The 57,671-nt window shown below is 40.5% G+C and carries 56 protein-coding genes and 2 tRNA genes (1 of these 58 only partly in view); 48 read left to right on the top strand and 10 right to left on the bottom strand.

Annotated elements, in window-relative coordinates:
* Positions 1 to 603 carry the 5' portion of an amino acid aminotransferase gene (locus F885_RS06005; protein WP_005319893.1) on the bottom strand. The gene continues 612 nt to the left of window position 1, outside the view, so 603 of the gene's 1,215 nt are visible here — the first part of the coding sequence; it begins with the start codon at positions 601 to 603; the stop codon falls past the left edge of the window.
* 453 nt (positions 604 to 1,056) lie between these two features.
* On the opposite strand from F885_RS06005, the gene F885_RS06010 reads away from it, so the two are divergent.
* The 27 genes from F885_RS06010 (at position 1,057) to F885_RS06130 (ending at position 29,224) form a co-directional block, all read left to right on the top strand.
* Positions 1,057 to 1,767, top strand: coding sequence for a GntR family transcriptional regulator (locus tag F885_RS06010; protein WP_005186499.1), 711 nt, complete (start codon positions 1,057 to 1,059; stop codon positions 1,765 to 1,767).
* On the top strand, positions 1,760 to 2,644 hold the full coding sequence (gene prpB / locus F885_RS06015) for a methylisocitrate lyase (protein WP_005209856.1): 885 nt from the start codon (positions 1,760 to 1,762) through the stop codon (positions 2,642 to 2,644). Before F885_RS06010 ends, prpB begins: the two co-directional genes overlap by 8 nt.
* Before the next feature lie 157 nt (positions 2,645 to 2,801).
* Entirely contained in the window at positions 2,802 to 3,959 is a 1,158-nt protein-coding gene (prpC, locus tag F885_RS06020; protein WP_004656677.1) for a bifunctional 2-methylcitrate synthase/citrate synthase, read from the top strand.
* Positions 3,959 to 6,577, top strand: a complete 2,619-nt coding sequence (gene acnD, locus F885_RS06025; RefSeq protein WP_005319891.1) for a Fe/S-dependent 2-methylisocitrate dehydratase AcnD — start codon at positions 3,959 to 3,961, stop codon at positions 6,575 to 6,577. The genes prpC and acnD overlap by 1 nt, the downstream gene beginning before the upstream one ends.
* 98 nt (positions 6,578 to 6,675) lie before the next feature.
* Positions 6,676 to 7,779, top strand: a complete 1,104-nt coding sequence (locus F885_RS06030) for a dsDNA nuclease domain-containing protein (RefSeq protein WP_005319888.1) — start codon at positions 6,676 to 6,678, stop codon at positions 7,777 to 7,779.
* Between the two features lie 6 nt (positions 7,780 to 7,785).
* On the top strand, positions 7,786 to 9,531 hold the full coding sequence (locus tag F885_RS06035; RefSeq protein ID WP_005319886.1) for a hypothetical protein: 1,746 nt from the start codon (positions 7,786 to 7,788) through the stop codon (positions 9,529 to 9,531).
* A 354-nt stretch (positions 9,532 to 9,885) separates the two neighbouring features.
* A complete protein-coding gene (locus tag F885_RS20755; RefSeq protein ID WP_004637424.1) occupies positions 9,886 to 10,029 on the top strand; it encodes a zinc ribbon-containing protein in 144 nt (47 codons plus the stop codon).
* Positions 10,030 to 10,156: 127 nt separating this feature from the next.
* Positions 10,157 to 10,732 carry a DUF4126 domain-containing protein gene (locus F885_RS06040; RefSeq protein WP_005319881.1) on the top strand — a complete coding sequence of 192 codons (576 nt, stop codon included), beginning with the start codon at positions 10,157 to 10,159 and terminating at the stop codon, positions 10,730 to 10,732.
* Positions 10,733 to 10,774: 42 nt separating this feature from the next.
* A complete protein-coding gene (locus tag F885_RS06045; RefSeq protein ID WP_005319878.1) occupies positions 10,775 to 11,476 on the top strand; it encodes a hypothetical protein in 702 nt (233 codons plus the stop codon).
* Between the two features lie 134 nt (positions 11,477 to 11,610).
* A complete protein-coding gene (locus F885_RS06050; protein WP_005319875.1) occupies positions 11,611 to 11,850 on the top strand; it encodes a DUF6868 family protein in 240 nt (79 codons plus the stop codon).
* 117 nt (positions 11,851 to 11,967) lie between these two features.
* Positions 11,968 to 12,672, top strand: a complete 705-nt coding sequence (locus F885_RS06055) for a DUF1003 domain-containing protein (RefSeq protein WP_004801847.1) — start codon at positions 11,968 to 11,970, stop codon at positions 12,670 to 12,672.
* Positions 12,673 to 12,813: 141 nt separating this feature from the next.
* Positions 12,814 to 13,701, top strand: a complete 888-nt coding sequence (locus F885_RS06060; RefSeq protein WP_005319872.1) for a DMT family transporter — start codon at positions 12,814 to 12,816, stop codon at positions 13,699 to 13,701.
* A 570-nt stretch (positions 13,702 to 14,271) separates the two neighbouring features.
* Entirely contained in the window at positions 14,272 to 14,724 is a 453-nt protein-coding gene (locus tag F885_RS06065) for a hypothetical protein (protein ID WP_005200864.1), read from the top strand.
* Between the two features lie 96 nt (positions 14,725 to 14,820).
* Positions 14,821 to 15,486 (top strand): pseudouridine synthase, encoded by a 666-nt coding sequence (locus F885_RS06070; protein ID WP_005319869.1) that lies wholly within the window; start codon positions 14,821 to 14,823, stop codon positions 15,484 to 15,486.
* A 24-nt stretch (positions 15,487 to 15,510) separates the two neighbouring features.
* The gene (locus tag F885_RS06075) at positions 15,511 to 15,984 is read left to right on the top strand and encodes a GNAT family N-acetyltransferase (RefSeq protein WP_005319866.1); all 474 of its coding nucleotides are present in this window, start codon (positions 15,511 to 15,513) and stop codon (positions 15,982 to 15,984) included.
* A gap of 136 nt (positions 15,985 to 16,120) precedes the next feature.
* Complete coding sequence (locus F885_RS06080) at positions 16,121 to 16,486, top strand: ribonuclease E inhibitor RraB (RefSeq protein ID WP_004801857.1); 366 nt, start codon at positions 16,121 to 16,123, stop codon at positions 16,484 to 16,486.
* 301 nt (positions 16,487 to 16,787) lie between these two features.
* The gene (locus F885_RS06085) at positions 16,788 to 17,609 is read left to right on the top strand and encodes an ABC transporter permease (protein WP_005319861.1); all 822 of its coding nucleotides are present in this window, start codon (positions 16,788 to 16,790) and stop codon (positions 17,607 to 17,609) included.
* Entirely contained in the window at positions 17,606 to 18,277 is a 672-nt protein-coding gene (locus F885_RS06090) for an ABC transporter ATP-binding protein (RefSeq protein WP_005319858.1), read from the top strand. Before F885_RS06085 ends, F885_RS06090 begins: the two co-directional genes overlap by 4 nt.
* On the top strand, positions 18,258 to 19,358 hold the full coding sequence (locus tag F885_RS06095; protein ID WP_005319855.1) for a KpsE/RkpR family capsule polysaccharide export protein: 1,101 nt from the start codon (positions 18,258 to 18,260) through the stop codon (positions 19,356 to 19,358). The genes F885_RS06090 and F885_RS06095 overlap by 20 nt, the downstream gene beginning before the upstream one ends.
* A gap of 5 nt (positions 19,359 to 19,363) precedes the next feature.
* Entirely contained in the window at positions 19,364 to 21,040 is a 1,677-nt protein-coding gene (locus F885_RS06100) for a polysaccharide biosynthesis/export family protein (protein WP_005319853.1), read from the top strand.
* 135 nt (positions 21,041 to 21,175) lie between these two features.
* Positions 21,176 to 22,297, top strand: a complete 1,122-nt coding sequence (wecB, locus tag F885_RS06105) for a non-hydrolyzing UDP-N-acetylglucosamine 2-epimerase (RefSeq protein ID WP_081401678.1) — start codon at positions 21,176 to 21,178, stop codon at positions 22,295 to 22,297.
* Positions 22,298 to 22,352: 55 nt separating this feature from the next.
* Positions 22,353 to 23,582, top strand: a complete 1,230-nt coding sequence (wecC, locus tag F885_RS06110) for a UDP-N-acetyl-D-mannosamine dehydrogenase (RefSeq protein WP_005319847.1) — start codon at positions 22,353 to 22,355, stop codon at positions 23,580 to 23,582.
* A 12-nt stretch (positions 23,583 to 23,594) separates the two neighbouring features.
* Positions 23,595 to 24,245: a hypothetical protein gene (locus tag F885_RS06115; RefSeq protein ID WP_005319843.1), complete on the top strand. Its 651-nt coding sequence runs from the start codon at positions 23,595 to 23,597 to the stop codon at positions 24,243 to 24,245.
* A 2-nt stretch (positions 24,246 to 24,247) separates the two neighbouring features.
* Entirely contained in the window at positions 24,248 to 26,428 is a 2,181-nt protein-coding gene (locus tag F885_RS20345) for a glycosyltransferase family protein (protein WP_005319840.1), read from the top strand.
* A gap of 3 nt (positions 26,429 to 26,431) precedes the next feature.
* Positions 26,432 to 27,370, top strand: a complete 939-nt coding sequence (locus F885_RS06120; protein WP_005319838.1) for an SDR family NAD(P)-dependent oxidoreductase — start codon at positions 26,432 to 26,434, stop codon at positions 27,368 to 27,370.
* A gap of 10 nt (positions 27,371 to 27,380) precedes the next feature.
* Complete coding sequence (locus F885_RS06125; protein WP_005319835.1) at positions 27,381 to 28,337, top strand: alpha/beta hydrolase; 957 nt, start codon at positions 27,381 to 27,383, stop codon at positions 28,335 to 28,337.
* 86 nt (positions 28,338 to 28,423) lie between these two features.
* Positions 28,424 to 29,224: a heparin lyase I family protein gene (locus F885_RS06130; RefSeq protein ID WP_005319832.1), complete on the top strand. Its 801-nt coding sequence runs from the start codon at positions 28,424 to 28,426 to the stop codon at positions 29,222 to 29,224.
* Positions 29,225 to 29,285: 61 nt separating this feature from the next.
* On the opposite strand, the gene F885_RS06135 is transcribed toward F885_RS06130, so the two are convergent.
* From F885_RS06135 to F885_RS06145, 3 genes are all read right to left on the bottom strand, one after another.
* Positions 29,286 to 30,461, bottom strand: a complete 1,176-nt coding sequence (locus tag F885_RS06135; RefSeq protein ID WP_005319829.1) for an SGNH/GDSL hydrolase family protein — start codon at positions 30,459 to 30,461, stop codon at positions 29,286 to 29,288.
* Positions 30,462 to 30,565: 104 nt separating this feature from the next.
* Positions 30,566 to 31,570 (bottom strand): galactosyltransferase-related protein, encoded by a 1,005-nt coding sequence (locus F885_RS06140; RefSeq protein ID WP_005319826.1) that lies wholly within the window; start codon positions 31,568 to 31,570, stop codon positions 30,566 to 30,568.
* Positions 31,563 to 32,573 carry a CgeB family protein gene (locus tag F885_RS06145; RefSeq protein ID WP_005319823.1) on the bottom strand — a complete coding sequence of 337 codons (1,011 nt, stop codon included), beginning with the start codon at positions 32,571 to 32,573 and terminating at the stop codon, positions 31,563 to 31,565. Before F885_RS06145 ends, F885_RS06140 begins: the two co-directional genes overlap by 8 nt.
* Positions 32,574 to 32,666: 93 nt before the next feature.
* Between F885_RS06145 and F885_RS06150 the strand changes: the two genes are divergently transcribed.
* Positions 32,667 to 34,739 (top strand): capsular polysaccharide biosynthesis protein, encoded by a 2,073-nt coding sequence (locus F885_RS06150; protein WP_005319818.1) that lies wholly within the window; start codon positions 32,667 to 32,669, stop codon positions 34,737 to 34,739.
* 9 nt (positions 34,740 to 34,748) lie between these two features.
* The gene (locus F885_RS06155; RefSeq protein ID WP_005319814.1) at positions 34,749 to 35,936 is read left to right on the top strand and encodes a capsule biosynthesis protein; all 1,188 of its coding nucleotides are present in this window, start codon (positions 34,749 to 34,751) and stop codon (positions 35,934 to 35,936) included.
* 42 nt (positions 35,937 to 35,978) lie between these two features.
* Here F885_RS06155 and F885_RS06160 read toward each other — a convergent pair whose 3' ends face one another.
* Complete coding sequence (locus tag F885_RS06160) at positions 35,979 to 36,446, bottom strand: Lrp/AsnC ligand binding domain-containing protein (RefSeq protein ID WP_005200824.1); 468 nt, start codon at positions 36,444 to 36,446, stop codon at positions 35,979 to 35,981.
* Positions 36,447 to 36,585: 139 nt separating this feature from the next.
* On the opposite strand from F885_RS06160, the gene F885_RS06165 reads away from it, so the two are divergent.
* The 4 genes from F885_RS06165 (at position 36,586) to F885_RS06180 (ending at position 40,966) form a co-directional block, all read left to right on the top strand.
* Complete coding sequence (locus tag F885_RS06165) at positions 36,586 to 37,842, top strand: D-amino acid dehydrogenase (RefSeq protein WP_005319810.1); 1,257 nt, start codon at positions 36,586 to 36,588, stop codon at positions 37,840 to 37,842.
* 23 nt (positions 37,843 to 37,865) lie between these two features.
* Complete coding sequence (gene alr, locus F885_RS06170; RefSeq protein WP_005319807.1) at positions 37,866 to 38,969, top strand: alanine racemase; 1,104 nt, start codon at positions 37,866 to 37,868, stop codon at positions 38,967 to 38,969.
* Between the two features lie 9 nt (positions 38,970 to 38,978).
* Positions 38,979 to 39,338, top strand: coding sequence for a RidA family protein (locus tag F885_RS06175; RefSeq protein WP_005319804.1), 360 nt, complete (start codon positions 38,979 to 38,981; stop codon positions 39,336 to 39,338).
* 191 nt (positions 39,339 to 39,529) lie between these two features.
* Positions 39,530 to 40,966 (top strand): amino acid permease, encoded by a 1,437-nt coding sequence (locus F885_RS06180; RefSeq protein ID WP_005319801.1) that lies wholly within the window; start codon positions 39,530 to 39,532, stop codon positions 40,964 to 40,966.
* 65 nt (positions 40,967 to 41,031) lie between these two features.
* Here F885_RS06180 and F885_RS06185 read toward each other — a convergent pair whose 3' ends face one another.
* Complete coding sequence (locus tag F885_RS06185; protein ID WP_005319798.1) at positions 41,032 to 41,913, bottom strand: LysR family transcriptional regulator; 882 nt, start codon at positions 41,911 to 41,913, stop codon at positions 41,032 to 41,034.
* Positions 41,914 to 42,078: 165 nt separating this feature from the next.
* Here F885_RS06185 and F885_RS06190 point away from each other — a divergent pair, with 165 nt between their 5' ends.
* The 8 genes from F885_RS06190 to F885_RS06225 all read left to right on the top strand — a co-directional run bounded on the left by F885_RS06190 (position 42,079) and on the right by F885_RS06225 (position 51,264).
* Entirely contained in the window at positions 42,079 to 43,596 is a 1,518-nt protein-coding gene (locus F885_RS06190; protein ID WP_005319795.1) for a CoA-acylating methylmalonate-semialdehyde dehydrogenase, read from the top strand.
* A 14-nt stretch (positions 43,597 to 43,610) separates the two neighbouring features.
* The gene (gene mmsB / locus F885_RS06195; protein ID WP_005319793.1) at positions 43,611 to 44,501 is read left to right on the top strand and encodes a 3-hydroxyisobutyrate dehydrogenase; all 891 of its coding nucleotides are present in this window, start codon (positions 43,611 to 43,613) and stop codon (positions 44,499 to 44,501) included.
* Positions 44,502 to 44,579: 78 nt separating this feature from the next.
* Complete coding sequence (locus F885_RS06200; protein WP_005319790.1) at positions 44,580 to 46,229, top strand: AMP-binding protein; 1,650 nt, start codon at positions 44,580 to 44,582, stop codon at positions 46,227 to 46,229.
* Positions 46,230 to 46,239: 10 nt separating this feature from the next.
* Complete coding sequence (locus F885_RS06205; protein WP_005319787.1) at positions 46,240 to 47,367, top strand: acyl-CoA dehydrogenase family protein; 1,128 nt, start codon at positions 46,240 to 46,242, stop codon at positions 47,365 to 47,367.
* A 21-nt stretch (positions 47,368 to 47,388) separates the two neighbouring features.
* The gene (locus F885_RS06210; protein WP_005319785.1) at positions 47,389 to 48,162 is read left to right on the top strand and encodes an enoyl-CoA hydratase; all 774 of its coding nucleotides are present in this window, start codon (positions 47,389 to 47,391) and stop codon (positions 48,160 to 48,162) included.
* A 13-nt stretch (positions 48,163 to 48,175) separates the two neighbouring features.
* Complete coding sequence (locus F885_RS06215) at positions 48,176 to 49,201, top strand: enoyl-CoA hydratase/isomerase family protein (protein WP_005319783.1); 1,026 nt, start codon at positions 48,176 to 48,178, stop codon at positions 49,199 to 49,201.
* A gap of 118 nt (positions 49,202 to 49,319) precedes the next feature.
* Positions 49,320 to 50,678, top strand: coding sequence for an MFS transporter (locus tag F885_RS06220; RefSeq protein WP_005319781.1), 1,359 nt, complete (start codon positions 49,320 to 49,322; stop codon positions 50,676 to 50,678).
* Positions 50,679 to 50,892: 214 nt separating this feature from the next.
* Positions 50,893 to 51,264 (top strand): rhodanese-like domain-containing protein, encoded by a 372-nt coding sequence (locus F885_RS06225; RefSeq protein ID WP_005319779.1) that lies wholly within the window; start codon positions 50,893 to 50,895, stop codon positions 51,262 to 51,264.
* A 65-nt stretch (positions 51,265 to 51,329) separates the two neighbouring features.
* On the opposite strand, the gene F885_RS06230 is transcribed toward F885_RS06225, so the two are convergent.
* Together F885_RS06230 and F885_RS06235 are read right to left on the bottom strand one after the other, a co-directional pair.
* Positions 51,330 to 51,405 (bottom strand) — tRNA-Gly (locus tag F885_RS06230).
* A gap of 41 nt (positions 51,406 to 51,446) precedes the next feature.
* Positions 51,447 to 51,519, bottom strand: a tRNA-Gly gene (locus F885_RS06235).
* Positions 51,520 to 51,709: 190 nt separating this feature from the next.
* Here F885_RS06235 and F885_RS06240 point away from each other — a divergent pair.
* The 5 genes from F885_RS06240 to F885_RS06260 all read left to right on the top strand — a co-directional run bounded on the left by F885_RS06240 (position 51,710) and on the right by F885_RS06260 (position 54,545).
* Entirely contained in the window at positions 51,710 to 52,018 is a 309-nt protein-coding gene (locus F885_RS06240; RefSeq protein WP_005319777.1) for a BolA family protein, read from the top strand.
* Positions 52,019 to 52,027: 9 nt separating this feature from the next.
* Complete coding sequence (locus F885_RS06245) at positions 52,028 to 52,420, top strand: SirB2 family protein (protein ID WP_005186574.1); 393 nt, start codon at positions 52,028 to 52,030, stop codon at positions 52,418 to 52,420.
* 82 nt (positions 52,421 to 52,502) lie between these two features.
* Complete coding sequence (locus F885_RS06250; RefSeq protein ID WP_004801912.1) at positions 52,503 to 53,345, top strand: ParA family protein; 843 nt, start codon at positions 52,503 to 52,505, stop codon at positions 53,343 to 53,345.
* Between the two features lie 9 nt (positions 53,346 to 53,354).
* Positions 53,355 to 53,744 carry a hypothetical protein gene (locus F885_RS06255; protein WP_004801913.1) on the top strand — a complete coding sequence of 130 codons (390 nt, stop codon included), beginning with the start codon at positions 53,355 to 53,357 and terminating at the stop codon, positions 53,742 to 53,744.
* A gap of 210 nt (positions 53,745 to 53,954) precedes the next feature.
* The gene (locus F885_RS06260; protein WP_005319775.1) at positions 53,955 to 54,545 is read left to right on the top strand and encodes a LysE family translocator; all 591 of its coding nucleotides are present in this window, start codon (positions 53,955 to 53,957) and stop codon (positions 54,543 to 54,545) included.
* A 16-nt stretch (positions 54,546 to 54,561) separates the two neighbouring features.
* On the opposite strand, the gene F885_RS06265 is transcribed toward F885_RS06260, so the two are convergent.
* A complete protein-coding gene (locus F885_RS06265) occupies positions 54,562 to 55,197 on the bottom strand; it encodes a DedA family protein (protein ID WP_005319773.1) in 636 nt (211 codons plus the stop codon).
* Between the two features lie 236 nt (positions 55,198 to 55,433).
* On the opposite strand from F885_RS06265, the gene F885_RS06270 reads away from it, so the two are divergent.
* Positions 55,434 to 55,850 (top strand): DoxX family protein, encoded by a 417-nt coding sequence (locus tag F885_RS06270; protein ID WP_004801921.1) that lies wholly within the window; start codon positions 55,434 to 55,436, stop codon positions 55,848 to 55,850.
* Between the two features lie 136 nt (positions 55,851 to 55,986).
* Positions 55,987 to 56,358 (top strand): NirD/YgiW/YdeI family stress tolerance protein, encoded by a 372-nt coding sequence (locus tag F885_RS06275; RefSeq protein WP_005319771.1) that lies wholly within the window; start codon positions 55,987 to 55,989, stop codon positions 56,356 to 56,358.
* Between the two features lie 52 nt (positions 56,359 to 56,410).
* On the opposite strand, the gene F885_RS06280 is transcribed toward F885_RS06275, so the two are convergent.
* A complete protein-coding gene (locus F885_RS06280) occupies positions 56,411 to 57,637 on the bottom strand; it encodes a DUF445 family protein (RefSeq protein WP_171061146.1) in 1,227 nt (408 codons plus the stop codon).
* Positions 57,638 to 57,671: the final 34 nt, after the last annotated feature.

Here is a 57,671-nt window from a genome sequence, read left to right as displayed (position 1 = left end):
TACCACAATCACTTGATCCCATTGTGCTGGGTTCAAGTCTGCGCCTGTTGGGTTATGGCAGCATGGGTGCAATAACACAATGCTTTGTTCTGGCAATGTTTTTAGGGTAGACAACATGCCGTCAAAATCAACGCCACGTGTTTCAGCATCGAAGTATGGATAGAAGTTGCTCTTGATGCCTGCACCATTGAAGATCGCAACGTGGTTATCCCAAGTTGGCTGGCTCACCCAAACTTCTGAATTCGGGAAGTAGGTTTTTAAGAAGTCTGCACCGACTTTTAATGCGCCAGAACCACCAAGCGTTTGAATCGTTGCAACACGACCTTGTTGAATTGCAGGGCTATTTGTACCAAACAATAAGGCTTGAATCGCATCACGGTAAGGTTTGAAACCTTCCATTGGTAAATAAAGCTTGGTTTGCGTATTTTTAGGTGCAATACGTTTTTGCGCTTCGATAATGGTATCAAGCTGAGGAACGATACTGTCTTCGTTATAGTACAAACCAATACTGAGGTTTACCTTTTCAGCACGTGGATCAGCATTGAACTGTTCCATCAATGAAAGGATTGGATCGCCTGCATAAGGTGGGATATGTTGAAACATTAACAATGTCCTTTTCTTCAACAAAGTGCATAGATGTCTGGGGAGGTTGGCGCTTTAGACGCGGAACCTTCGATGCCCAATAATGTATCAATAAAGACTGCATGAAGCACGCTGTTATTTACATTTTGGTGCAGTATTTACTTACAAAATTTGTCACTACAAGCTGATTATAAAGATTGTCTACAATCAAGCTGTCATACCATGGTCGTAGCATTAACAGTCTAAGCCTGTTCAGTCGATCAAAGCTCAGGGTTGGGTGATGATTTGGATTATCACTAACCTGTTGTTTTTTCTGTTTTTATGTAAAATTTTTGGCAGTGTATTGATCAGCCACTGAGTGATCACAATCACGTCGGATTGAAAGCACCAGTCTAATTTATTGTCGACAATCCTATTGCATTTTTTCTTTTATCTGGTTATAAAATCATAAAAATTGTAGAGATTGTCGACAATATGCAAGATACCCTTGTTCCTCAAGCCCTCAGCACCAGTCAGGGAATGACCCTGACGGAACACGTATTCAAGCAAATTCAGTCGGCGATTGTATTGGGACATATTCCTGCGGGCAGCAAGATTTCAGAACCTGAACTGGCACGTATTTATGGCATTAGTCGCGGGCCTTTACGTGAAGCGATTCATCGTCTGGAAGGGCAGAAACTGGTGGAGCGAACTGCACATGTCGGTGCGCGGGTAGTCTCGCTTTCACTGCAACAGTTTCAAGAACTCTATCAAATCCGTGCCTCTTTAGAAGGCTTGGCCTGCAAACTCGCAGCACAGCATATTGATAAAAAACAGATTCTGGCCTTACGTGATGTCTTGCGTATGCATGCTGAGGATGAAAACTTTAAAGCAGGCAAGGGCTACTACTTACAAGAAGGTCAGGACGATTTCCATTACTGCATTATCAAAAGCAGTGGCAATAAAACCTTAGAAAAAATGTTATGCGATGAGCTGTATCACCTCATCCGTATGTATCGAATCCAGTTTTCAAATACCCCAGATCGACCAAGCAAGGCTTGGGACGAACATATCCGCATATTAGATGCGATTGCTGAAGGTGACGGTGAACTCGCCGAAATGCTGATGCACCGTCACATCAATGCATCTTACAAAATTGTTGAGCAAACATTGCTACAAAATCAAGGAGAACAACAACATGGCTAAACAGTCTGCTGGTCAGCTATTCCGCGACGCGGTCGCAAATGAAAAACCATTACAAGTGGTCGGTGCGATCAATGCCAACCATGCGTTATTGGCAAAACGCGCAGGCTACAAGGCGATCTATTTGTCAGGTGGTGGTGTTGCCGCAGGTTCTTTGGGCTTACCTGATTTGGGTATCAGTAACCTTGATGATGTATTGACCGATGTACGCCGTATTACCGATGTCTGTGACCTGCCGTTATTGGTCGATGTCGACACGGGTTTCGGCGCTTCTGCGTTTAATATCGCGCGTACCACCAAGTCGATGATCAAGTTTGGTGCTGCTGCGATGCATATCGAAGACCAAGTCGGTGCCAAGCGTTGTGGTCATCGTCCGAATAAAGCCATCGTGACTCAGCAAGAAATGGTCGATCGTATTAAAGCCGCAGTCGATGCACGTACCGATGACAGCTTTGTGATCATGGCACGTACCGATGCGCTTGCGGTTGAAGGCTTACAGGCAGCGATTGACCGTGCGGGTGCTTACATCGAAGCGGGTGCAGATATGCTATTTCCAGAAGCGATCACTGAGTTGGCCATGTATAAGCAATTTGCGGATCTGACCAAAGTCCCTGTTTTAGCCAATATCACCGAATTTGGTTCAACACCATTATTTACCACCGAAGAATTGGCTTCTGCCGATGTCAGCATCGCGCTCTATCCACTTTCTGCATTCCGTGCCATGAACAAGGCCGCAGAAAATGTTTATGAAACCTTGCGTAAAGAAGGCACGCAAAAGAATGTGGTCGATACCATGCAAACCCGTCAGGAGTTGTATGAACGCATTAACTACCATGCGTTTGAACAATATCTTGATGGAACTTTTGCGAAGAATAAATAAGTCAAACAATCTCCCCTAACCCCTCTTTGAAAAAGAGGGGAATCACCTAAATCTTGGATGATCTAGGGTTGGTGGGAAGTCCCTCTTTGGAAAGAGGGATTTAGGGAGATTAAGAACTTTATAAGTTTTAACCTAAGGATATAAAAAGGACAATCTTATGAGCAGTAATGAAACGCCAACAGGCTTCAAACCAAAAAAATCAGTTGCACTCAGCGGACAAGTCGCAGGCAACACCGCACTTTGTACCGTAGGCCGTAGCGGCAACGACTTACACTACCGTGGCTATGACATTCTTGACCTTGCGGTAGGTAGTCAATTTGAAGAAGTGGCACACCTTCTGGTACACGGCAAATTGCCAAACAAAGCAGAACTCAAAGCCTATAAAGCAAAATTAAAAGCACTCCGTGGCTTACCAGCAGCATTGAAAACAGCACTAGAGCAACTGCCACCGTCTGCACACCCAATGGATGTGATGCGTACTGGCGTATCTGTATTGGGTTGCTTAACACCAGAACATGAAGACCACAACGAAGCGGGCGCAAAAGACATCGCGGATAAATTGATGGCAAGCCTAGGCTCAATGTTGTTGTACTGGTATCACTTCAGCAACAACGGTCGTCGTATTGAAGTTGAAACCAATGATGACTCGATTGCTGCACATTTCTTGCATCTCCTGCATGGCGAGGCGCCATCGGAAGAGTGGATTCAAGCCATGCACACCTCTTTGATTCTGTATGCAGAGCATGAGTTCAATGCATCTACCTTTACTTCACGTGTGGTGGCAGGGACAGGTTCAGATATGTACTCGGCAATCACAGGTGGTATCGGTGCGTTACGTGGGCCTAAACATGGTGGCGCTAATGAAGTTGCGTTTGTGATTCAGCAACGTTACGACAATGCAGACGAAGCAGAAGCGGACATTCGTAGCCGTGTTGAGAAAAAAGAAGTGGTAATCGGTTTTGGTCATCCGGTGTATACCGTTTCTGATCCACGTAACGAAGTGATCAAGCAAGTGGCGCGTGAACTTGCTGAAGCGCAAGAAAATACCAAGATGTATGTGATTGCTGAACGTTTAGAAGCTGTGATGAAAGAAGTGAAGAACATGTTCCCGAACCTCGACTGGTTCAGTGCGGTGAGCTATCACTTGATGGGCGTACCAACGGCAATGTTCACGCCATTATTCGTGATTGCTCGTACTGCTGGCTGGTCTGCACACGTGATTGAACAACGTCAAGACGGCAAAATCATTCGTCCAAGCGCGAACTATACTGGCCCTGAAAATCTTGAATTCAAACCATTGGCGGAGCGTGGTTAATGAACACAAAATATCGTAAACCGCTGGCAGGTACCCAGCTCGAATATTATGACGTGCGTCAAGCCGTTGAAGATATTCAGCCAGGCGCATACGAAAAGCTGCCATACACTTCGAAAGTACTGGCTGAACAGCTGGTGCGTAAAGCTGATGCCGAGAATTTAACGGCCTATTTAACCCAGTTGATCGAACGCCGTCAGGATCTCGATTTTCCATGGTATCCAGCACGTGTAGTCTGTCATGACATCTTGGGTCAAACCGCACTGGTGGATTTGGCTGGTTTGCGTGATGCGATTGCCGATAAAGGCGGTGATCCTTCCAAGGTCAATCCTGTGGTGCCAACCCAGTTGATCGTCGATCACTCTTTGGCAGTCGAATTCGGTGGTTTTGACCCTGATGCATTTGAGAAAAACCGCGCAATCGAAGATCGTCGTAACGAAGACCGTTTCCACTTTATTGAGTGGACCAAGACTGCATTTAAAAATGTCGACGTGATTCCTGCGGGCAACGGCATCATGCATCAGATCAACTTGGAGAAAATGTCTCCAGTGATCCAAAACCGTGATGGTTTGGCTTTCCCTGATACCTGTGTTGGTACAGATTCACATACCCCACATACCGATGCGCTTGGCGTGATTTCAGTCGGTGTTGGTGGTTTGGAAGCTGAAAACGTGATGTTGGGTCGCGCGTCTTGGATGCGTCTTCCAGACATCATCGGAGTTGAGTTTGTCGGTCAGCGTCAAGCAGGCATTACTGCAACGGATATCGTCTTGGCATTGACTGAGTTCTTGCGTAAAGAACGTGTCGTTGGTGCTTACCTCGAGTTCTTTGGTGAAGGTGCTGACAGCATGTCTGTGGGCGACCGTGCTACCATCTCGAATATGACGCCTGAATATGGCGCAACTGCGGCAATGTTCTATATCGACCAGAACACCATCGACTATTTACGCCTAACAGGTCGTGAAGATGCGCAAGTGGCATTGGTTGAGCAATATGCCAAAGAAATCGGTCTTTGGGCATCGGATATGACCAAAGCTGAATACCCACGTGTACTTCGTTTTGATCTTTCAACGGTGACCCGTAACATTGCAGGCCCATCAAACCCACATGCACGTGTCTCTACGGCTGATTTGAAAGCAAAAGGCATTGCAGGGAATTTGGATCTTGCCAAGGCACAAGAAGCAGAAGGTTTAATTCCTGATGGTGCCGTGATTATTGCTGCAATTACCTCTTGTACCAATACCTCTAACCCACGTAATACCGTTGCTGCAGGTTTATTGGCACGTAAGGCCAATGAATTGGGCTTGGTACGTAAACCTTGGGTGAAATCATCATTTGCACCAGGTTCTAAGGCAGCTGCGCTGTATTTAGAAGAAGCAGGTGTGTTGGGTGATCTTGAGAAACTTGGTTTTGGTATCGTGGCTTATGCATGTACCACTTGTAATGGTATGTCAGGTGCACTTGACCCTGTGATTCAACAAGAAATCATTGAGCGTGATTTGTATGCCACTGCTGTGCTTTCGGGTAACCGTAACTTCGATGGCCGTATCCATCCATATGCAAAACAAGCATTCTTGGCATCTCCTCCACTTGTAGTGGCGTATGCGATTGCAGGAACCATTCGTTTTGACATCGAAACAGATTCGCTTGGAAATGACAAAGACGGTAATCCAATTTACCTGAAAGATATCTGGCCTTCGGATGCTGAAATTGATGCGCTGGTGAAAGAAGCAGTGAAGCCTGAGCAATTCCGTAAAATCTACATTCCAATGTTTGATTTGGGTGTCAATGAAGAAGCGGCAAGCCCTTTATATGATTGGCGTCCAATGAGTACCTATATCCGCCGTCCTCCATATTGGGAAGGTGCGTTGGCTGCACCACGTACTTTAGCCAACATGCGTCCGCTTGCGATCTTGGGTGACAACATCACTACCGATCACTTGTCTCCATCGAATGCGATTGTGTTAGACAGTGCTTCTGGTGAATATTTGGCGAAAATGGGTGTGCCTGAGGAAGACTTTAACTCTTATGCAACGCACCGCGGAGACCACTTAACCACGCAACGTGCAACCTTTGCTAACCCGAAACTGTTTAATGAAATGGTGGTTCGTTCAGACGGTACCATTAAGCAAGGTTCAAAAGCACGTGTCGAGCCTGAAGGCGAAGTGATGCGCATGTGGGAAGCGATTGAAACTTACATGAACCGTAAGCAACCGTTGATTATTGTGGCGGGTGCGGATTATGGTCAGGGTTCAAGTCGTGACTGGGCAGCGAAAGGTGTTCGTCTTGCAGGTGTTGAAGCGATTGTGGCCGAAGGTTTTGAGCGTATTCACCGCACTAACTTAGTCGGTATGGGCGTTCTACCGCTTGAGTTTAAAGCTGGTGTAAACCGTAAAACCTTAAAGCTGGATGGTACTGAGTTGTATAGCGTAATTGGTAATATTGCGCCACGTTCGACTTTAACTTTAGTGATTGAACGTGCCACAGCGGATGGTAAGGAAGAGATTATTGAGGTGCCTGTGACTTGCCGTTTAGATACAGAAGAAGAAGTTTCTGTATATGAAGCGGGTGGGGTATTACAGCGTTTTGCACAAGACTTTTTAGAAGGTCAAGTGGCTTAATACTTTGATCTGAAAGTGATTGATTCTATTTAATAAAAGCCCTATCTTAATGATGGGGTTTATTTAATTATATTATATAGTTTTTAAGGCTGATAATTTTGAATAAGAAGTCTGTAAATGGTGGCGTAGATGCACAGGTTGGTTTTGATTTTCAACGTAATTGCGCATTATATTTGCTACTTGATGATTATGGTTCTTTTAAAGAGAAAAACTTTTTTGTTTGCATTGAGCATCATGATGACTTCTTATATTGTTTTAGATCAATTGAGGGTGTTGAGAATATTAATGCTTATCAAGTAAAAAAATTATCAGGAAATATCTGGAAAATTGATACAAGATTTTCAGAAATTATTAATAAAATTTTATGTGTAGGCGAAGATCTAAGAAATGATGATATTTTAAAAACAGAGGATTATAATCATAAATTAACATTTATTTCTAATACTGAGTTTGAGTTGAAAATTAAACCTAATAAAAATGAAAAAGAAAATGGAAAAATTGATATTATAACTCGAATTAATGAAACTTATCCAATTTGCAGATATAAAGATGTTCATAAAGATATTAGAGTTAAAATAGAAGAAAAAATAGAAGAATATTGTCAAAATCAAGATGGTAAATTTAATTCTGTTGAGTTGGAAAATCTTTTTATTCAATGGGTTGATTTTCCTAAAACTCCAAAAGAGCAAAAAAGATCTTTAATTGGTCTAATGAAAGAAAAATTCCCAAACGTTACAGACTCAAAAGCGGCGATTGATTTATTAATCAATTTATTTAAAGAGGTAGAAGTAATTTATAATAGCCAGAATTTAGCGAAATTATTAGATGTTTCTAAAAGAGTAGAAGGCGATGTTATAAAAAAAGCTATTGATGTTATTGAGTTTGAGCAGAAGACTTTTGATTTGTGGCGTGAGATATCTAAGGAAGTAATTGCAAAATTTAGGTTTTCTATTGCGATACGTAAAAATGCAGAAATTGAAATATCAACTACATTTGAATATCTTAAAGATATGAATAATTATGAACACCAGTTAATTAGAGATTATGTAAGAAATAACGATTATTCATTTTCTTATTCTGACTATCCTGAGATGTTTCAAGGCTATATTAAAAATATAAAGAAAGTTAATGACATTAATTTAAGTGAAAAAGATTGTTTCTTTGCATGTTTATGTTCATATGTTGAGTATTATGGCGGATAGTTATTGATGAAAGCAGTTGTCCATTTTAATCGTTTGTTTGTTGCTTCTGAGAAATTTAATAAATGTTTCTTAGAAGAATTTTCATTGGGTTTAAATCTTATAGGGGGAAGAAATACGGCTGGGAAAAGTACATTATTACAGAGTTTATTATATGTAATAGGTATTAATGATGTTAAACAAAATTTAGAAGAAATTTTAGAGTATGATCCAATATTTAGACTGGACTTTACTATTAATAATAAAGAATATAAAGTTGTTAGAGATAATCTAAGTATTTATTTTGAAGATTATAATGGGAAAATTTCATCATTTAATGGAATTAACTCTGACAATGGGATTGCACATGTAAAGTTAAAGGAGTTTATTAGTTCGCTACTAAATTTTAATTTAATGGTAGAACAAAAAGGGGAAATAAAAAAAGCATCTTTAGAATGTGCTTATTTACCATACTATGTATCTCAATCTGTTGGTTGGGTATATTTAAGAGAGTCATTTTCAAATCTTGGGTTTTATAAAGGGTTTAAAGAAAATTATTTGGATTATTATCTTGGTATTAATAATAATTTCAATAAAGAAGAATATATTAAATTGGTCGAACTTGTTAAAGAATTGGGTTATGAAATAAAAACTTTGCAAAAATTTACTAAAAAACCAGAGTTTATTTTCTTTTCATTTATGGATGAAGAGTTTGGTGAGGATGCAAAAGAATACTTGGAAAATTATGTTAAGGATATTGATGATTTACAGGAAGAGAGAAATAATTATATAAAATATAGTAATAAACTAGCTTTGTTAAAAAATCAGTATAAAATTTTAATAAAAACAAAAAATAATTTAAAAAGACAGAGATATAATGATCTCGATCATTGCCCAGCTTGTACACAAGTACTTTCATACTCTCTAGAAGGATTGTATAGTTACTATCAGAAGATAAATGATACTAATGAACTGGAAGAGAAGATAAAAGATGAACTTAAAAAAGCTTATTCTTCTGTTAATAACACAAAGAAGAGGCTTAATGAAAAAGAAAATACTATTAATGAAAATTATAAAGCTTTAGGGGATAAATTTCATGGTGAAATATCATTTAATAGTTGGGTGAAAGGAAAAGCTAACTTTCAATTTCATCGACAAATAGAATTAGACTTATATAAAAAAATTAATGAGAAAGAAGAATATAATTTAAAATTAAAGGATATGGCTACTGACGAGAAAGTCATCCAAAATCGTATTGGAAAGGAAAAAGAGTTCGCAAAGATATTCAAAAAGTATCTTAGTGATTTGAAAATTAATAGTTTAAACCAAAATCGTTATCTTGACTTGTATAAAATAAACTCATTCCCCTATCAAGGTGTTGAGTTACATAAAACAGTTATGGCATATCATTTTGCATTCAATAAAGTTATAGGGGAAACAAAGAATATTCATAGACTGCCTTTCTTATTAGATGGGATTTTGAAAGAAGATATAGATCAAACAAGTTTAAATGATATTTTCTCTTTTATTAGTAAAAATTTACCTTTAGATACCCAGACTTTTATTTCGATTGCAGAACATGTGAAAGAAGAAAATATTGTTAATAGTCCATTAAAAGCAGTTAATTTGAAAATATTAAATTTTCAATTTTTTAAAGGTAAAGCAAAGAATATTTATATTGGTAACGGAACTGAGCAAAGAGCTTTTTTGAAAAATGATCTAAATAAATATAGATATTTATTTAATGATACATTAAGAATTATTGCTGAAGCTTAGTTCTTTTGAAAAATAATTAGTTTTTATAAAAATTCTAAACTCATAAAAAAAGCCCAACATCCTGTTGGGCTTTTTCGTATTTGGTAGCTAGATAGGACTCCTGTCGTATCTCAATATCTGATGTTTGAACCTATTATTATTTTATGTTCTGTAATTCCAGCTCCTATAGGACCTCATCTTAGAGGGGAAAAGATGAAGACAGCCAACCCGCAAAATCCTAAAATTGTATAGAGAAAATATCTAAATTTCATTCTTCACCTTTCCGCCATCACCACTCGTCGGAAAGGTCAATAAATAATCAAAACTATCACGCTATAGTATATGTACCATTTCTAAAATCTATGGAGAGCAAAGATGGTAACTGCTGGCGAAAAACCTGGAACAGGCTTCTATTTTTGTGTTCAATGCGGACACCGCACCTATTTAGAAATTGGTACTGATCGTTTACCTCCGTGTACCAAATGCCTTGGCAATCAATTCAACAGTAAGAATGCCTAAGCCGCAAAATACCAAACAGTTACCCACTGTTTGAATAAAAGCCCTATCCCTTGATAGGGCTTTTTGTTACCTTAAAAATAAGATTTAAATAACAAGACCTGTCATAGGCATAGAAAGGTAATCCGTGATGGAAACAATTTTAGGACTCTGTATTGGCGTAGGCCTCAGCGCAGCCTGTGGTTTTCGTGTCTTTGTTCCGCTATTGGCGATGAGTATTGCTACCCTCATGGGATGGTATCAACCTGCTCAAGGTTTTGAATGGTTGGCACTTCCTTCGGTGTGTATGGCACTGGGTTTTGCCACGATTTGTGAAATTGCAGCTTACTATGTGCCGTGGGTGGATAACCTATTAGATACCATTGCCACACCTGCGGCTGTGGTGGCAGGTACACTGACCACTATGGCAGTGAGTAGTGGTGAAATGTCCCAGTTTGCCACTTGGGCAGCGGCACTGATTGTCGGTGGTGGAACAGCAGGCGTGGTACAAATGAGTACCGTAGCAGCACGGGGTGTTTCGACGGCAACCACAGGTGGACTGGGTAATTTTGTGATCTCGACAGGTGAGTTGATTGGCTCGGTCGTATTATCGATTCTGGCCTTTATCATGCCTGTGGTGATTACAGTCTTGGTGATTATTCTTATTATTGTTGCCGCACGTTGGATTCATGCAAAACACCAAGAGAAACTGAGCCATTCCATATAAATGCAATAATTCTGATAACAACCCGAATGATGAAATAAACAGATGATAAAGACTCGACTCATTGCCGCATTATTAGCATTCTCAAGCCTATCTGCACTGCCGCAAGTCAGCTTTGCCCAAGAGCAACCATCAGCGGAAGAACTGAAACTGCGTAAAGATAAAGTCACCTATCAAGCCTATATCCCTGCAAAATATCAACTCTTTAAAGCCATTGAAGGCGATCTGAATAAAGATGGCTTGAAGGATGTGGTGCTGATAGTCAAAGCCACCGATCCCAAAGCCTTGGTTGAACATGAATATTATGGACATTTAGACCGCAACCGCCGTGGTGCGATTGTATTACTCAATGAAAAAGGCAAATACAAAGCTGTTGTGAGTAACCTCAGCTGTTTTAGCTCGGAAAATGAAGATGGTGGTGTCTATTTCCCGCCTGAGTTATGGATGGAAATCAAAAATAACCTACTCAGGATTTATTATTCACATGGACGTTATGGTTACTGGAGTTACTTATTTCGCTTGGAAGGCAATGATCTACGCCTGATTGGTTATGATGATTCAAGCAATCATGGACCGCTTATTCAAAGTGAAACCAGTATTAATTTTTTAACAGGCAAAAAAGTTGTTCGTGACAATTTAAGCCAAGACCCTGAAGAAAATCCAAGGTTTAAAGAAACATGGAGCAAAATCAATCAGGCGCCCATCTATCTATCCAAAGTGAAAGACTTTGATGATTTAAGTTTTTAAAGACTGGCGATTATTTGGATGATTGTTGCCACCTGTTGGATTCGTACAAAGCACCGAGCGTTGAGGGAAGTATTTTAAGTTTTGCATCATAAAAGGCGCTTAAAATAATAACGATAAAATGGAGGGAAACAGTCATGAATACTTTCCAACTCACACAATTTTTTCTTTACATGACGATCTTGAATTATATCGTCTTAATCATTTGGTTCTTGGCCTTTATCTTTGCAAAAGATTCAATCAAGCGACTGCATGGGCGCTGGTTTAGTCTCTCCGAGCAACAGTTTGATACGATTCATTATGGTGGCATGGCGATCTATAAAATCGGTATCTTATTATTCGGTCTCGCGCCTTATCTTGCTTTAAAGCTGCTCTAAAATATGAGCTTTTCGGCTTAAGCTTACAAAAGCATCATGGGCAACTCGATGCCGCAGGATAAAATTTAATAACAATAACCAGATAAATGAATAAATCTCAGAAAGAGAGGGTAGGACATGAATGGGAAAACAGAGTGTCAAAACTGTATTGTTTGTAAAAAAAGCTTTTCTATTAAAAGTTTGATCCCACTTGGAACGCTGCGTCGGGTCATTACAGAAGAAATTGAGCAGGATTTTCCAGAATGGGGGCCACAGGATTATATTTGTCTACCCGATTTAACCAAGTATCGAATGCAATATGTACATTCACTGTTAAATTCAGAGCAAGGTGAGGTTTCAAATCTAGAGAATGATGTGTTACAGAGTATGCAACATCATGATTTAATTAATAAGAATATAGAAAGTAAATTTGATCAAGATTGGACCTTGGGCGAACGGCTGGCAGATAAAATCGCATCATTTGGTGGCAGTTGGACATTCCTGATTTGTTTTGCCGCTTTTCTGGCGATTTGGATTTTGGTCAATACCGTGGTTATGGTGAAACATCCTGCGGACCCTTATCCCTTTATTCTATTGAATCTGATTTTATCTTGTTTGGCTGCAGTACAAGCCCCGATTATTATGATGAGCCAAAACCGTCAGGAAGCTAAAGACCGTTTACGCTCAGAAAATGACTATAAGGTGAATCTCAAAGCAGAGCTGGAAATCCATAACTTACATGAGAAAATGGATCATTTGCTGATGCATCAATGGGATAGATTGGCAAAAATTCAGGAAATACAGCTCGACCTACTGACTGAAATGAGCAAGAAGAAACAATAGATGATGGATTGAATGAACACAGGCTAGTGTTGCAATTGCTTGTGAAAAATATGCAGTAGAACTTAAGATTTGAAGATGACCATCGAAAAAATAAGCAGAACAGCGTAAATTAGCGGCATTTATAATATTGCGTTCAAGCTTATGATGATCACTTGGATTCTGTTCACCCTCATGGCTGCATTCATGCAGGCTTGGCGCAATGCATTTCAAAAACAACTCAGTACGAGCGTGGATGTTTATGGCACCACACTGGCTCGCTTTATCTTTTCACCGATCTTTGCCTTTAGCTATTTAGCCTTTCTCTATTGGCATCAACCTGTCACAGCCCCTGTGCATTTTTCCGATAAATTCTGGTTGTATATCATGATTGCAGGTATTAGCCAGATCTATGCCACTGCTTTGATGGTCAAACTGTTTCAGCAAAAGAACTATGCCATTGGGGTGGGACTTGCCAAAAGTGAAGCCATCTTGGCGGCCTTGGTCGGTGTGCTGTTCTTACAGGAACATCTCAGTACATGGGGCTGGGTTGGGGTCGTGATTGGAGGACTTGCAGTATTCTTACTCAGTAAAGGCAAGCAACAGTCTGATCTGTCTTTCAAAACCTTGATGATTGGACTCGGGAGTGGCCTGTGTTTTGCCATCACTTCTTTGTTGGTGCGTGAAGCCAGTTTAGAACTGAGCATGTTGCCATTTTTGCATCGTGCTGCATGGGTGCTGTGTAGTCTGATCAGCTTTCAATGTATCGTACTGTTGATCTATCTCGGATTTTTTAGCCGACCGACCCTGTATAAGATGTGGCAACGGGTTGGCTTAACCTTAAGAGTGAGTATTTGTAGCTTTTTGGCGTCCGTTGGTTGGTTTAGTGCCATGAGTATGCAAACCGTGGCAATTGTCAAAACACTGGGTCAGGTCGAAATTCTATTTAGTCTATTAATCTCAGCCTTCTTTTTTAAGGAAAAACTCGCCAAAACTGATCATTTAGGCCTGTGGCTGGTGATTGTGGCAGCGATTATGGTGATTTGGGCTTAGATGAGAAGCTATATTTGAAAAAATACACATGTAAATTTGAATTTATCGGAATATAAATCGTAGTTTTTTATTGGATGTGGGAAATATTTTAACTTTTAGAATAGAGTATGCAAAATTATTTCATTGATTGCTAAAAATAGCAGTTTTTAGGAAAACAATCCCACCGTGATCTGCCTAAACTATGTCTCAAGGGTGTGAAAGGGATCGAAAAGAGTAGCATGCACCGACGCTTATAAAGCAAGTGTGTACGAACCCAAAAGGTCTCGATTCGGCTTAGGACGCTATAGATCAAAAGTTTATAGGCAAAGGTTATGGCTTACAAAGTCATAGGTGTTGAAGTAAACAACCTCTGTTTTCCCTTGATACCCTAAAAAATTTAATTGAAGAGAACATTAATAATTCGATCAAAATAATAAAAACTAGATCAATAAAACTAAAACTGAGTGTGAAACTAATCCTGTAATCTGAATATTGTGAATATAAGTCGATATTTTTATATTAAAAAACAAAATGATATAATAATTTTTATATTAATAAATCAAAAAATCACAGCTATAGGTCAGCACTATAATGAACGAGTTCGAGCTTAAAATCCGCTATCCACATCAAATGAATCACAATGACATCGATCATGTCGGTCGCTTTGATTTGGCAACGATTTTAACCAAGTTTGACGAGATGACTTGGCGTCAGCAACTGGTTCGTCAATTACAACTCAATGGTGCTGATACCAGTTTTATTGTCAGCGATCATCGGACAGAACAGACCATTTCCATTACCCTTGATGCCTATGCCAAGTCACAGCAGCTTGAATTCAAACTGGACAGTGATATTCCCGTCATTATTCCTAAAAAAGATTTGTTTGGCTTGGTCACGCGTAAAAGCAAAGACAGCATTTCGTTTAAACAATTGAGCTTGGCGCGTGTCAAAGATTATCTGATTGCTTTTTTAAATCGGGACATTGCCACATTAGAAGAGATCTATAAACAAGGCTTGGGCAAGGGGCTGAAAACACCGTCTTGATCGTAACAGTGATGAGGAAAATCAGCGGTTGCGAAAGCTGTTGGTGCAACTATAATCACTCCCCATCCTGTACCTGATTCAATTTGTTCTGTTGCCATGGCTCTAAACGACAATTTTATTTATACACCGCCACAAGATCCTTTAGAGATCGTCTATGAAGATGATGATTTACTGGTGATCAATAAGCCTGCTGGGCTATTGTCGGTCATGGGGCGGTTACCTGAACATCAGGACAGTGCCTATTTACGGGTTTTGGAAAAATACCCTGCTGCCAAAGTCACGCATCGTCTGGATATGGCAACTTCGGGCTTACTCATGTTTGCCAAACACCGTGATGCAGAAGTGGCAATCAGTAAAATGTTTCAGGCGCGTACCGTCAAAAAATACTATGTGGCTTTGGTACAGGGACAGATTCAAAGCGAGGGCAGTGTGGAAGTACCGCTCATTACTGATTGGGAAAACCGTCCGCGTCAGATGGTGCATTTTGAATTGGGTAAGTCTGCCAAAACCTTATTTCAATGCATGGCATATGATGCTGAAACTGATCAAAGCCGTGTCCGTTTAGAGCCGGTCACGGGTCGTTCACACCAACTGCGTGTACATATGATGCACATTGGTCATCCGATTATGGGCGATAAACTTTATCATCCTGAACCTGCCAAGTTCCATTTACAACGGATGGCGCTGCATGCGGCTTATCTGGCATTCAAACATCCTTTAAAAATGCATGCAGTCGAAATCCATTCTGAGCTAAAGTTCTAAACACTACAATAAATAGGCAAGCGCATGTATTCGATTCAATATACTGAATGGGCAGCACTTTCAGAGATACAGCAAAGTCAATTAAAGGCACTTTTATTAGAGGCCGATCCAAGTTGGCAGCAGGTCTTAACCTATTTATTGCAGTCGAATCTGTTCGTCATGTTGAATGATCAGGCACAAATCATTGCGCAACTTTGTTTACTCAGAACGGCTGATCAAGCTGAAATTAAAAATCTAGCCGTAGATTCACGCTATCAAAAACAGGGGCTTGCTAAAGCTTTGATTCAATTTGCCATTGAAAATACAAGAGATCAAAATATCCAAACATTATGGGTCAAAACGGGCAACTCCAGTTTAGATCAACTGGCGCTTTATCAAAAATGTGGATTTCGTCTGTCGCATATTGAGCGAGATGTTTTTAGAGACTATCCAGAACCCATCTTTGAAAATGGTATAGCTTGCCTTGATCAGATCGTACTGAGCATCGTATTACGTTGAGACACGGGAGTCTCAGGACGTTTACTTTGATCGTTTTTTGACTACAATATTGCTATTAATCCGTCTAAAAAATGACATAAAAATCGGTTAATCTATAGCCAAATATCAAGTCCAAAACACAACAAAGGATATTTATATGACTCGCGACTATGACCAATTCCCAGACAATGATAATGGCAACGTGCTATGGCAGATGGTTGAAGATGGTAATGAACTCAACGAGCCACATGAAGTCGAATTTTCGATTGTTTTTGAAAAACAAGAACAGGTTGAAAAATGTGCCTTGCATCTTTTACACCAAGAACAAAAAATTTCACTTTTTCAGGAAGAAGTACATTCAGATGGTTCAGATCTTTGGGTGCTGAACATTCATGTCAACATGATTTTGGAATATGAAGATATTGAAGACTTGGAAGAATGGATGACCAAGATCGCCAAAGAGTTCAATGGCGAGTATGATGGTTGGGGTTGTATGAGCTATATTTACGACGAAGACGAGTAACTTAATTATGTGAATTGTTATTGAAATAACAATTCACTACACTATTTTTGCCCACCTTGCACATTGGGGTGGTTGACTTTCGATTTATAACTTTTTGAAAGATAGGTATTTTAGTTATCTCTGTGATCTACTAATCTCTTCTGCTTTAATCCGTGCCGTAATTTGACATTTTTTTAATAGAAGAACTTTCTCGTATTCATAAATTATGGAACATTTTGAAACTTTAACTTTTCGAAAAAATAATTTAAGCTTCGCTGGAAAATAAGGCTAGTGCAAAGAATAAGCACTTACAGGGGGTCGGATGGATGAGCAAACATCCAGTTTAAAAGGATTACCACGGTTAAAACCCCGTGGCGGACTGCAAGTCATGTATGCGGCAGTTCGTGCACTTTTTTTACGCGAGTTGCAAACCCGTTTTGGTCAGTTTCGCCTTGGTTATTTATGGATTCTACTTGAACCCGCACTACATATTGGTGTTTTACTCCTTCTATTTGGTCGAATTAGCCATACCATACCAGGGATGGAGTTTGAGGTTTTTCTAGTCAATGGGATTATCCCATTTTTCTTATTTAGAACCACCGTTATACAATCATTAAGTGCAGTACAAGCCAATAAAGGGCTATTTAGTTATAAGCCCGTAAAGCCCATTGACACACTGATTGCACGATGTTTTCTTGAGTTGTTTTTATATTTTGTAGCGTACTTATTTTTTAGCGCTATTTTATTGTGGTTTGGTTTTACTATAAGTTTTGAGGCAATTCCAACACTATTGGGTTATTGGGTATTGTTAAGTTTATTCAGTTTTGGTCTAGGATTGATTTTTATGGTTGTTGGTGATATTTCCCAAGAGCTGAATAAATTTATTCCAATGCTATTTTTCATTCTGTATTTCCTATCAGCAGTAATCTATACCATTCATTTAGTTCCTGTTGAGTATCAAGAATATTTGCTATGGAATCCAATTATTCATCTCTTGGAGTTGATGCGCCATACAGTTGCACCGAATTATCCGTTGGTTCAAGGTATTTCTTTAACCTATGTATTGGAATGGATTATCGGTTCTTTATTTCTGGGTTTACTGCTCTATAAGCGTTTTGAACAGCGTATGGTAAAAACAAAATGATTGAGCTACGCAATCTAACAAAATCCTATGTGACACCGAAGGGGCGTCATTATGTATTTAAAGATTTAAATGTCACTTTACCTGAAAACAAAAGTGTAGCGATCTTAGGCAAAAATGGCGCGGGTAAAAGTACCCTGCTTAGAATTATTGGTGGTATCGATTTCGCTGACAGTGGCAAAGTCGTGACCAATAAGACTATTTCTTGGCCTGTGGCATTATCGGGTGGCTTTCAAGGCAGTTTAACCGCACGTCAAAATGTTCGTTTTGTCGCTCGACTTTATCTAAGCAATGAAGATGAAGTGAACCAGATTATTGATTTTGTTGAATCCTTTGCCGAAATTGGTAAATACTTTGATATGCCGATTAAAAGCTATTCATCTGGTATGCGTTCAAGAATTGGTTTTGGGATGAGTATGGCGTTTAATTTTGATTATTATCTACTTGATGAAGCTGGAGCGGTAGGTGATGCCAATTTTAGAAAGAAGAGCCAAGCTCTGTTGGATGAGTTAAAACAGAAATCCAATATTATTATGGTCTCGCACGATCTCAATGATTTAACCCGCAATTGCGATGTGGCTTTTTTAATGCGGAACGGGCAAGCAGAATTTTTTGAAAATATTGCAGAGGCAATAGAGGTTTATAAAGCGTATGCGGTCAATAACAAATAAAGGTTTAGTGATTAGCTATATTGCAATTGTGATGTTGCCACTATTGCTCATCATTATATATCTCTGTTTTTTTGCTCAAGAGCGCTTCGTATCTCAATCGACGCTGTTAGTTAAACAGGTGGGTGAGGTATCAAACGTATCAGCCACGAATGGGTTGAGTACTTTGCTTGGTGTTAGTAATACCAGTAATGAGGATGCACATATCTTAACAGCTTATATTTCTTCGAGAAATATGGTTGAAAGCTTAGATAAGAAAATCAACTTGCGTAAAGCCTTTATTGCTAAAAATGATCCAGTTTTCGGTTTAGACTCTGATGCTTCAGTTGAAGATTTAGTCAAGTATTTTAATCAACGAGTGCAAGTCTCTTTGGATGAGAAAACCATGATGATGACCATCGCATCACAAGGTTTTAGTTCAGAATTTGCTTTGCGTCTTAACCAGGAAATTCTAAAAAATAGTGAAAGTTTTATTAATGATCTTTCGCAGCAGATTGCTGAAGAGCAACTTAAGTTTGCTGAAAAACAGTTAAATGAGGCGAAAGAACAATTAGATGCTTCGCGTGATACTTTGCTGGATTATCAAAATAAAAATCAGATGTTTGACCCACAGGCGCAAGCTCAAGCAGTTGCAACAGTGGTTGCCAGCCTAGAGTCGAATTTGGCGCAGTTACGTACTGAAGAACGAACATCATTAAGTTATTTAAATGAAACCGCACCTCAGGTGGTAGCAATCCGTAGTCAGATTGAATCGGTACAGAAGCAAATCACCGATGAGAAAGCCAAACTCACCTCACCAAATACCAGTAAGCTGAATAAAAGTGTAGCGGATTTTGAGGCCTTAAAAGCCAATGTCGACTTTGCAACGGATCTCTATAAGCTTTCATTGGCATCGCTTGAAAAAGCCCGTTTGGAAGCGTCTCGCAAACTGAAAAAATTAGTTGTTATATCTACCCCAGAGTTAGCACAAGACGCACTTTATCCACGTACGCTTTATCTGATTGCAACCTATTTTTTAGTTTTAAATATTTTATTTGGTATCACGATGTTGATTTACTCGATTATCCGTGAGCATAAGGAGTAAACACAATGAAAAAAATATTATTGACCAGTATGCTTGCATTGTCTTCTTTTTATAGTTTTGCGGCAGATACACAGTCTCTTTTACCACAAGATTTAGCAAGTAATGTTTTACAAACAAATAATGATGTGGTCGATAATACGATTTTACCAAGTCAATCGGTGGTTGGGCTTTCTCCAAGTAGCGCACAAAAATACCCAACAGCAACCAAAATGTTTGGTGAACAGCTATTTAAAGGTGCTTTTGCCAGTACTGCAGGTTCGACCTTTAATGATAGCTATGTGCTGAACCCTGGCGATAATATTAATTTACGCCTCTGGGGTGCTTACCAGTTTGCGGGTACTTTAACTGTGGACCCGCAAGGCAATATTTTTATTCCCAATGTCGGACCTGTCAAAGTCGCGGGTACCACCAATGGTCGACTACAGTCTTTGATTGAAGGCTATGTTCGTAAAACCTATGTCGCTAATGTAGGGGTCTATGCAGCCTTGGTTCAGTCGCAACCCGTGAAAGTCATGGTTACGGGCTTCGTGAATCAACCGGGTGCTTATGGTGGTGTCGCCAATGACAGTGTACTGGCATATCTGGACCGTGCCGGTGGAGTTGACGCACAACGTGGTAGCTATGTCGATATCCGCATTATGCGTAATGGGCAGCTCAAGCAATACGTCAATCTCTATGACTTTTTAATTGCAGGCAAACTACAGCCTTATAGCTTCCGTGATGGCGATGTGATTGTGGTAGCGCCGCGTAGCCATACCTTCTCGGTGTCAGGTGAAGTATTTAATGCCTATGACTTTGAATTTAACGTTCCTGAAGTCACAGTTGCTCAGGCATTATCAGTAGCAAAACTGAAACCAGGCGCGACCAATGTCAGTATTATGCGCCGTCAGGGTACAGAGTATCGCAGTGAATACTATCCACTCTCTGCTGCCAATAATGTGGTGATTGAAGATGGGGATATTTTAACTGTTACGGCTGATCGTTTTGCAGGCACTATTCAGGTACGGATTGAAGGGGCACATAATGGCGCCCATGCGGTGGTACTACCTTATGGTTCTAAACTGTCAGAAGTGATGAAGCAGATTCAGCCGAATACCCTATCAGAGGTGGATGCCTTACAGCTTTTCCGTCCATCGGTTGCTAAGCGACAAAAGGAAATGTTAAACGTTTCTTTAGATAAACTTGAAGAAGCAACACTTTCTGTACGCTCAACCACGCAGGAAGAGGCTAATCTACGCGTAAAAGATGCCGAGTTGGTCAAACAGTTTATTGCCAAAGCACGTACGATTCAGCCTAAAGGCCAAGTGGTCTTGAATCCTAAAGATTTTGATGACGTGATTTTGGAAAATGGCGATATTTTAAATATTCCAGAAAAAACCTCAGTGGTTATGATCCACGGTGAAGTGACTTTCCCGAATGGGGTGGTATGGCAACCGAATATGACTGCGGCATCGTATATTGATCAGGTCGGTGGTTTTACCCAGAAATCGAATAAATCAAAATTGGTGGTGATTCATCAAAATGGTGAGTCTGAACTGGTGAGTAAGCGTTATAAGATTCAACAGGGGGATGAAATTTTAGTCCTTCCTAAAGTACAGACCAAAGTTGTGGAATTAACGCGTGGGATTACTCAAGTATTGTTCCAAATTGCGGTTGCAGCCAAGGTGGCATTGGATTTATAGGGATAATTTGATTGTTGCATGTATAGACATAATTCTCTGATGCATAAATGAGTCAGGGTTAAAACAAACATGTTGATAGAATATGGTGTTGAAACAATAATTTTCTAATAAATTATTGAATAATTTGGTGAAAGTATGAAAGTGTTAGTTGTGTTTGGAACAAGACCTGAGGCGATTAAAATGGCGCCTTTGGTAAAACTATTAAGTGCAGATCCATTTTTTGAAACAAAAGTCTGTATCACAGCTCAGCATCGACAAATGCTGGATTCCGTTTTATCTGTATTTGATATCCAACCTGACTATGATCTTAATATCATGAAAGCAGGCCAAAGCTTAACTGAACTGAATGCCAGAATGATGTTGGCGTTGGAAGAAGTCTTGGTGGATTGTAAACCAGACTTAGTCTTGGTACATGGTGATACCTCTACTACACTCAGCACAGCAATGGCAGCTTTCTATCAAAAGATTGATGTGGGTCATGTTGAAGCAGGCTTGCGTACTTATGATATTTACTCGCCATGGCCAGAAGAAGCCAATCGTCAATTGACTAGTGTGATTGCGAAATGGCATTTCTGTCCAACAGAGACCTCTGCCAACCATTTACTCCAAGAACATATCGACAAAAGCAAAATCTGTATTACCGGTAATACCGTAATTGATGCGCTCTTTTATGTGAAAGATCAGCTTAATAATAATGAAGCGTTACAGCAGGAAATGCGTGCGCATTTTCATATGCTGGATCTCGATAAAAAACGAGTTTTGATTACTGGCCACCGTCGTGAAAACTTTGGTGAGGGTTTTGAGAATATCTGTAAAGCGATTAAGGCACTTGCGGAAAGCTATCCAGAGGTCGAATTTGTATACCCTGTACATATGAACCCGAATGTGATGCAACCTGTTTATCAATATCTTGATGGTGTTGAAAATATTAAATTGATTGAACCGCAAGAATATGTCCAGTTTATTTGGTTAATGCAACATAGCCATATCATTTTAACTGACTCTGGTGGTATCCAAGAAGAAGCACCATCTTTGGGTATTCCTGTTTTGGTGATGCGTGATACCACAGAGCGCCAAGAGGCTGTGGAAGCTGGCACGGTAAAACTGGTGGGCACTTCAAAAGAATTAATTATTCAGCAGACCTCTGCGTTATTAGATGACCAAGAACTGCATCAGCAAATGAGTCTTGCGCATAATCCTTATGGCGATGGACTATCATGTAAAAGAATTATTGAGCATTTAAAGCAATTTGCTTAATCGCAAATCGTTAATGAATAGTAGAAGCATATTTTAAATATTGTAGAGAATCTCCATGTCAGAGTTAAAAATTTCAGTTAGTGGTTTGGGTTATATTGGTTTGCCAACAGCAACCATGTTTGCAAATGCTGGGGCACAAGTGATTGGGCTTGATGTTAATCAATATGCGATTGATACCATCAATGAAGGTAAGATTCATATTGTGGAGCCTGGTTTAGAAGAAATCGTAAAAAAAGTAGTGTCTTCTGGTCATTTACGAGCTTCTCTTCAAGCAGAAAAAGCAGATGCATTCTTGATTGCGGTACCGACACCATTTAAAGGTGAAGATTACACACCAGACCTTTCGTATATCGAAGCTGCAGTAAATACCATTGCACCTGTATTAGAGCAAGGCAATATCATCATTTTAGAGTCAACTTCGCCAGTCGGAGCGACAGAACAGATGGTCGAGTGGTTATCTGTCCTACGTCCTGATTTGAAATTTGCAAAGCATGAAACAGATACTGAAGTGGATGTACATATTGCGTACTGTCCTGAACGTGTCCTGCCTGGTCATGTGATTCGTGAATTGGTTGAAAACAACCGTACCATTGGTGGTGTGACAGCAGCATGTACCCAAAAAGCAAAAGATGTTTATCGTATCTTTGTTAAAGGTGAGTTGTTAGAGACCAATGCACGTACTGCAGAAATGACTAAGCTGACAGAAAATGCTTTCCGTGATGTCAATATTGCTTTTGCCAATGAGCTTTCTTTAATCTGTGACAGTCTCGATATTGATGTATGGGAGTTAATTAAACTGGCCAACCATCATCCACGAGTCAATATCTTAAGACCAGGTGCGGGTGTCGGTGGACACTGTATCGCTGTAGATCCATGGTTTATTGTCAACAAAACGCCTGAGTTGGCAAAAATGGTGCGTTCAGCGCGTGAAGTGAATGATTACAAACCAAAATGGGTTATTCAGCAAATTGAAAATGAGATTGAAAAACTCGGCGCTTTAGGACGTAAACCAAAAGTGGCTTTATTAGGTCTAGCTTTTAAACCTGATATTGACGATTTACGTGAAAGCCCAGCGGTCGAAATTGCGAAAGAATTTGGTTTGAAGCATGACGTAGAGCTATTTTTGGTTGAACCGAATATTCATAAATTACCAGCTGAAATCACAAATGGTCGTTTAGTTGACTTAGATGAAGCTTTAGAGCAAGCAGATGTGCGTGCAGTTTTAGTGAAGCATACCGAGTTTATTCAGCTGCCAGCTGATTCTGTGATGAGCTTCGTGGGATAATTAGGTAAAATAATGAAAGAACTAAAATCGGTCAATGAAATTGAAAACTATATTCATGATTTAGAGAAAAAGGTTTTTCAATTACAGAATACTCATGCTTTCCGTGTTGGAATGGCGATTATGAAATTCTATGATAGACCTAATTCTATAAAAATTTTAGAGTTGAATAAGTTTATAAAAGAACTTCTAGCTGCGACAAAAAAAGCTAATGTGAAAAATACCTTGCTTAATGAAAGTAGAGTAATACTCAAACAGGAAGTAGCAATTAATCATTCCCCAGTTAGAGTAAATAATGAAGAACCAAGTCCTCAGTTTTATTTTTTACCAATTTTAAAAGATAGAAAGCAGGTCTTAACGTTTAGTAATGAGCTAGCAAAACAAAATGGTTGGACATTGCTTACTCCTAATAATTTTAGAGAGTTATTACTCTATGGTAATTTTGATGAGATAGAGTTAAATCTATCTCACATAATTGATAATCCATTGTGGAGCTACTTTGGAACTTATGATGATATTCCTAAAACAAATCAATTTTTAGACTTATTGTTGAAAAATAATAGAATTAATAAGGTGCTAGTTCATAAAAATGATTTGGCTCTGTTTCCTATTATTTTAGATAGATTGTCTTTGTTTAATAATGTGTTGTTTGATGAGAGTGTTTAAGAATGATTGTAAATAAGAAAAATGTTGCTATATTTGGTGATATATCAACAAATGGTATAGATGGCTCATCTATCTGGTTACAATCAATATCATCAATTTTTCCTAAAGATAAATTCAATGTCTATTTGATTTTAAGAGATAAAATTAATTCTCGTATTCTGTTGGATGAAATCCCTCATGTAAATATTATTGATCTTTTTAATAATCCTTATATAAATAAGGGTAATGAGAATCCATGTTCTAGTTATGAACTGTTTACTATTTTAAATGGATTAGACAAAAAAATTCATTTAGATCATATTATATTGAGAGCACCACGATATTTAAAGGAATTAGTAAGTAAGGCTGAAAATCCATCTTATAAGAAAATCTTATCCAAAGTTGATACATATTTTGCTAAGTTAAATATTTATGAAGATGATTACGAGCAAGATATCATAAAAAAAGCACTGCCTTATATTTCTCGAGTGATATTGCAAACTGAAGAAATGCGGTCATACTTCGATTACAAATATCCAGATTTTATAGGAAAGGTTATTGTTTTAAATCCAATTGTTCCAGATTTTAAAAAGTCAATGGTGAAAACAATACAGAAGAAAATTAAAAATCCTATATTAATATATGCGGGAAAATTAGATAAACAGTATTATGTAGAAGATTTTTTAGATTTACTATTGATTGATGGATTTAATAAATATCAACTTATGTATGTTGGTTCTAAGATCAATTCATCAAAACTTGATAAAAGTTTTGTAGGAAGAATTAAGGATAAGTTATTAAATTCAGAAACTTGCTCAAATTTTACTTGGATCAAACAATTAGATCGTAAAGGTACTATTCAAAAAGTATCTCAAGCTTCATTTATGCTTTCTTTAAGACAAGATGTTTATGATACAAGTAATGAGATTTCAACCAAGCTTTTAGAAGCAATGTCCGTTGGTACATTACCTTTATTAAAGAAAACTGCTGCAAATATTAGACTAGTTGGAAATGATTATCCAGGGTTTGTTAATACAATAGAAGAAATTCCTACTGTAGTTGATAGTTTTGTAAACTACCCTAAACTTTATGTTTATTGGTCGAAAAAATTGCAGGAAGTTGCTAAAGAGTATAGTTTTTCTAATACTTATAAAGTGCGATTGGCTCCTTTTTACGAGCAGGAAAAATTAATCGTTAGACCTATTTTGAAAGAAAAACAGAAAGTATTGATTGCATCTCATGATAATAAGTTCTTTACTAGAATCATCGATGAAATACTAAAAGATAATAACCTAGAAGTTAGATTTGATAATTGGAATACTACACTTCGTCATGATGCAAAAAAATCAAAAGAGTTATTGGAATGGGCTGATATTATTTTATGTGAATGGGCTGTAGGAGCAGCTGTTTATTATAGCCAAAATAAATTATCTCATCAGAAGTTATTAGTTCGCTTACATCGTTTTGAAATCACGACTAGTCAACCAGATTTAATAAAATTTGATAATGTAGACAAAATGATAGTTGTAAGTGATTATATAAAAGATCACTGCATAAAAAATTATGGATGGTTAGAAGAAAAAATATCTACTATTCCTCAATATGCAGATATAGATTTGTTTGACAGACCGAAAGCAAAATCATATCAATATACTTTAGGTTTATTGGGTATGGTTCCAACTTTAAAAAGATTGGATCGTGCTTTAGATACTTTAGAATATTTACGTAATTTAGATTCTAGATATACACTGCGTATAAAGTCTAAACAACCATGGGATATTCCTTTCGTATGGGTTAAAGAAGATGAGAAAAAATATTTCATAGAACAATATCAACGAATTGAGAATAGCCCTATTTTAAAAGGTGGAGTTATTTTTGATGATTATGGAGCTGATGTTGCAGCTTGGTTCCGAAAAATTGGTTGGATGCTTTCGACTAGTGATATTGAAGGTTGCCATACTGCTGTTGCAGAAGGAATGGCATCAGGTGCCAAACCAGTAATTTTTGATTGGCCCGGTGCAGAAGATGTTTATAGAGAAGCACCTATTTTTAATGATGTAAAATTGGCAGCTGAATATATATTTAATAATGATGTTTTTTCTGAAGCTGAAATTAATAAAGTAAAAAAATATGCAAAAGATAATTTTGATTTAAATATTACAATTAAAGCATATTTAGACTTTATATATGCGAGCGTGAGGTAAAATATGGAAAAGATCTATTTAGTTACTGGTGCTGCTGGCTTTATTGGCTCTCATATTTGTGAAGAGTTGTTAAAAGAACCTTCAAATATTGTAATTGGTGTTGATAACTTTTATTCAGGAAAGCAATCTAATATCGATTTATTGAAAGATATATCAAGTAAATTTATCTTCTATAAAACTGATATTTGTAATCATGAAGAGATATGTCAAATCTTTAAGAAGCATGATGTCCAATATGTTTTTCATGAAGCAGCTATAGCATCTGTCCAAACATCAATAGAAAACCCATTGCTCACGAATGAGGTTAATATTAAAGGTTCTCTAAGTATTCTTGAAGCTTCAAGAAAAAATGCTGTAAAGCGTTTCTTGTTTGCAAGTAGTGCGGCTATTTACGGGGATGAACCAGCATTACCTAAAGATGAAAAATCTATTACTAGACCTATCTCACCTTATGGTCTAGAGAAGTTTGTCACAGAACAATATATGAAGCTTTATGCTTCACAATATGGATTAGAATGTATTGCATTAAGATATTTTAATGTTTATGGACCTCGGCAAGATCCCCATAGTGAGTATAGTGGAGTAATTTCTATATTTGATAATCGTATTAGACAAAAACTTCCAATAACGATTTATGGTGATGGTGAACAATACCGTGATTTCATCTATGTTAAAGATGTAGCTAAAGCTAATATAAAATTGATGGATTATAATCTAAATGACAATAACTTCTTAGTGGTTTGTACTGGGTCTGGTAAGAGTACTACTATTAACCGATTAGTAGAGGTCATAAAAAATAGATATGATTCAAATGATATTCAACCTAGTTACAAAGAATCGCGCATGGGAGATATAAAGAAATCTGTTTCAAATAATAATCTCTTAAGTTCTATTATTGGGGAAGATTTTCAAGAAATTGAGAATTGTATTAAGCTTCTTTAAGGGTAGAAAAATGAGTTTTGAGTTTGAGAAAGTTACATTTACAGAGCCGAACTTTACAGTACACGTAAAGAAAAATTTTGGCTCAGATTTTGCATTTTATATCTTATCTGGAAATAAAAGGATTGCTGCAAAATCCTATACTAAGAAAACTTATTCCGAATTAGAGGTAAAACTTGAAAAGAATAAAGTTTATTGTTTAAAGTTATTCAATAGGCCTGAATGTGAAAATACTGTTTTAGAAAGTGATAAAGTAATCATTAAAAGATTTTTTTATTTAGACAAGTATGGGCGTGTATTTGTTGTTAATGAAGAAGTTTTACATGAAGAGGAAAGATTAAAGATCACAGAATTTAATCAAGAGTCAAACATAACATTTGTAACATTTAATTCTGCGCAAACAGATAAAACGACTTCTCCTTTTGGAGCTGAATTTATTTTGTCTAATGGTTGGAATCTAATTGCATTACACAAGCATGATAAAAACCAGTATCAGGATTTAAGCTTAGAACTATTTGAAAAAGTAATTAAAGATAAAACTATTGGGAAAAAAGTTTTTGTATATGGGACCAGTTTAGGAGGATATTGTGCCTGCTATTTCGGTGGTATTTTAGATGCAACTATCATTGCTGGCGCTCCAATGTTACCAGTTCATCCGATTATGAGCCATCCAGATTATCAGGATGTCGAATATAAACATGTTCCGATCAGTAATGTACCTAAAACATCAAAACCAGTTTTTATTATTTATGATCCATTAGAATCTGGAGATATAAGGTTTATGAAAGAAACGATATTAACGGCCTATCCATTACCATATTTCATACCAGTTAAAGGTGGTTCCCATCTTGTTATGCAGACTTTGTTAATTAATGGTTTATTAAAAGCTACAGTTTTGGATTTAATGAATTATAACTATATAGATGTCATAAATCGAATAATGAATCATAAAGAGTGGGTTAAAATTTAATCTTTCTTTAAGATATGATGTATATTTTTATAGAACAGTCTAAAGAATTTGTTAAATATACCCTATGGTCTTAGGAAGTAAAGTATATGATTTTTAAAAGATTTGTTCTATTTCTAATCGCATGTCAATTTTCACAAGCATATGCTTTAGAGATATTAAATGCAGATGGTTGCTCGGAAAAAATTGGTAATGGAGGAAATTATATCTCTGAAAGTAATGGGCGGCTTTCAGGAAAGTGTCAAGGTAATGCTATTGCTCCAAAATTAGACGGAGATGCTGTCGTTTTTGCAGTGCCAGCTGAAAAACCCCTAGTTGGAAAATTCAGTAATACAAGAAAAGCTATGATGAACTCTGCGTCGGTTGCTGATAATAAACAAGTCAATGATAGGGTTGAATTAACATTTGCAAATCCTAAGATTAAGTTTGGAAAAGCTTATGAGATTAATTTTAAGCTAAAAGTTTTTCCAGATTCGGATATAACGAATGAGTCTTTTTATTTATTACAAATATGGCAAGCTCCTCAATATTCACCAATTTTTGGATTGAGAATGAAAAGAGGGAGTAGTGACCATGCTGCATTTATGATCAGGAATCCTCAAAATAGTATTGCTGGAAAGAATTTAGTGAATGTTAAACTTAGTCCGCAATGGAAAAAGTTTAAAGTAAATTTTCAGATTAGTTCGGATATGCAAGGGAAAATTATAATTTTTGAAAATAATAAGGAAGTTTTGAATTGGACAGGAGCTATGGGTTATCCAGAAAATAGTAACGCTGAGCCTAATTTTAGGTTAAAGTTTGGTGTATATAAATATCAGGAACCATCAAAAAATTTCCGTATTGCTTATAAGGATATAAACTTTAAGGAAATAACTAGTTCATTTGATTGATTTATTACCATTAATGAAATATTTAATAACTTAATTTCATCAATGGTAATTGCTATGCTAATTATTTAAGTACTGATAAAAAAGCATTATGGACATAAATTCCTCTTCCATCCCACTTTCTAATTCCAACTTTAATTTCTTTACAATCTGATGGGATTTCAATATTAAAAACTTTTTCTACCCTTTTACTGGGTTGTCCAGAGAAATATTTGTAATATCCAATATCTGGATTTTCTGATTTAATCAATGAAACTTTTGTTTTAATATTAAAGTAATCAATTGCATATAATGCAGGTGTTTTGGTATTCTCTAAATGTTCAAAGTCTATAACTAGTTTGATTTTTGTTTGGCTATTTATGTTGGAAATAGTTTCACTCCATATGGTATTTTTCTCCAACATGCCAGAACAATTGAATTTAAGAATCTCTAAATTTTTTTTACTATTTTGAATAAGTTGGTCTTTCAAAAAATTAAAAAGCTTTTGTGCAAAAAAGACAGACCCTTCGGGTAAGAAATGCAATTTATCATAAAAGAAATGTGAATTGATTTGAAATTCTTCTTCTAGATCTAAGAATGGTATTTTATTGATATTGCAGTATTCTCGTGCAATATTGTTTATAGTTTTCAGGTGAGGGGCATCAGTTGTATAACAAATTGAAGTAAAAAGTAACTTTAAATTCAGTTGATTACAGATTGCTTTTATAAGACCTAAATTTCTTTTATAAATCTCTATATTTATTTCATTATTTCTTTTAACTTTTCTTTCTGTGGCTGGTAAAATTGTAGCATGATATATATGTGGTGAAAAATAATCTTCTTCGTAAAGTAAAGGACCTTCATCATTTGATGGAAGAGCTATTATTACAGTAGAATTTGTTTTATTAATTAATTTATTTATTAATAAATTAATAATATTCAAAGTTTGAGAGCCTGAAGTTCCTAAGTTTTTTATTTCATAGTCATATCCATTTTTTAGCAAAATTTCTTCTAATGCTGTATGTACTTTTTTACTATTTCGGATATACATGCATTCTATAGATGAATCTCCAATCATAAAGATTTTATTATTTGATTCATTTCCAAAAATAGTTGGTTGATTGCCTTCATTATCTGTTGTTATTTCATAGACTTCATTTTTATTAAGACGGGGGCAGTTTTCTAAATATTCTAGAGTCGGTGCATATATTTTATTGATATTAGTACCTAGTTCTTTAAGTCGAATATTACGTTTTTGCATTAGTTCCCGTTTAATATGCTTGCTTAATTTGTTAATTTTATCATAATTTTCATATTTCAAAATAGTGTTGTAAAACTTTAAACAAACTTTATCAATTCATATAATTATTTTCTCAATTTATGCCCTTGAATCTCCGCCCAAAGTGCTGAGTATTCAGGGCGATTGAGAGAATGCTGTGCTAATAACTGAAAGAATGCTTTCAACAGATACGGTGGGGCTGTATCAGTGACTTTCGCTTCTGCATTTATCTGTTGTTTGAGTTTCATTTCAAAGCGTTGCTGGTTGGCTTGCCGCTGTTGGTGATAGAGACTCTTTTTATCTTTTTCATGATGGGTATGTAAAAAGTATTGTTTTTTAAGCAATTGTTCTAGTTGGCTCACTGCCAAAATGGCTCGAAAACCTGTAGCCATCATCGGTGCGAGATAGGTTTCATCAAGTAATAAGGCTGGTTGATAGTCGATTAAGCCTTTATGCTGAAACAAGCGCAGCATAAAATCAAAATCTTCATAGCCATGTCCTATAAACTGTTCATCAAAACCATGAATTGCGTGTACAGACTTCAAGTCGGTAATGATGATGGACGATGGGAAGGCGAGATGTAAAATCAGGTCTCGCCTAAAGTCATAATATGCGTGTCTAAACGCTGCTAATGTCAGGCGGTTGACCTGCTTGCTGCCTTTTTTACTCAAATACAAACATGGGTACATACACAACTGTGCAGGATGCTGTTGTACCTCGGTAAATGCGTTATGGATTTGCTGAAGATTGATATGAATATCGATATCAAGAAACATGACATAGCGTGTTTGTACCTGCGCCAATGCAATATTTCTTAGACGTGAAAGATGGCCGCTAGCACTGTGGTCAATCACCAGAATAATTTGTGGGCAGCCTGCAATGATCTTTTGGAGTTGTTGTACTTGGCGTTCTGGCTGTGCATTACAGCCTAAAATAAAACTAATGGACTGGTCTTGTGCGATTGCGACCAGACGTTTGATTCGTTGCAAAATATCATGGCTACGATAGCTTAAGTCGATCGGAATGACGATTGATAAATCAACCGCACCATAATCTGGTCTTTTCTTTTTCGAGAAAAAAAATTTAAGCATATAAGTAGGGGTGATCGATTTGGCAACTGTTGAGGATGTCTTTTAACCATTGTTTCACCGTATAGTGGGTGAATACATGATCACAAGCATAACGTATTTTTTCGTTTTGTTGCTGACTTAACCCATAGCTGAGTTGGGTAAATAATTCATCTGCCTGTTCCTGTGTTTCAACCACTTCACATAGATCTGGAAATAAATTCTGTAGGGCAAGACTCGGGTTACTAATCACCAGATGACCGCAAGCCATGCCTTCGACCACTCTTCTTGAGAGCATGGTTGGGGAAGTGGTGACTGAGTTGACGTTAATGATTTGTTGAAATTTACGCATAATATGTCCCGTCTCACGATAAGGGACCGAGTGTAAATATTCAGCTTTTAGCGTTGCGGGGAACTTATAGTTTTTGTCTTTTTTGTCATCGTGTCGGTTGATGATGCATAGACCATGCGGTGCTGCAGCTTGAAATAAGATATCTTGCCATTTACGACGTTCTGGGAACATATGATGCATATAGCTGCCCATAAATAAGCTAGAGCGAGAAACTGTTTGGCTGATTGGGGCAGGATAGTGAATTTTGGGCTGAAACGGGAAATTCAAATAATTAATTTTTGCTGTTGGACACAAGCGTTGATAATTCGGGATGGATGCACGGTCAGTGGTAAAAATAAAATCAAATAAACGTGCAGAATCAATAAATTGATCAAAATGATACGGGTCTTCTTTATTCCAGAAAATTGTTGGAATTTGATGTTTTTTAGCCCATTGAATCAATGCTTTGACTTTATCATTATTGCGTCTTGGATGCTCGGGATAGTCTGCGATATGGTATTGCCATTTCCGCTGCTGACCTAACCATGCAGATTCAACTAAGACAAAATCAATCTTCCCTGGGAAAAAATGATAGAACCAGTGTTGGTATGAAATTAAATTTACATTTGCTTCTAAATTAAGCGCGCTAAATGTAAAGTCATCCAAGACAGCTAAAATGTTAATTGATTTTTCCATTAAAAAACTTAATTTGAATTAGTGGCTTAGTTTCAAATATCCCCCACCATAGGGTAGAAAAAATTTTGAAAAGAATATGTGATATAATAGTAAATGAACTGCGCCAACATTGTAAACGTTCATATGTTAGATTACATTCCTTCTGGGATTAAGAAAATATATTTTTTTAAAAACAATGATTTATATAAATCATTGACACAAGAAATCGAAAAACGCACAAACACGAAAAATAATAAAATATTTTGGGGTTGGGGGCGTAAGAACAGTTTTAAAAAAGCACAAGCATTCGCTTTGGAGCAGCATGGCATTGCCATGTGTGCAGAAGATGGCTTTATCCGTTCTTTGGGTCTCGGTAAAGCGGGTTATCAACCACTTTCTGTCGTTTTAGATCAATCGGGTATCTATTTTGATGCGACACAATTCTCGGATTTAGAAAAGATCATCTTGGCGTTATCACTTTCTGAAGATGAGATATTACAAGCGCAAGCACTGATTCAGAAGATTTTGAATGCGGGTATCAGCAAATACAATTTACATTACCAATCACTTAAATTAAGCGAATTTCATAATCAAAAAAATATCCTTGTGGTTGATCAAACCATGGGGGATCAATCGATTCGCTATGCAATGGCATCGGCAGAAAGTTTTAATCGCATGCTGCAACAAGCGCTAACTGATCATCCTGATGCAACTATTTGGGTGAAAATACATCCTGATGTTTTAGCCGGAAAAGCCCAAAGCCACTTTTCACTTGAGCACCTCAACGCACCCAATATCAAGCTACTGACAGAGAATTATAATCCGATCGAATTGTGCCAGCACATGTCGGAAGTCTATGTGGTGAGTTCTCAATTGGGCTTCGAAGCATTATTGTGCGGCAAGCCTGTGAATTGCTTTGGCATACCGTGGTATGCAGGCTGGGGGTTAACACATGATCGTATGCAATTGCCTGAAGCGATTCAAAACCGTAGACATGTCTCGCGGAGTATTGAACAGCTTTTTGCCGCGGCTTATTTACGCTATGCCAAATATGTTTCGCCTGTTTCGCAGCAGGTCTGTGAATTGCAGGAAATTGTAGATACTCTGATTCCTAATATTGAATTTCAAAAACAAATCCCCGCTACAACTGTGGTGGCTTATGGTTTTAGTCGATGGAAGAAGAGCTTTATTAAAGAGTTTCTGGCCTTTCCTCAGGTTGAACTACGCTTTAAACACTGGCGTAAACCAGCTAAAGATCAAGCCATTGTGGCGTGGGGGAAAAAGGCTGCGCTACTCAAGCAACAAGGCTACCAACAGGTATGGACGGTTGAAGATGGTTTTCTTCGCTCGTTGGGACTCGGTGCTAAACTTATTCGGCCTTTTTCATTGGTCTTTGATGATGTCGGAATCTACTACGATGCCACGCGTCCATCACGCTTGGAACAGCTACTGAATCAGGTACAGCTCAGCCCAGAGCAGCAGTGCCGTATTCAGTCGTTGGTACAGCAGATCATTCAAAATAAACTGACTAAATATAACGTTGGTCAGCAGCTTTCAGATGGTGTTCAAGCGCTTCAGAATATTGAGAAAAAAATCATTTTAGTGGTGGGGCAGGTCGAGGATGACTTATCGATTCAGCTGGGTGGGATCGATATTAAAACCAATCTGGCTTTGATCGAAGAAGTTCGAAAAAACCACCCTGATGCTTATATTATTTACAAACCTCACCCAGATGTCGAAGAAGGCCTTAGAAAGGGCAAAATTGCATGGGATGAGATGAAGCATCTGGTCGATCGGGTTGAAAAAAACGTATCAATTATCACACTATTCGAATATATTGATGAGCTGCACACAATCACCTCTTTATCTGGATTTGAAGCACTGTTAAGAAACATTAAAGTATACTGTTATGGTATGCCGTTTTATGCAGGTTGGGGAGTTACAGTTGATCGACACACATGTGAGAGAAGACAACGTAAGCTCACAGTGGACGAGTTAGCGTTTAGTGTTTTGGTAGAATATCCTGTTTATAATTTACCGCAGACGCGTATATTACAGATTCCGTTGGTCACACCAGAACATGTGATGCAACAGATATGCAAATTACAGCAAACGGCCGAGAAATCTCCATCAAGCGTTTGGTCATGGATGTTTACACGCTTGCGTGAATTGAAAATAAAGTTTTAGGATTAGAGATTGTCTATATATCTAGATGAGCTATTGTCAGCCAAAAAAGTTGTGTTATTACAAGGTCCAATAGGCTCATTCTTCACAGATTTGTCAGACTGGCTTACAACCAAACAAATTGAGTGTTTTAAAGTCAATTTTAATGCGGGGGACTGGCGTTATTACCACTCTCGCCCGAATATTTGGCATTACCGAAAAAAATCAACTGATTTTGGCGCTTGGTTGTCTGAACATATTCAGCAGAATCAAATTGATGCGATTGTATGTTTCGGCGATTGCCGTTTCTACCATCAACAGGCACACGCGGTTGCGCAACAGTTGCAGATCAAGTTCTATGTGTTTGAGGAAGGTTATATTCGCCCAGACTACCTTACCTTTGAGGCGGATGGGGTCAATGACTTTTCGAATTTTAAACAACTGTTCTTAGCTGAAAATAATCAGGACGCTGTAGAGCTGCATCGCGAATCCAGTGATAACCACTACCACCTGATGCTGTGGAGCGGTTTTCAATATTATCTGTGTTGGGCTTTGCTGTTCTGGCTTTATCCTTTTTATCGACATCATCGGGGGTATAACCCAGTACAAGAGTTTGGCTACTGGTTTATGGCGATGTTACGTCGTTTTAAAAACTCTTTGGTTGAGCCGAAGCGCTTTGATGCCTTTATTCAGCAACACAGTAAGAATTATTTTATCTATACCTTACAGGTGCATAATGATTCACAGGTTCGTGTACATAGTGATTACACGGATATTCGCGACTGTATCGTCGAGATTCTTCACTCTTTTGCACAGCATGCCAATCCAGCGCATCATTTAGTACTCAAGCATCATCCAATGGACCGTGGTTATCGTCAATATGCTCAGTTGATTCAGGACGTCTCAGCAAAGCTGGGGATAGAGGATCGGGTTCATTATTTCTGTGATATCCATTTGCCGACTTTATTAAAACATGGTCTAGGTTTGGTCACGATTAACAGTACAACGGGGATTCAGGCACTTTATCACCACATCCCGGTAAAGACTCTGGGGCGTTCGCTATATGATCTGCCTGGGTTAACCGTACAAGGTGATCTGGATGCGTTCTGGTGTAATCCGACTCCACCCGATGAAGCCTATTTTCATCTATTCAGAGAAAAACTGATTGAAATAACCCAATTAAATGGGGCCTATTACGGCAAAAATTTCTGGATGAAATAACAAAAAAGCCCTTAAATCAGGGCTTTTTTATTGGGTACAAGTTTATATCCCCATATCTAAATATAAAGACTCTTTGACTTCTTCCATCACAATATAGCTATGTGAAGAGGCGGAGGCTGGCAGTTTTTTTAATAAATCACCTAATAGGCGGCGATAGGCACTCATTTCCTTTAAGCGTGCTTTGACCAGATAATCAAACTCACCTGAAATCAGATGGCATTCCAGTACTTCTGGAATATCAACCAGATCCCGTGCCACCTGATCAAATACATCGCCAGATTTGGCAGACAGTTTGATTTCCAGAAACACCAGTAGGCTACGATCAACATAAGCTGGGTTGAGTCGAGCATAGTAGCCCACAATAATCCCTTCGCGCTCCAAACGCTTCACTCGTTCTGAGCAGGGCGTGGTGGACAGGTTGACCCGAGATGCCAACTCACTGATGGCAATGCGGCCTTCACGTTGCAAAATATCTAAAATCTGGCGATCAATCCGGTCTAATTTACGCATAGAAGATTCCCTTTTATTTTAATTTTTTCGCGACGAAAATATTAAATTACCTAGATTATAGTCATAAAATCAGTGAAAAAAACTATTGATCCAAAAATATACTAGTTAAATAACCTAGTGTGTGCTTGAGGGATCTGTTATGCGCGTAATCGTTTTAGGAAGTGGCGTCATTGGTGTGGCAAGTGCTTATTATCTTGCACAACAAGGTGCGCAAGTGACGGTACTTGACCGTCAATCAGGACCTGCCAAAGAAACCAGTTTTGGTAATGCGGGTCAAATCTCCCCAGGATACTCAACCCCATGGGCAGCACCGGGTATCCCTTTTAAAGCAGTCAAGTGGATGTTCCAGCATCACGCGCCATTAGCGATCAATATTGATGGCAGTATGTGGCAGTTGCAGTGGATGGCACAGATGTTGAAAAACTGTAATCCACAAAGCTATGCGGTGAACAAAGAACGCATGATGCGTGTGGCAGAATACAGCCGTGACTGCTTACGTGATTTAAGAGCACAAACCGGCATCAACTATGAAAACCGTTCGAAGGGCACCTTACAAGTATTCCGTAGCGACGCGCAACTTGAAGCGGTACAACGTGATATTCAAGTGTTGCAAGAGTGTGGTGTCGACTTCACTTTACTGAATGCCCAAGAACTGGCGAGTGTAGAGCCTGCTTTAGCCCATACTGATAAATTGGTCGGTGGCCTACATTTACCGAATGATGAAACGGGCGATTGCTATTTATTTACCAATGCCTTGGCAAAACTGGCGCAAGATTTGGGTGTTGAATTCAAATTCGACCAAAATGTCGAAAACCTGATTGTTGAAGGCGATGAAATCAAAGGCGTCAAGGTCAATGGTGAAGTTCTTACTGCGGATCGTTATGTCTTGGCCTTTGGTAGTTACTCTCGTGACTTCCTGAAACCACTGGAACTGAATTTACCGGTTTATCCAGTGAAAGGTTATTCGCTGACCATTCCGATTGTAGAGCCAAAATTTGCACCACAATCAACGGTATTGGATGAAACCTATAAAGTTGCGATTACCCGTTTTGATCAACGAATTCGTGTTGGTGGTATGGCTGAATTGAGCGGCTTCAATCTTGGATTGAATCAAGATCGTCGTGCTACCTTGGAAATGGTGACGCAGGACTTGTTCCCAGGTGGAGATCTCGCTCAAGCCTCATTCTGGACTGGCCTACGTCCAATGACCCCAGACAGCACGCCGATTATTGGTGCAACCCAGTACAAGAATCTGTTCCTGAATACAGGGCACGGCACTTTAGGTTGGACCATGGCCTGTGGTTCAGGCAAGTTGATCAGTGATCTGGTCATGAACCATCGCCCTGACATCAGTACCGATGGTTTGTCGATTCAACGTTATTCGCACGCCGCTTAATTGCACAGACAGGGAAGTTAATTATGCCTCGTCCAATTACTGCGGTGATCCATGCCCAAGCCTTACGTCAAAACCTTGCGGTGGTAAGGCAATCGGTTCCGAACAGCAAAGTGTTTGCGGTGGTCAAAGCCAATGCTTATGGGCATGGAATTGAACGTGTTTATGCATCTTTTAAAAGCGCCGATGGTTTTGCCTTGCTGGATTTGGACGAAGCAAAACGTCTGCGGGCTTTGGGCTGGACCGGTCCGATTTTATTGTTGGAAGGAATTTTCTCGGCCCAAGACCTGTTTGATTGTGTGCAATACCAACTGAGTTTTACCGTACACAATACCCAACAGGTGGCTTGGATACAGCAGCATGCCTATCCTGCTCAATTCGATATTTTCCTGAAAATGAACAGTGGTATGAACCGTTTAGGGTTTAAACCACAACAATATCGTGACATTTGGCAGCAGCTGAGTCAGTCAGACAACATTGCCAGCATCACCCATATGATGCATTTCTCCGATGCCGATGGTGACCGTTTTGGTGAAACTGGCATTGACTATCAACTGCAGCAATTTGAAGCCAGCATTGAAGGTTTACCGGGAGAAAGATCGGTTAGTAACAGTGCTGCAATCTTAAGATATCAAACTCAATTACAGTCGGACTATGTCCGTGGCGGCATCATGCTGTACGGCAGTTCGCCCGATTATCCCAAACATACCATTCAGGACTGGGGCCTTGCGCCGAGCATGAGTTTGCGCAGCGAGATTATTGCCGTACAAGAACTCAGTGCCAATGAAAGTGTCGGTTATGGTTCCAGTTATGTGGCCGAGCAGCCGATCCGAATTGGCATCGTTGCCTGTGGCTATGCCGATGGTTATCAACGTATTTCAGCAACAGGAACCCCAGTACTGGTCAATGGGATTCGGACCCAGATCATTGGACGGGTCAGCATGGATATGCTGGCGGTAGACCTCAGCCCAATCAGCGATGCCGATGTTGGCAGTGAAGTGGTGCTTTGGGGCCAATCCAGTTCAGGCACAATTTTAGCCATTGATGAAGTGGCAGCAGGTTCAGGCACCATCGGTTATGAACTGATGTGTGGTGTGACTGCACGTGTTTCATTTATTACTCAGGAATAAGGATTTCTTATGTCTCATTCAGATATTCAAAAGCTCAATACCAATGAAGTCATGAGCGCAGTGACGGTCTTCAATCAAGTGGTGTATTTATCAGGACAAGTGCCTAAAAATGCCGACTTAGATATTGAAGGGCAAACCCGTGAAGTGTTGGCCACCATTGAACAACTTTTGGCTTCAGCAGGAACTGATAAATCACGTTTATTGTCGGCGCAATTATTTCTTAAAGACCTGTCCGATTTCCCAGTGGTCAACACCATCTGGATTGACTGGTTAAAAGGTCATGTTGCACCTTCGCGTGCCACCATTCAGGCAGACTTGGTCAATCCGAAGTGGTTGATCGAAATTGCAGTCGTTGCAGCACAAAAATAAAGCGATCCGCTTTATTTTTGTTTAAAAAATATAAAAAAAGAAGAAAAGTAACGTATTTGCAGTAGATAAAACGTAGTCAGATACGTATTTTCTTGCAATCGAAATGAGTCAGCCGTCTTTAAAAGACAGCTAGGGTATGGCGTATAAATCAAGTGCTGACTCATTTAGGAAAAAAGTAAAAGGAACTTTATATGACGGTTACATCTCATCAGTCAGAAGGCGAACAGTCGCCCCAAGACTTACAACGTAAACTCTCCAATCGCCATTTGCAGTTGATCGCCATCGGCGGTGCCATTGGTACAGGGCTCTTTATGGGGTCAGGCAAAACCATCTCTTTGGCAGGCCCATCAATTCTGTTTATTTACATGATTATTGGTGGCATGTTTTTCTTCTTAATGCGGGCGCTCGGTGAATTGTTGCTTGCCAACCTGCATTACAAATCCTTTGTCGATATGGCGCATGATCTGATTGGACCATGGGCCGGCTATTACATGGGTTGGACTTATTGGTTAGGTTGGGTGCTGGTCGGGATTGCCGATCTGGCCGCCGTGATCAATTATCTCACCTTCTGGCTGCCTGAAGGCACCATGTTTACTCCAATTGGACAGGCTGCTATTAGTGCAGGCTGCGTGCTGTTTGTGTTGTTCTTAAACCTGCTCACCGTGCGCCTATTTGGTGAAATTGAGTTCTGGTTTGCCCTGATCAAGATTTTAGCGATTATTGGCTTGATCGGTGTCGGTGGCTATATGATCTTTAGCCATTTCCACGCACCTCATGGTGCTGTCGCTTCGCTCAGTAATGTCTGGTCGCATGGTGGTATGTTTCCAAAAGGTCTGGATGGTTTCTTGGCAGGTTTTCAGATTGCTGTATTCGCCTTTGTCGGCGTGGAACTGATTGGAACCACTGCTGCTGAAACCAAAGACCCGCATAAGAATTTGCCAAAGGCCATTAATGCGATTCCGATTCGGATTATCTTGTTCTATGTGTTGGCTTTATTGGTGGTGATGTCAGTGACACCTTGGAACATTATCCGTGCAGATAAGAGCCCATTTGTGGAGTTATTCTTAAATGCTGGGATTGTGACATCGGCCATCATCATGAATTTGGTGGTATTGTCTTCAGTAATGTCTTCCATGAACAGTGGTGTGTTCTCTACCAGTCGGATGCTGTTTGGTCTGTCTAAAGATGGTCAGGCACCGAATGCTTTTGGTCGTTTATCCAAAAGTGCCGTCCCAGCCAATGGTTTGATTTTCTCTTGTGTCTTCATCATGGGCGGAGCCGTACTACAATATTTTGTACCGAATACCCTTGAGGCCTTTACGCTGGCAAGTTCATTGTGTGTGATTCTATTCATCAGTGTTTGGAGCCTGATCATGGTGTGCTATCTGCGTTACCGAAAGCTACGTCCAGAACTGCATGCACAATCGAAGTTTAAAATGCCGGGTGGCGTATTCATGTCTTATATCGTGATTGCTTTCCTGTTATTCGCTTTGGTGATTTTGGCACTTGAACCAGATACCTTAAAAGCCCTGTATGTTAGTCCATTGTGGGTGGTTATTTTGGCTGTGACCTATCAGCTGATGTATAAACCACGCATGAAAAAACTGGGTCGTGAATTGGCACAATAATTCTTGTCTATTCAGTAAAAAACCGATCTACATTGATCGGTTTTTTTATGGTCTAGCCAATGTGTTTAATCCACCAATAAGTGCTGATATTGATCAGCCTGTTTGCGTAGATAATCCCAGACCAGTTTAATACGGGGCTCATGCTGTAGATCGACAAAGGTCAGCATCCAAAAGGTATGGGTATAGCGTACCTGTTGCTCCAGTACGGCTTCAAGCTCGGGCTTATCATCGGCCAAAAACTTGGGCAAAATCGCCAATCCTGCGCCCGCACTCACTGCAATCTGCTGCGCTAAAATACTGCTGCTGCGAAAGTTTGCATTCAGTTTTAAAGGTAAGCGTTCCAGACAGTACAACTCGGGGCTATAGACCAAATCATCAATATAATTGACGAAGCGATGTGGGGTTAAATCCTGTAAATGCCGAATCGGGGGATGCTGAGACAGATAGCTTTTGCTGCCATAAATTTTTAAACAATAATCTGAGAGTCGCGTAATGATATAGGGGCCAGAGGTGGGTCGTTCAATTGAAACCACAATATCTGCTTCACGATGCGACAGCTTGATCATTTTCGGCACTGGAATCAGGTCAATGGTCAGCGAGGGATACTGTATGGAAAACTCCGCTAACAAGCGCGCCAAAAATGCGGTACCAAAACCCTCAGGTGTGCCAATTCGCACACGGCCTTGCAAAGGTTGATCAGGCTTTTCAATTTGCAGAAAGGCATATTCCATTTGCTCAACCCGTGGCACCAATGCCATTCCTTCCAGCGTCAGCTCATAACCAGAGGCCTCACGTTTAAATAAGGTCACCCCTAAAGCTTGCTCCAACGCCTGAATCCGCCGTGCCACGGTACTGTGTTCCACGCCGATGATCCGTGCTGCATTGGTCAAGGTTTTAGTCCGTGCCAACACTAAAAAAAACTGTAGATGATCCCAATCCACTTTCATTGTTATTGTCGTCCATGTGCATATTTGCACAACGATCGTGCATTAATTTGCGTTGGTGGTCAAAGCTTTCTTTGCTAGTCTCGAATAAAACCTGAATAAAGAAAATACGACGATCGATATTTTCTGAACACTGAACACAATAAAAATACGGCCTATGGAGAGGTTATGAACACAATCCAAAATATTCAATTGGAAACAGCCAAGTTACTCATTAACGGCAGTTTTATCGAATCTGAAACTCAACAATGGCAAGACATTATTAATCCTGCAACGCAGGAAGTGATTGGTCGTGTGCCATTTGCGACGGTACAGGAAGTCGATGCGGCAATTCAGTCTGCACAAGCAGCATTTGCGTCTTGGCGTCAGACCCCGATTCAGGCGCGTATGCGTATCATGCTGAAACTGCAAGATTTGATTCGTGCCAATATGAAGGAGATTGCACAGGTATTGACTGCGGAACAAGGCAAGACCTTGGCGGATGCAGAAGGTGATATTCAACGCGGTTTAGAAGTGGTTGAGCATGCCTGTTCAGTTGGCACCTTGCAAATGGGTGAATATGTTGAAGGTGTCGCACGTGGTGTTGATACCTATACCTTACAGCAGCCTTTGGGTGTGTGTGCAGGTATTACGCCATTTAATTTCCCTGCCATGATTCCGCTCTGGATGTTCCCAATGGCGATTGTATGTGGCAATACCTTTGTATTGAAGCCTTCTGAGCAAGATCCGCTTTCGACCATGATGTTAGTCGAACTTGCGATTCAGGCGGGCATTCCAGCAGGGGTGCTCAATGTGGTACATGGTGGTAAAGAGGTGGTTGATCGCCTGTGTACCCATGCTGATATTAAAGCGATTTCCTTTGTCGGTTCGACCGCAGTGGGCACACATGTGTATAACCTTGCAGGACAACATGGCAAACGTGTGCAGTCGATGATGGGTGCGAAAAACCATGTCGCGGTAATGCCTGATGCCAATAAAGAACAAACGCTGAATGCTTTAGTCGGTGCGGCATTTGGTGCAGCAGGGCAACGTTGTATGGCGTTGTCAGTTGCGGTGATGGTCGGAGACAGTAAACACTGGATTGCAGAGTTGGTTGAAAAGGCCAAAACATTAACTGTTAATGCAGGGCATGAACCGAATACTGATATTGGCCCTGTGATTTCAAAACGTGCCAAAGCGCGTGTACTGGATTTGATCAATAGTGGTGTTGAACAAGGTGCAGAACTACTGCTTGATGGCCGCGATGTTCAGGTACACGGTTATGAGTCAGGCAACTTTGTCGGGGCGACGATTTTCAGTGGTGTAAGTACGGATATGCGTATTTATAAAGAAGAAATCTTTGGTCCTGTGCTGGCGATTATTTGTGTCGATACGCTTGAAGAAGCAATTGCGCTGATCAATGCCAATCCATTTGGTAATGGTGTGGGATTATTCACCCAAAGTGGTGCGATTGCGCGTACTTTCCAGAACCTGATTGATATCGGTCAAGTCGGCATCAATATCCCAATTCCTGTCCCTGTACCGTTCTTCAGTTTTACGGGTTCTCGTGGTTCAAAACTCGGTGATTTAGGCCCTTACGGCAAACAAGCCGTGCAGTTCTATACTCAAACCAAAACCATTACCAGTCGCTGGTTTGAAGACAGTCATGAAGTGGGCGGTGTCAATACCACCATCAGTTTACGTTAACAAGGGGATCACGGATGAATATCGCCTTTATCGGTCTAGGCAATATGGGCGGCAGAATGGCCCACAACCTACTTAAAGCCGGACTTACCGTCTATGGTTATGACCTCAGCGAAGTGGCCATTCAGCACTTTGCCGAGGCAGGTGGCGTGGTGTGTGACAGCCCTCAAGCAGCGGCCAAACAAGCCGATGTGCTGATCAGCATGTTACCTGCGGCCAAACATGTTAAAGAGGTCTATCTTGGTGAAAATGGAGTACTTGAAGTACTGAAAACAGGCAGCTTATGTATTGATAGCAGTACCATTGACCCACAAACCATCAAGGACATTGCTGCGGTTGCCCAAAGTAAAAATATTCACATTTGTGATGCACCTGTTTCGGGTGGCACCATTGGTGCACAAGCGGGGACCTTGACCTTTATGGTGGGTGCCAATGATCAGACTTTTGATGAAGTCAAACCCGTACTCAGTCACATGGGCAAAAACGTGGTGCATTGCGGTGAGGTGGGTGCAGGTCAAATTGCCAAAATCTGCAATAACCTGATTCTCGGAATCTCTATGGCTGCCGTGGCAGAAGGCATGGCGCTCGGTGCCAAACTGGGCATTGATCCAAAAGCCTTGGCTGGGGTGATTAACACCTCAAGTGGTCGTTGCTGGAGTTCGGAAGTCTGTAATCCATGGCCACAGATTAATGAAAATGCGCCCGCTTCGCGCGGCTATCAAGATGGTTTTGCCACGCAGTTGATGTTGAAAGACTTGGGTCTTGCGGTAGAAGCGGCAGGGCAAGTCAAACAACCGATTGTGTTGGGTGGGATGGTACAGCAGCTGTATCAGCAAATGTGTATGCGTGGCAATGCGCATCTCGATTTTTCCAGCATTATTCAGCAATACCTGCCGCCAGAGGCATAACAGCTCAAGCCAAAGGATGGCTATCAAAAAATTAAACCCTGTCATGAATAACAATCAAACCAGACTGAGGGAACATAGATGTTGAATTATAAAGAGACGGTACAGGCTTTTGATTTGCAAAGTACAGCAACACAGATGCTGTCAGGTTCAGTCGATGCATTGAATGCCTGTTATGAATGTTGTGATCGCCATGCACAAAGCGACAAGATCGCATTGTATTGGCAAGGCAAAGATGGCCGAAAAGAACAGTATACCTTTCGCCAGTTACAGCAATGGTCGAGTCAATTTGCCAATTTCTTAAAATCGCAGGGTGTAAAAGCAGGTGATCGTATTTCAGGATTACTGCCAAGAACACCAGAGCTGTTGGTGACGATTTTCGCCGCTTGGCGAATTGGTGCGGTATATCAACCTTTGTTTACTGCATTTGGGCCAAAGGCAATCGAGCACCGTCTGCAACTGGCACAAAGTAAGTTGGTAGTGACGGATACAGGTAACCGCAGCAAACTCGATGAAGTTGAGCGTTGCCCCGCAATTGTCACGGTTGCAGATCAGCAAGCGACACCGTTAAATCCAGAAGACTTTAATTTCTGGGATGAAGTACAGCATCAACCTGAGCACTGTGACTTGGTGATGCGAACCCTTCAAGATCCATTTTTATTGATGTTTACGTCAGGAACGACAGGACCTGCAAAACCTTTAGAAGTGCCGTTAAAAGCCTTATTGGCATTTGCGCGCTATATGCAAGATGCGGTTGGTCTCAGAGAAGAGGATTCATTCTGGAATATTGCCGATCCAGGTTGGGCGTATGGCTTGTACTTTGGTATTACTGGCCCCTTATTCTTAGGGCATGCCATCTTGTTCTATGACGGTGGTTTTAGTACTGACAGCCTGTGTCAAATTGTGAAGGATTATCAGATTACCAATCTGGCAGGTGCACCTACGGCTTATCGCATGATGATGGCAGCAGACCCTGCCCAGATGGCCGCGCTAAAAGGCCAGTTCCGTGTGGTCAGCAGTGCAGGAGAGCCATTGAATCCAGAAGTGATTCGCTGGTTTAAACAGGTGTTGGATGCACCAATTTATGATCATTATGGGCAAACTGAAGTGGGCATGGTGGTGTGTAATCACCATGGTTTAAGCCATGAGGTTCGTGCTGGTTCAGCGGGTTTTGCCAGTGCAGGCTATCGTGTTGCCGTGGTAAATGAGCAAGGCGAAGAACTGCCTGCAGATACACCCGGGATTTTAGCGGTGGATATCAGCCAATCCCCGATGATGTGGTTTGGTGGCTATCATGAAACGCGTAAATCGCCTTTTATCGGTCAGTACTATTTGACGGGCGATACTGCCGAGTTGCATGCCGACGGCAGCATGAGTTTTGTCGGACGCAGTGATGATGTGATCACCACTTCGGGCTATCGGATTGGCCCCTTTGATGTGGAAAGTGCCTTACTCGAGCATGATGCGGTGGTTGAAGCAGCGGTCATCGGGGTACCTGATCCAGAGCGGACCGAGGTGGTGAAAGCCTTTGTGATTTTATCGGCAGGCATTCAGCCTTTAGAGCAATTGGCTGAGGAATTGAGTCAGTTTGTGAAAAAACGTCTGTCTGCACATGCTTATCCACGCTTGGTCGAGTTCGTCACTGAACTGCCAAAAACTCCAAGTGGCAAAATTCAGCGCTTTTTATTACGTAATCAGGAAATTGCGAAACAGCAAGCAAAGGCAGGGTAAGGAAGATAAGATGCAATTAACTGAAGAACAAAGCTTAATTCGAGACATGGCGAAAAGCTTCGCCCAAGAACAAATCAAGCCCAATGCCAGTGACTGGGATCGACATGGCACTTTTCCGAAAGCTGCACTGGCACAGATGGGCCAACTCGGCTTTATGGGCATGTTGATTCCTGAGCAATGGGGTGGTTCTGACACAGGTAATCTCGCTTATGTGTTGGCACTTGAGGAAGTGGCCGCAGCCGATGGTGCCACTTCAACCATCATGAGCGTGCATAACTCGGTGGGCTGTGTGCCAATTTTAAAATTTGGTAGCGATGAGCAGAAACAACGCTTTTTAAAACCATTGGCGCAAGGTGAAATGATCGGTGCTTTTGCCCTGACTGAACCGCATACTGGTTCAGATGCTGCAGCGATTAAAACCCGTGCCGTGAAAGATGGCGATGACTATATTCTCAATGGTGCTAAGCAGTTTATTACCTCGGGCGACAATGCTGGGGTGATTATCGTATTTGCCGTGACTGATCCCAGTGCGGGTAAAAAGGGCATTAGTGCTTTTCTCGTGCCACGTGATACAGCGGGATACGAAGTGATTCGGGTCGAAGAGAAATTGGGTTTACATGCCTCCGATACCTGCCAAATTGCCCTGACGGATGTGCGTATTCATAAAAGCCTGATGTTGGGTGCGGAAGGTGAGGGACTGAAAATCGCGCTTGCCAATCTGGAAGGTGGTCGCATCGGCATTGCTGCACAGGCGGTCGGGTTGGCACGTGCAGCATTGGAAGAAGCTACGCGCTATGCCAAAGAGCGTCTGACCTTTGGCAAACCGATTTTTGAGCATCAAGCACTGGCATTCCGACTTGCCAGTATGGCGACCGAGATTGAAGCAGCTCGACAACTGGTGCACTACGCTGCACGTCTCAAAGAAGCAGGGCAGCCTTGTCTCAATGAAGCATCCATGGCCAAGCTGTTTGCTTCAGAAATGACGGAACGCGTGTGTTCGGCTGCGTTACAGGTGTTTGGTGGCTACGGTTACCTCAAAGATTTCCCGATTGAACGCATCTATCGCGATGCTCGAATTTGTCAGATTTATGAAGGCACCAGCGATATTCAACGTTTAGTCATCGCCCGTAGCTTATAACCAGAGAACAAGGAATCCGTGATGCAGTGGCAAACCATTTTATTGGAAAAACGTAATGGCGTAGGGTTGATTACGCTGAATCGTCCACAAGCCTTGAATGCGCTGAATAGTGAATTAATTAGCGAAGTGAATCAGGCTTTAGATGAATTAGAAAAAGATCGTGAGATTGGCTGCATGGTGTTGGCAGGCTCAGAAAAGGCCTTTGCCGCAGGTGCCGATATTAAGGAAATGGCGGATCTGAACTTTCCCGATATTTATTTTGATGATTTTTTCCATCTTGCCGATCGTATCGCGCAACGCCGTAAACCGTTGATTGCTGCGGTCAGTGGCTATGCTTTGGGTGGTGGTTGTGAGTTGGCCCTGATGTGTGACTTTATCTATTGTGCAGACAATGCCAAGTTTGGTCTGCCTGAGGTCACTTTGGGCGTGATTCCAGGGATTGGCGGTACACAACGTTTAACCCATGCGATTGGCAAAGCCAAAGCCATGGAAATGTGCTTTACCGCACGGCAAATGGGCGCAGTCGAAGCTGAACAAAGCGGGTTGGTGGCACGTGTGTTTAGTAAGGAAGAATTGCTTGAACAAACCCTGCAAGCCGCAGAAAACATTGCTGCGCGCTCTTTAACGGCCAACATGATGCTGAAAGAAACCATTAATCGCGCCTTTGAAGTCAATCTGACCGAAGGCTTACGTTTTGAAAGACGGATGTTCCACTCCATTTTTGCCACATCGGATCAGAAAGAAGGCATGCAGGCTTTTGTGGAAAAACGTCAGGCGAAATTTAAAAACCGATAAGAGATCAACAACAATGAATATCGAAAATCAGTTAATGATTGAGCAAAAAGGTGGTCTTGGTCTGATTAGCTTAGATCGGGTCAAACATTTAAATGCCTTGTCACTAGAGATGATTGAGGGCATCTGTAGCCAACTGGAACTGTGGCGGTATGATGCAGCGATTCAAGCTGTTTTGATTAAATCGAATAGCCCTAAAGCCTTCTGTGCAGGTGGGGATATTCGCTATCTATATGATAGCTATAAAAATGATACGGCTGATTATAAAGGTTATTTTAGTGCCGAATATAAAATGCTGAACCTGCTGCGTGACTATGCAAAGCCTGTTGTTGTGATGCTTGATGGTTATGTGCTCGGTGGTGGTTTTGGGCTAGCACAAGCGTGTCATATTGTGGTGAGCAGTGAAAAATCTCGATTTGCCATGCCTGAAACAGCGATTGGCTTTTTCCCTGATGTCGGTGCGACCCATTTCCTGTCTCGACTGGATGATATCGGCGTTTATCTGGCCATTACGGGCGAGCAGATCAGTAGTAGTGATGCCCTTTATTTAGACTTGATCGACTATCACGTACCCAGTGACAAGTTGGATGCTTTGCAAGAGGCATTGATCAATGAGCCGAATTTAAGCAAACAGAATATTGAGCATATTGTTGCGTGCTTTATTACCCGACCTGCTGAAAGTGAACTGAAACAGTTGGCAGATGGTATTCGCAGACATTTCGGTTTTCAGCATTTGGACGAAATCGAGCAAAGCCTCGCGAATGAGCAGGATGAGCAATTGCAGCCTTGGGCAGAAAAAATGCTCAGCATCTTGCAGCAACGCTCATTCATTGCCAAACAAACCAGTTTGAAACTACAACATTTAGGCCGTGGTCTTTCCTTGCCACAATGTATGCAACTGGAGCGAGACCTACAAGATATCTGGTTTGAACACGGTGATTTTATTGAAGGAGTACGTGCTCTGATTGTGGACAAAGACAAACAGCCGCAATGGCAACAACGGAACCCCGAGCTGGAACAGATTCTGGAAAAACTCAGCTAAATCCAATCATGCATATTGACTCATAGAAGGAGTAGTAAAACGTCAGACATGCTGATGGTCAGGATTGATGATCAGCAAAAAAATATAAAACAAGAAAATCCAAGAAAGGAACAGAATGATGCAAAAAATACATGGATACGGTTCATCTGCTAAAAAGTCATCCCATCGATTGGCAGGTATCTCCAGTATGGTTGGGACTACCATTGAGTGGTATGACTTTTTTATTTACGGTGCAGCAGCAGCTTTAATTTTCAATAAATTATTTTTCCCCAATTTAGATCCGCTGACGGGTGTACTTGCGGCATTTGCCACCTATGCAGTGGGATTCATCGGGCGGCCATTGGGTGGTCTGGTGTTTGGGCATTTTGGTGATAAGATTGGCCGAAAATCGATGTTATTGCTCACCTTGATGTTGATGGGGATTCCAACAGTACTGATTGGTTTGTTACCCACTTATGAGTCGATTGGTTATTGGGCCGCCATCTGTTTGGTGATCCTGAGATTTATCCAAGGTATGGCCATGGGCGGTGAGTGGGGCGGTGCAGTGCTGATGGCGGTTGAACATGCGCCAGAAGGTAAAAAGGGCTTTTGGGGCAGCCTGCCTCAAGCCAGTACTGGCGGTGGGTTAATGCTCGCCTCAATTGCACTAGGATTGGTGTCTTTATTGCCTGAGCAGGCTTTGTTTAGTTGGGGTTGGCGGATTCCGTTTCTTGCCAGCATCGTGTTACTGGCAGTCGGTTGGTACATTCGAGTCAAAGTGCCAGAGTCTCCCGATTTTGAAAAAGTGAAGCAGCAGGCGGAAGAAGTTAAAGTCCCTGCTTTACAGGTCTTTAAAAATCATCCGAAGCAACTGATCACCATTATTGTGGCGCGTGCAGCTGAAAATGCATGGTTTTATATTGCCTCGACCTTTACTTTGGCCTACACCACCACGCAATTAGGGATTGCAAGACAAGAGATCCTATTTGCCACCATTTGTGGGGCCATTGTGATTATGTTTATGACCCCATTATGTGGACATTTGTCCGATAAAGTCGGTCAGCGCAATATGTTTATGTTTGGCCTATGTGTACTGGCGTTGTATAGCTATCCATTCTTTAGCATGCTCAATACCAAAGACCCTGTGTTGGTCTGGACTGCAATCGTGTTGGCGATCGGGGTGGTTTTCCCGATTATGTATGCACCACAGGCACAGCTTTTTGCCCGTCAGTTTCCCGCAGAAATTCGCTATAGCGGTATCTCGATTTCGGTGCAGTTGGCGGGGGTATTGGGTGGTGGACTAGCGCCGTTGATAGCGACAAAGCTACTCAGTGTCGGTGGCGGCAGCCCACATCTGATTATGATCTATATTGGCAGTATGGCGGTGATTGCGATTATCTCGACCACTTTTATGCCACGGGATGGACTGCTGGCGGGGATGCAAACCGAGCGCAAAAAAGCAGTCAGTGTGCAAGCCAAAGTCACAGAACCGTCTTAAGGATAAGAAATGAATCTGAAAAGGTGCTTGTTTATCATTAGAAGCACCTTTTTCTTTGAAGGCTTTAAAAGGTTCCACGTGGAGCATCAAATATTTAGGTATCAGAAACGGGTTGATTTTTAAGCTTTGTTGCAAAGTGTATTTATTGGGGCTTATTTAAATTGAAATGCGCTAGTATTTCGAGTGAGTCCATAACATAGAAAGGATGATCAGAATGAATACCGTTGCTGAATGGGTTAAACAGGCAAAATTGGAGATTGAAAATCTGAGCCCAGATCAAGTTGAACAAGAATTGGCCTCAGGACAGGCAGTTTTGGTTGATGTGCGAGACGCAGAAGAGCGTGTTGCTGGAACAATACCAAGCGCGTTGCATATCTCTCGTGGCACTTTAGAATTCGCTGCTGATCCGAGTAGCCCACTGTATAAGTCTGAATTACAACCGAATACCAGAACCATTCTACATTGTGCGGGTGGTGGACGTTCGGCGTTGGCAGTAAAGACATTACAGGCATTGGGATATCGTAATGTAGCGCATTTAGAGGGCGGCTTTAAAGCATGGGTAGAGGCGAATAAACCCGTGATTTAAAAATATAGATTAAACTAAAGCACAAGAAAAAAGCCCTAATCTTTCGACTAGGGCTTTTTTGAATCTGGAGCGGGAAAGGAGACTCGAACTCCCGACCCCAACCTTGGCAAGGTTATGCTCTACCAACTGAGCTATTCCCGCTAATTGAGCAGTTTTTACGAAAACTTACACTAAAAAATTTGAGCGGGAAAGGAGACTCGAACTCCCGACCCCAACCTTGGCAAGGTTATGCTCTACCAACTGAGCTATTCCCGCATGCCGTGTATAATACATTATGCAAAAATAGGGTCAATAATTTTATGCAAAGAAATTGATTATTTGCATAAAATTAAAGCATTTTCATGCAAAAAAAGCATGGGGAAGCAAATTTTTGTACAAAAGTTTCCCTCAGATTGCGCTCATGTATACTAATGAGCTATCTCAATCTGACCTTACAGAGTGACTGATGAACTTAGAACAACAGTTGATTGAACATTTAAACACGCTTGCACCTACCCATCTTGAAGTGATCAATGAGTCGGCAGGGCATGGCGGATATTTCCCAGGTAAAGAATCACACTTTAAAGTCATCGTGGTAAGTGATGAATTTCAAGGATTACGTTTAGTACAACGTCATCAAAAAATTTATGCTGTTGCAGCAGAGTTGATGAGTCCCGGTCGAATCCATGCACTTGCGATTCATGCTTATGTACCGAGTGAATGGCAAGGTCAAGCACCTGCCAGCCCTGAATGTGCACATGCACCAAAAGGCTAAGGATCAATGATGGATATTCATTTACTCACTAAAATTGTGCATATGTCCGCAGTGAGCTTATTGATCATTGCTTTTGTATTACGTGGTTCAACACTCTTTGTTGGTGTACAAGATCAACAACCCAATCCAAAAGCACGTAAAGGCTTGGTGGGATTACAACATCTATCTTTGACCTTAATTATTGTGACGGGTGCGGTTTTACTGTTCATGAATAATTTTGAGGTGCAGCCTTGGTTCTATGCCAAAGTGATTTTATTTTTTGTGTTGTGGTCGTCTTTGATCAAAACCTATAAAAAGGGCAGCAGCATTTTATTGGAACAACGCCGTGCAGGATTACTCATCGGGACGGTGGCGATGGTGGGGATTCTTGGTTTGGTGATGATTAAGCCTGTTTTTGCCTGATTGTTCGACACATTGTTTGAGTAATTGTTTTGTCACTAGGTTAAACTGCGTGCAGTTTACAAAAATATTATAGAGGGAAATCATGTTAACGCGTGTGGTGTTTAACCAAAAAGGTGGTGTGGGGAAATCAAGTATTACGGTCAATCTCGCTGCGATTAGTGCGAAACAGGGATTTAGAACCTTGGTGATTGACCTTGATCCACAAGCGAATTCAAGCCAATACCTTTTAGGTGAAGATGCAACCTATTCTGCGGATAAAGCAGCTTTAGAGCCAAACATTGAAAACTTCTTTGATGATATTTTAGGTAGTACGCAGCAAAAGGGCTTGATCGGCAATGCGATTGGTTCAATCCTGAAAGCACCACGTGGCAAAGGTTTGGACAGCTATGTCCACCGTTCTTCTTTTGACAATCTGGATGTGATTCCAGCAAGCCCAAGCCTAGGCGCATTGGAGCATGCACTGGAAAGTAAGCACAAAATTTATAAATTACGTGATTCGATCCAGTCTCTCAGTGCGCGCTATGACCGCATCTTTATTGATACGCCACCCGCGTTTAACTTCTTCACTTTATCTGCATTAATTTCAGCAGATCGCGTGCTGATTCCATTTGATTGTGACGTGTTTTCAAAACGTGCGTTACAAACTTTGATTGAAAATGTGCTCGAAACCCAAGATGATCATAATGATCGCTTGGAGATTGAGGGAATTGTGGTCAATCAGTTCCAATCTCAGGCAAAATTACCTCGTGAAGTGGTTCAACAGTTAAAAGATGAAGGTTTGCCTGTGCTGGATAGCATGTTGCCGCCATCGATCTTGATGAAAGAATCACATCAAAAGAATTTACCCTTGATTCATTTGGCATCTGACCATAAATTGACCGTCGCTTATGTGACCCTGTTCAATGAGATTGAATCAAAGAAATAAGAGAATCTTATGAAACGCTTATATTGGATGCCTGTTTTGGCTGCAAGCATGTTATTGGGTGCATGTGCATCAACGGTTAAGCCAGCTTATGTATCGCCGACACAATATCAAGCACTGAATTGCCAGCAGTTGCAAGCCGAGTACAACCGTATTCAGCTCTATATCGAAAATGGTGTGCAAACGCCAAAACGTACAGGTGTGGGTGTCGGTCTTGGCCTTGGTGGTGGCTGGGGCAGAGGCGGTTGGGGCTTTGGTCCATCGATCTCGGTCAATATGGGACAGTCGATGAATACCAAAAATACCGAACTTGCTAATGTATTAGGCCAACAAGATGCGATTGTACAGGCAGCAAAATTTAAAGGTTGCCCAATCATTGTAAAACAACGCCCAAAATCGTAAATTTTGAGAACTGATCGTCATCGCACAAGATGGCGTTCAGCAACTAAATTATAGCAAAATGTTTCAAAATAAAATGATAAAAATCAAATAATTGAATTGGTAATGCCTCGTAACTTACTGATTTATCTCGTCCAGTCACACTGCTAAAATTTGTGTTTTTGCCCTAAATTCGTTTAAGGTGGCGCCCATGTATAGTCGTTCGGTATGTATATGATTGAGAGTTGGTTTTTTGTTTTGGCGATGTTGGCGGTATTGTTAATACCAGGTCCGACCAATGCTTTGCTTGCCAGTGCAACACATCAACACGGTGTACCAAAAACGATGACTTTTATCCCAATTGAATGGTTGGGTTATCTGTATGGCATTAGTTTATGGGCGCTTTTCATTCATTTATTTGATCCGATTTGGCCCGCAATTGGCGCGATTCTACATACGCTCAGTTTGCTCTACGTGCTGTGGATGGCATTCCATCTGTGGAAAGGCTCACACCTACAAAAATTAGATCAGCATCACCAACATATTCGTAAAAGACAGTTATTTCTCTCAACCCTCAAAAATCCGAAAACGGTATTGTTGGCTTCTGGGATTTTTCCAGCTGAAACATGGAACTCGATTGAGCAAGCCGTGCTGGTTTTTGCGATTTTTAGTCTTATTCTGATTCCAGTCAGTATTTTTTGGATGCTATTTGGACGTGCTTTACTGGCGGGAAGTTTGGTTGGAATCAAAGCCGATCATCTATATAAAGGATCGGCCATGTTATTACTGATTTGTATGCTGCCCATGATCTTTCGTTTGTTTTAGACCAAGCTTCAATTTATTAGGCTTTGGCGCCCTTCATTTTCTGGCGAATAAATCCAATCACACCCGGTAATACACTGATAATAATGATACCGAAAATTAAATGGGTAAAATTATCTTTTACGATTGGCATATTCCCGAATAAATAGCCAAGGGTAATGAAAGATGCGATCCAGCAGAATGCACCTACTACGTTATAAGTCAGGAAGTACTTATAGTTCATGCTACCCGCACCCGCCACAAAGGGAGCGAAGGTCCGTGCAAAAGGAATGAATCGAGCGAAAATAATGGTTTTACCACCGTGACGCTGAAAGAACGCTTGGGTTTTAATCAAATGTTGTTTATTGATAAAACGTGAATTGGTTTCAAATACGCGTGGACCAATATAGCGACCAATATGATAGTTTAAGGTGTCACCTAAAACGGCAGCGATAAATAATAGAATGCCAAGCACCCATGGATCCATTGCGCCTGTAGATGCTGCTAATGCACCAGCAGCAAATAACAAGCTATCTCCTGGTAAAAATGGCATCACCACTAAACCAGTTTCAACAAAAATAATTAAGAATAAAATGGCATAAATCCAAACGCCATAATTGGTAATAAATTCTAAAAGGTGTTCGTCAACGTGCAGAATAAAATCAATGAGTTCCATGAAGGTGTTAACACTATGAATGTGGACTAAATCCTAGCAGTGCCTCTGTAGAAAGTCAGTATAAAAAGCAAATTAATTGGTAACTTTTCAGCATGGATGAGGAGAGGTAGGAGACCCGAAAAATATTTTTATTGTTGCAAATAAGGAACGATATGTTAACTAAATTAGTGTTTATTGCAAAATTAAAGACGCATAAACTGCTAGCATGTTAAAAAACAAACAGTGTGGAATTGATTATGTTTAATCCGAATGTTGTTGTAAAAAATATCGTAACACAGTCTGGCGTGGCTAATGTTGTCACTTTGATTGCTCGTTTGTTATTGGCTTATATTTTTCTTGTTGCAGGGTGGGGCAAGATTGTAGGCTATGCGGGTACAGTGGGTTATATGGAATCCATGGGTGTTCCGGGTGCTTTATTACCTTTGGTGATCTTGGTTGAGTTTGGTGGTGGCTTGGCTCTACTATTTGGTTTCCAAACACGTTTTGCATCTTTGGGTTTAGGGCTTTTTAGTATTATTACGGCCTTTATCTTCCATAGCGGTGCAGAAGATGCCATTAACTTTATGAAAAACTTTGCGATGGCGGGCGGCTTCTTTATGCTGATGCTCTATGGCGCAGGTCGTATCAGCCTCGATCATCTGATTGAAAAATAATAAGCTCATGAGAGATTGCCCCGCGCTCAGTCGCGGGGAATTCGTATGTCTCTACTCGCTTACTTACAAACTGAAGCCGACAGCCGTGCTTATTTCTGTTTAGATCATAAATGGTTAAAACAAATAGGACATGAAAATGAAAAAAATGTTGATCGGTTGTGGGTTGGTGGTCGTTACAGGTTTATCGAGCCTAGCATGGGCCGGTAAGGATGATCATGTATTGGTACAGGAAGCGACAAAGAATGTGGTGACGGTAAGCCAAGTCGCGAAATTGGCCGATGAAACCGGTGTCACTCTGACGGGCCAGATTAGCAAACACTTGAAAAGCGACCATTATGAGTTTAAAGATTCGAGCGGTACGATTAGCGTCGAAATTGATGGTGATATTTGGCGTCAAGCAGGGCTAAAAGTGGGTGATCATGTACGTTTAGTGGGTGAAGTGGATACCCATCGCTATAAACCAACCGATATCGAAGTGATTAAAGTTGAAAAATACACGCATCGATAAGCGCATAAAAAAGGAAGCATGAGCTTCCTTTTTTTCTTTTTAGATGAAAGTGTTAGAGCATGAAATGAATCTGCATTTCCCCGACGAGGAAACCCAGCACAGCACCGACAATAATCAATGACCATTCATCTTCTTTGAAGGCAGGACGTAGCATGCCTTCGAACTCTTCTGGACTCAGTTTCTGCATACGCTCAACCAAGGTATTCCGCACATTCATCGCATCTTCAGCATAAGACTCCACATAGCGCATGGTGTCTGGAAGTTGCTTGAGAATACGCTCTGCCACTTCGGCTTTCAGGTTTTGGTATTTTTCACCGCCAATCGCATAGACCACTAATGGACGCACAATACCGGCTTGTAAATCAATTTCCTGTTTGACTTGGCGGCTGACTAATTCAATCACTTTGTCTGAATGTGTGCCTGAGAATAGTTCTTCCATCATATTACGTGAAGTCAGCAACTGTTTGGAAATGAGTGCGGCATAATCCGCAGCCACTTCATTTTGGCGTTTAATGAATAAACCTTGCCATGTGTAACCCATAATCTTTTTCGGATACAACGGTCGGAACATCATTTGCAAGGCCATCCAGTCGCTAAAGAAGCCGACAAAGCCACCAAACATCGGCAGCATCCATGGGTATTTACCTTGGGTCACGATCCAGCACAGCATTTGTACCACACCAATCGCAAAACCAAACACGAAACCGACATTACTAAAGAATTTGAATTCCTGTTTGCCGACTTTCTTAAAGATTTCGTTGAGCAGGCGTTTGTCTTTGAGTAGGTTGTTGACCACCATATGTTTGATGTCGAAGTACTTGGCAACATCTTTCTGTACTTCACTCATAATATGTTCAACAATTTCTGGCGCTTTGGCTTGAACACGTTTAATCAGTTTTTGTCGTGCAAACTCAGGCATGCCTTCCCATAGGCCAGGTTGGTATTGTTGTGCCACTTCTCGGGTAATGTCCTCAGCGGCTGCCATCAATGGTTTTTCAATTTCTTGGGCAATCCGTTTGGGATCGAGTCGGGCAAAAATTTCTTCGGGTTTAATCAGCTTGGAGGTCATCAACTCCACTGCTGTGGTGGCCATCTTCTCTGCTTTACGGGGAACAATCCCTTGCCATCCGAGTGGAAGACCAAATAATCGCAATCCTTTAAATTCAAGTGGCGAAAACATCATTTGAATAGCAATGACTTTGGTCACATAGCCAATAAAGCCACTGATAAAGGGGATTGAAATATATAACCAGAAATTCTGTTGAAAATCCGCAATCATTTCTTGAAACATTATTTTATTGGTCCTTCAAGTC

It is taken from the genome of Acinetobacter higginsii (genome assembly GCF_000369845.1).
Lineage (GTDB): Bacteria > Pseudomonadota > Gammaproteobacteria > Pseudomonadales > Moraxellaceae > Acinetobacter > Acinetobacter higginsii.
The sequence above is the reverse complement of the archived record's forward strand: the minus strand, read 5'-3'. Positions and strand labels throughout refer to the sequence as shown.

Excerpts from the sequence above, each read along its gene's own strand:
- F885_RS20345 (WP_005319840.1), top strand. The coding sequence starts at position 24,248 with ATGATTGTAAATAAGAAAAATGTTGCTATATTTGGTGATATATCAACA.
- F885_RS06145 (WP_005319823.1), bottom strand. The coding sequence starts at position 32,573 with ATGGAAAAATCAATTAACATTTTAGCTGTCTTGGATGACTTTACATTT.
- F885_RS06270 (WP_004801921.1), top strand. The coding sequence starts at position 55,434 with ATGTTTAATCCGAATGTTGTTGTAAAAAATATCGTAACACAGTCTGGC.
- F885_RS06205 (WP_005319787.1), top strand. The coding sequence starts at position 46,240 with ATGCAATTAACTGAAGAACAAAGCTTAATTCGAGACATGGCGAAAAGC.
- F885_RS06135 (WP_005319829.1), bottom strand. The coding sequence starts at position 30,461 with ATGCAAAAACGTAATATTCGACTTAAAGAACTAGGTACTAATATCAAT.
- F885_RS06150 (WP_005319818.1), top strand. The coding sequence starts at position 32,667 with ATGAACTGCGCCAACATTGTAAACGTTCATATGTTAGATTACATTCCT.
- F885_RS06280 (WP_171061146.1), bottom strand. The coding sequence starts at position 57,637 with ATGATTGCGGATTTTCAACAGAATTTCTGGTTATATATTTCAATCCCC.
- F885_RS06090 (WP_005319858.1), top strand. The coding sequence starts at position 17,606 with ATGATTGAGCTACGCAATCTAACAAAATCCTATGTGACACCGAAGGGG.
- F885_RS06035 (WP_005319886.1), top strand. The coding sequence starts at position 7,786 with ATGAAAGCAGTTGTCCATTTTAATCGTTTGTTTGTTGCTTCTGAGAAA.
- F885_RS06065 (WP_005200864.1), top strand. The coding sequence starts at position 14,272 with ATGAACGAGTTCGAGCTTAAAATCCGCTATCCACATCAAATGAATCAC.
- F885_RS06085 (WP_005319861.1), top strand. The coding sequence starts at position 16,788 with ATGGATGAGCAAACATCCAGTTTAAAAGGATTACCACGGTTAAAACCC.
- F885_RS06210 (WP_005319785.1), top strand. The coding sequence starts at position 47,389 with ATGCAGTGGCAAACCATTTTATTGGAAAAACGTAATGGCGTAGGGTTG.
- prpB (WP_005209856.1), top strand. The coding sequence starts at position 1,760 with ATGGCTAAACAGTCTGCTGGTCAGCTATTCCGCGACGCGGTCGCAAAT.
- F885_RS06255 (WP_004801913.1), top strand. The coding sequence starts at position 53,355 with ATGAAACGCTTATATTGGATGCCTGTTTTGGCTGCAAGCATGTTATTG.
- F885_RS06220 (WP_005319781.1), top strand. The coding sequence starts at position 49,320 with ATGCAAAAAATACATGGATACGGTTCATCTGCTAAAAAGTCATCCCAT.
- F885_RS06275 (WP_005319771.1), top strand. The coding sequence starts at position 55,987 with ATGAAAAAAATGTTGATCGGTTGTGGGTTGGTGGTCGTTACAGGTTTA.
- F885_RS06225 (WP_005319779.1), top strand. The coding sequence starts at position 50,893 with ATGAATACCGTTGCTGAATGGGTTAAACAGGCAAAATTGGAGATTGAA.
- F885_RS06100 (WP_005319853.1), top strand. The coding sequence starts at position 19,364 with ATGAAAAAAATATTATTGACCAGTATGCTTGCATTGTCTTCTTTTTAT.
- F885_RS06125 (WP_005319835.1), top strand. The coding sequence starts at position 27,381 with ATGAGTTTTGAGTTTGAGAAAGTTACATTTACAGAGCCGAACTTTACA.
- prpC (WP_004656677.1), top strand. The coding sequence starts at position 2,802 with ATGAGCAGTAATGAAACGCCAACAGGCTTCAAACCAAAAAAATCAGTT.
- F885_RS06160 (WP_005200824.1), bottom strand. The coding sequence starts at position 36,446 with ATGCGTAAATTAGACCGGATTGATCGCCAGATTTTAGATATTTTGCAA.
- F885_RS06165 (WP_005319810.1), top strand. The coding sequence starts at position 36,586 with ATGCGCGTAATCGTTTTAGGAAGTGGCGTCATTGGTGTGGCAAGTGCT.
- F885_RS06050 (WP_005319875.1), top strand. The coding sequence starts at position 11,611 with ATGAATACTTTCCAACTCACACAATTTTTTCTTTACATGACGATCTTG.
- F885_RS06140 (WP_005319826.1), bottom strand. The coding sequence starts at position 31,570 with ATGCTTAAATTTTTTTTCTCGAAAAAGAAAAGACCAGATTATGGTGCG.
- F885_RS06045 (WP_005319878.1), top strand. The coding sequence starts at position 10,775 with ATGATAAAGACTCGACTCATTGCCGCATTATTAGCATTCTCAAGCCTA.
- mmsB (WP_005319793.1), top strand. The coding sequence starts at position 43,611 with ATGAATATCGCCTTTATCGGTCTAGGCAATATGGGCGGCAGAATGGCC.
- F885_RS06120 (WP_005319838.1), top strand. The coding sequence starts at position 26,432 with ATGGAAAAGATCTATTTAGTTACTGGTGCTGCTGGCTTTATTGGCTCT.
- F885_RS06215 (WP_005319783.1), top strand. The coding sequence starts at position 48,176 with ATGAATATCGAAAATCAGTTAATGATTGAGCAAAAAGGTGGTCTTGGT.
- wecB (WP_081401678.1), top strand. The coding sequence starts at position 21,176 with ATGAAAGTGTTAGTTGTGTTTGGAACAAGACCTGAGGCGATTAAAATG.
- F885_RS06190 (WP_005319795.1), top strand. The coding sequence starts at position 42,079 with ATGAACACAATCCAAAATATTCAATTGGAAACAGCCAAGTTACTCATT.
- alr (WP_005319807.1), top strand. The coding sequence starts at position 37,866 with ATGCCTCGTCCAATTACTGCGGTGATCCATGCCCAAGCCTTACGTCAA.
- F885_RS06080 (WP_004801857.1), top strand. The coding sequence starts at position 16,121 with ATGACTCGCGACTATGACCAATTCCCAGACAATGATAATGGCAACGTG.
- F885_RS06060 (WP_005319872.1), top strand. The coding sequence starts at position 12,814 with ATGATGATCACTTGGATTCTGTTCACCCTCATGGCTGCATTCATGCAG.
- F885_RS06250 (WP_004801912.1), top strand. The coding sequence starts at position 52,503 with ATGTTAACGCGTGTGGTGTTTAACCAAAAAGGTGGTGTGGGGAAATCA.
- F885_RS06180 (WP_005319801.1), top strand. The coding sequence starts at position 39,530 with ATGACGGTTACATCTCATCAGTCAGAAGGCGAACAGTCGCCCCAAGAC.
- F885_RS06075 (WP_005319866.1), top strand. The coding sequence starts at position 15,511 with ATGTATTCGATTCAATATACTGAATGGGCAGCACTTTCAGAGATACAG.
- F885_RS06240 (WP_005319777.1), top strand. The coding sequence starts at position 51,710 with ATGAACTTAGAACAACAGTTGATTGAACATTTAAACACGCTTGCACCT.
- F885_RS06175 (WP_005319804.1), top strand. The coding sequence starts at position 38,979 with ATGTCTCATTCAGATATTCAAAAGCTCAATACCAATGAAGTCATGAGC.
- F885_RS06055 (WP_004801847.1), top strand. The coding sequence starts at position 11,968 with ATGAATGGGAAAACAGAGTGTCAAAACTGTATTGTTTGTAAAAAAAGC.
- F885_RS06040 (WP_005319881.1), top strand. The coding sequence starts at position 10,157 with ATGGAAACAATTTTAGGACTCTGTATTGGCGTAGGCCTCAGCGCAGCC.
- F885_RS06260 (WP_005319775.1), top strand. The coding sequence starts at position 53,955 with ATGATTGAGAGTTGGTTTTTTGTTTTGGCGATGTTGGCGGTATTGTTA.
- F885_RS06245 (WP_005186574.1), top strand. The coding sequence starts at position 52,028 with ATGGATATTCATTTACTCACTAAAATTGTGCATATGTCCGCAGTGAGC.
- wecC (WP_005319847.1), top strand. The coding sequence starts at position 22,353 with ATGTCAGAGTTAAAAATTTCAGTTAGTGGTTTGGGTTATATTGGTTTG.
- F885_RS06010 (WP_005186499.1), top strand. The coding sequence starts at position 1,057 with ATGCAAGATACCCTTGTTCCTCAAGCCCTCAGCACCAGTCAGGGAATG.
- F885_RS06115 (WP_005319843.1), top strand. The coding sequence starts at position 23,595 with ATGAAAGAACTAAAATCGGTCAATGAAATTGAAAACTATATTCATGAT.
- F885_RS06200 (WP_005319790.1), top strand. The coding sequence starts at position 44,580 with ATGTTGAATTATAAAGAGACGGTACAGGCTTTTGATTTGCAAAGTACA.
- F885_RS06265 (WP_005319773.1), bottom strand. The coding sequence starts at position 55,197 with ATGGAACTCATTGATTTTATTCTGCACGTTGACGAACACCTTTTAGAA.
- F885_RS06095 (WP_005319855.1), top strand. The coding sequence starts at position 18,258 with ATGCGGTCAATAACAAATAAAGGTTTAGTGATTAGCTATATTGCAATT.
- F885_RS06070 (WP_005319869.1), top strand. The coding sequence starts at position 14,821 with ATGGCTCTAAACGACAATTTTATTTATACACCGCCACAAGATCCTTTA.
- F885_RS20755 (WP_004637424.1), top strand. The coding sequence starts at position 9,886 with ATGGTAACTGCTGGCGAAAAACCTGGAACAGGCTTCTATTTTTGTGTT.
- F885_RS06130 (WP_005319832.1), top strand. The coding sequence starts at position 28,424 with ATGATTTTTAAAAGATTTGTTCTATTTCTAATCGCATGTCAATTTTCA.
- F885_RS06185 (WP_005319798.1), bottom strand. The coding sequence starts at position 41,913 with ATGAAAGTGGATTGGGATCATCTACAGTTTTTTTTAGTGTTGGCACGG.
- acnD (WP_005319891.1), top strand. The coding sequence starts at position 3,959 with ATGAACACAAAATATCGTAAACCGCTGGCAGGTACCCAGCTCGAATAT.